Source organism: Streptomyces sp. NPDC059256 (assembly GCF_042753785.1).
GTDB lineage: Bacteria > Actinomycetota > Actinomycetes > Streptomycetales > Streptomycetaceae > Streptomyces.
The window spans coordinates 1-57,259 of record NZ_JBHYZO010000009.1; the positions used below are offsets into that span (position 1 = coordinate 1).

Consider the following 57,259-nt stretch of genomic DNA (forward strand, 5'->3'; position numbering starts at 1 on the left):
GAAGCTAAGCCTTTCAGCGCCGATGGTACTGCAGGGGGGACCCTGTGGGAGAGTAGGACGCCGCCGAACAATTATTGTGATGAGGGCCCTGTACCAGCTAGGTACAGGGCCCTTTTCGCATTCCCCAAGACATTTCGCAGGCACTATTCGCAAACACCATCCCTGTTCGTCAGGTGGGACAGAGACGCGCCACACCCCTGTGGCCTTCACCCTTGTGGCTGAGGCTAAGCTCAGTGAGCAACGTCAGCACGTTCCCACAGGAGGCCCCCGGGTGGAGGTCCAAGAGACCCGCGTTCAGACGGACCGGGTACTCACCATCCCCAACATCCTCAGCATGGCCCGTCTCGCCGGTGTACCGCTCTTCCTGTGGTTGATTCTCCGCCCCGAGTTCGGCGGGCCCAAGAGCGACGGCTGGGCACTGCTGGTGCTCATGCTGAGTGGGATCAGTGACTATCTCGACGGGAAACTAGCCCGCCGCTGGAACCAGGTCAGCAAGCTCGGCCGGCTCCTCGACCCCGCCGCGGACAGGTTGTACATCCTGTCCACGCTGGTCGGTCTTACCTGGCGTGAGATCCTCCCGCTGTGGCTCACGGCCGCCCTTTTGGCCCGTGAACTGATGCTCCTGGTGATGGTCGCAATCCTTCGACGGCACGGCTATCCACCACCGCAGGTGAACTTCCTCGGCAAGGCCGCCACCTTCAACCTGATGTACGCGTTTCCCTTGCTCCTGCTCAGTGACGGAACTGGATGGCTGGCGTCACTCGCTGCTATTTTCGGATGGGCCTTCGCCGGATGGGGTACAACTCTGTATTGGTGGGCAGGGATGCTGTATGTGGTCCAGGTCCGCCGCCTCGTCAAGGCGGACACAATGGCCGATTGACCTCGTCGATGCGGAGCCGTGCAGTGTGGCCGGCGGCGCATGACGCCAAGAGGGCCTCTTTGGACGAGTGAAGTCGGCTGACCGTCGTCTCTCAAGGAGGACGCTTCCGACATGAAGGCCGTCGTGATGGCCGGTGGCGAAGGCACCCGGCTTCGCCCCATGACTTCGAGCATGCCCAAGCCACTCCTACCGGTCGCCAACAGGCCGATCATGGAGCATGTGCTGAGGCTGCTGAAGCGGCATGGGCTCACCGAGACCGTAGTCACCGTGCAGTTCCTCGCATCCCTGGTGAAGAACTACTTCGGTGACGGAGAAGAGCTCGGAATGGAGCTCACCTACGCCAATGAAGAGAAGCCACTCGGCACCGCGGGCAGTGTGAAGAACGCCGAGGAAGCACTGAAGGACGACGCATTCGTCGTTATTTCCGGTGATGCTCTCACCGACTTCGACCTCACAGATCTCATCGCTTTCCATAAAGAGAAAGGTGCATTGGTCACCGTTTGCTTGACCAGAGTCCCCAACCCTCTGGAATTCGGCATCACCATCGTCGATGAGGGTGGCAAGGTCGAGAGGTTCTTGGAGAAGCCGACCTGGGGTCAGGTGTTCTCTGACACGGTGAACACCGGGATCTACGTCATGGAGCCCGAGGTCTTCGACTATGTCGAGGCGGATGTCTCCGTCGACTGGTCCGGAGATGTCTTCCCGCAGCTCATGAAGGAAGGCAAGCCGATCTACGGCTATATCGCCGAGGGCTACTGGGAGGACGTCGGTACGCACGAGAGCTATGTGAAGGCCCAGGCCGATGTGCTGGAGGGCAAGGTCGACGTCGAGATCGACGGCTTTGAGATCTCGCCGGGGGTCTGGGTGGCCGAAGGCGCCGAAGTCCATCCGGACGCGGTGCTCCGGGGACCTCTCTACATCGGTGACTACGCCAAGGTGGAAGCCGGCGTGGAGATCAGGGAGCACACCGTCGTCGGCTCCAACGTGGTCGTGAAGACCGGTGCCTTTCTCCACCGGGCCGTCATCCACGACAACGTGTACATCGGGGAGCACTGCAATCTCCGTGGCTGTGTGATCGGCAAGAACACCGACATCATGCGAGCCGCTCGCATCGAGGACGGCGCGGTCATCGGCGATGAGTGTCTCGTCGGTGAAGAATCGATTGTCCAGGGCAATGTGCGGGTGTACCCGTTCAAGACGATCGAGGCCGGCGCCTTCGTCAACACGTCGGTGATCTGGGAGTCGCGCGGGCAGGCCCACCTCTTCGGAGCCAGGGGAGTCTCCGGGATCCTCAATGTGGAGATCACACCTGAGCTGGCCGTCAGGTTGGCGGGTGCGTACGCCACCACGCTCAAGAAGGGGTCCACGGTCACCACCGCCCGTGACCACTCCCGCGGCGCACGAGCACTCAAACGGGCCATGATCTCGGCCCTCCAGGCCAGCGCCATCGATGTGCGCGACCTGGAGAACGTGCCCCTTCCCGTGGCTCGGCAACAGACCGCACGCGGGAGCGCGGGCGGAATCATGATCCGTACGTCGCCGGGTGTGCCCGAGTCGGTCGACATCATGTTCTTCGACGAACGCGGCGCCGATCTCTCCCAGGCCGGTCAACGCAAACTGGACCGCGTGTACGCACGGCAGGAGTACCGGCGTGCCTTCCCCGGCGAGATCGGGGACCTGCATTTCCCTGCGAGTGTCTTCGACTCGTACACCGGCTCCCTGCTGCGCAACGTGGACACCACGGGTGTCGCCGAGTCAGAGTTGAAGGTCGTCGTCGACGCCTCCAACGGCAGTTCGGGATTGGTCCTGCCCAGCCTGCTGGGCAGGCTGGGAGTCGATGCTCTGACCATCAACCCCGGGCTCAACGAGGCCAGGCCGACCGAGACGGCGGAGACGCGCCGTGCCGGTCTGGTTCGTCTGGGAGAGATCGTGGCCTCCGCCAGGGCGGCCTTCGGCGTACGGTTCGACCCCGTGGGGGAGCGACTGTCCCTCGTCGACGAACGCGGTCGGATCATCGAGGACGACCGTGCGCTGCTGGTCCTTCTCGACCTCGTCGCGGCCGAGCGCCGCAGCGGTCGGGTGGCCCTGCCCGTGACCACCACGCGGATCGCCGAGCAGGTGGCGGCGTACCACGGGACCCAGGTCGAGTGGACGACGACCTCACCCGACGATCTCACCAGGGTCGGTCGAGAGGACGCCACCATCTTCGGTGGGGACGGCCGGGGCGGCTTCATCGTGCCGGAGTTCAGCAGCGTGTTCGACGGGACGGCGGCCCTGGTGCGGCTGGTGGGGTTGGTGGCGCGCACACAGCTCACGTTGAGCCAGATCGATGCCCGTATCCCCCGTGCCCATGTCCTCAAGCGCGACGTCGCCACCCCCTGGGCGGTGAAGGGGCTCGTCATGCGACGGGTCGTCGAAGCTGCGGGCGAGCGGCACGTGGACACCACGGACGGGGTCCGAGTGGTCGAAACCGACGGCCGTTGGGTGATGGTGTTGCCCGATCCGTCCGAGGCCGTCACCCATCTGTGGGCCGAGGGCCCGGACGACGCCTCTGCCCAGGCGCTGCTCAACGAATGGGCCGAGGTGGTGGATAGCGCAGGTCAGTAATGGTGTGACCGGTATGTCGGGGGCCGCGTCCGAGCGGCCCCCGACGCTTGCGTAGGGCCATTCGGCGGTAGCGCACATGACGTGCGACGATGTGCGGCATGTCGCAGCAGCCCCCGGTTCGGAGCACCGGCTCTCCACCCGTACGCCCGGCACGTCCCGATGCCTCGATGTCGCTGCTGACGAACGTCATGGAGCACAGCCTCGACGAGGGATACGCGGAGGCCGCGGCGCGTCGGGAGGCGGACGGGCGACTGCCCCGAACTCTGCGGGCCAAGCTCGGACTGGCAGCAGGTCTGGTCCTGGCCGCCATGGTTGTGACCGTGGGTGCCGCAGAAGCTCGGATAGCGGCTCCGGTGGTGGCCAAGGAGCGCGAGGAGTTGATCGACCGCATCGACGAGGAGACGGCTGCCGCGAACGCACTGGAGCGGGGCGTCGAAGAACTCCGCGACGAGGTGGGAGAGCGCCAGCAGAAGGCGCTGAACACCAAGGGGGGCGAACAGGAGCAGTTGGTCGGACTGCTTGCGGGGTCGACCGATGTGGAGGGCCCCGGTATCAGTCTGGTCATCGACGACGCCAAGGACACCGCGCAGGGCGGTGGCGGCCCCCGTGAGAGCAGCGGCTTCAGTGATACGGGCCGGGTCCGCGACCGGGACATGCAGCGCATCGTCAACGGATTGTGGCAGTCCGGCGCGGAGGCCGTGGCGATCAACGGGCAGCGGCTGACCGCACTGTCCGCCATCAGGGCCGCCGGCGACGCCATACTGGTGGACAACAAGCCTCTGGTGCCGCCCTACACGGTGCTTGCCGTGGGGGAGGGAAACCGGCTGAACACGACGTTCCAAGACAGTGCGGACGGCCTCTACCTCCATGCGCTGAAGGAGAACTTCAACATCCGCTTCACCATCTCCACCAAGGACAAGGTGCGCCTCCCGGCGGCACCGAGCCTGATCGTCCGCACAGCAGAGCCGAAGACCGCCGACGCCGAGGGCCGTGGGCAGGGGACGGTAGACACAGAGAAGGGCACATCGTGATCGCCGTACTGGGCCTCGTCGTGGGAGTCGTGGCCGGACTGCTGGTCCGGCCCGAAGTGCCGGCGGTGGTCGAGCCCTATCTACCGATCGCCGTAGTGGCGGCACTGGATGCCGTGTTCGGTGGACTGCGGGCCATGCTCGACGGGATCTTCGTGGACAAGGTCTTCGTCGTGTCCTTCCTGTCGAACGTGGTGGTCGCCGCCCTGATCGTGTTCCTGGGTGACAAGCTCGGCGTGGGTGCGCAGCTGTCGACTGGTGTGGTGGTCGTCCTCGGCATCCGGATCTTCTCCAACGCCGCGGCGATCCGACGGCACGTGTTCCGGGCCTGAGGAATGAAGGGCGAAATGAACAGCAACCGCATGCCGCTGCCGGACGAATCGGGCGAGCCGTCGGGCGGTGAGGCCGGGGCGCCACGGGCGCCGCGGGAACCGGTGGGGTTGACCGGCCGTCAGCGCCTGGTCGCGGGTCTGTGGCCGCCGAGGATCACCCGCGCCCAACTGACCGTGGCCGTCCTGCTGTTCGTGCTCGGCCTCGGGCTGGCGATCCAGGTGCGTTCGACCAACGACGACAGCGCGCTGCGCGGCGCGCGGCAAGAGGACCTGGTGCGGATCCTGGACGAGCTGGATGACCGCAACCAGCGCCTTGAGGACGAGAAGCAGCGCCTCGAAGCACAGCGCACGGAGTTGGAGAACAGCTCCGACCGTGCCGAAGAGGCCCGCAAGCAGACCCAGCAGAAGGAGCAGCAACTCGGCATCCTGGCCGGCACTGTTGCGGCGCAAGGGCCGGGGATCACACTCACGATCGAGGATTCTTCGGGTGCCGTGGAGCCCGATATGTTGCTCGACGCGATTCAGGAGCTCCGGGCTGCGGGGGCGGAGGCGATCCAGGTGAATGAGCACAGGGTGGTGGCGGGTTCCTATTTCACCGGGGCGGGTGGTGACATCGAGGTGGACGGGAACCGGATCGGCGCGCCCTACATCTTCAAGGTCATCGGGAAGCCACAGGACCTGGAGCCGGCTCTGAACATTCCGGGCGGCGTGGTCCAGACATTGGAGAAGGAGCAGGCCATTGCCACGGTGGTCCGCTCGGAGAAGATCATCGTGGATAGCTTGCGGCCCGTGGAGCGGCCTGACTACGCTCGGTCGTCAGCCCAGTGAGGCGGGGTTGCATAAGGGTCTACCGGCCAGGGCAAGAGCTCGGCAGGGGTCGGCGCACGGAATATGTGCCGCGTGGTGGAAACTGTCGGACGGGTACGGACGTTGTGATGATGTCCGGGTCGGCAGGTGTGTTCATTGAGGGTTCGTCCTGCCCCACGGGCGGGTCTATTTCGGTCAAGGGGAATCGCCCGTGAAGTTGTTTGCGAAGTTGTTCGGCAAGAGCGGACGCGAGGATGGCGGAAACGCCAGGCATCGCGCTCGGCGTCGTGGCCAGGAGGAGGAGCAGAGCGCGGAGCGCCCGCTCTTCCGTGACGAGGTCGCCGGCTCGGGCGGTGGCGTTCCCGGTGGTCAGGGCGAGTCGGTTGACCCTGCCGGTGCCGGCCGCATAGGTTTCGGAGACTCATCGACCTCAAGTTCGGGTGGAGGGTTCCCCTCCGACCCGTATGCGACCAATCCCCGTGGGGGACAGCCGCGGCAGGAGGACACGTCCATGTCGGCCGTGACGGTTTGTACGAGGTGCGGGCACCGCAATGCCGCGTCGAGCAGATTCTGCTCCAACTGTGGTGCGCCCCTGCGCGGTGGGGCTCCGGCCGAGCGTCCGTCGGAGACGACGTCGACGATTTCCATCTCGGGCTTGGAGGCGTACGACTCCGAGGTCACCGGACAGACCCAGGTCCCGTCGCTCTCCCCGGAGGCGCAGGCCGCCGTCGACGCCCTCCCCTTCGGTTCAGCGCTGCTGGTGGTGCGTCGGGGTCCGAACTCAGGAAGCCGTTTTCTGCTCGACGGCGAGCTGACCACCGCGGGTCGCCATCCGCAGAGCGACATCTTCCTGGACGACGTGACCGTCTCCCGTCGTCACGTGGAGTTCCGTCGTGGTCCTGACGGCAGTTTCAGCGTTGCGGACGTCGGCAGCCTCAATGGAACCTACGTCAACCGCGAGCGGATCGACTCGGTCTATCTGGCCAACGGCGACGAGGTCCAGATCGGTAAGTACCGACTGGTCTTCTATGCGAACCAGCGGGGCGTGTAACCCGTCAGGGAAGGTCCATGCGAACACCGACGGGCGGTGCCGGTCGCGGCACCGCCACCGCGGGGGATCGGCTGATGAGCATCGGTACGGTGCTCGGTCAGTTGCGTGATGAGTTCCCCGAGGTCACCATCTCCAAGATTCGTTTCCTGGAGGCCGAGGGGCTGGTAGAGCCGCGTCGTACCCCATCCGGGTATCGCAAGTTCAGCCCCGACGATGTGGAGCGGCTCGCGCAGATTCTGCGGATGCAGCGGGACCACTATCTTCCGCTGAAGGTCATCCGGGAGCATCTGGACGCGGTCGCCCGTGGTGAGCAGCAGCCGCTTCCGGCGCCCAGTGTGCAGCGGGAGCACCCCGACGCGGCCTGGGAGGCCCCCAGTGAGCCTCGTACGGCCGCCAGGGTGGGTCGGGCGGAGTTGCTGGCCGCTGCTGGGGTCAGTGAGCAGGAGCTCGCGGAGTGGGAGTCCTACGGGCTGCTGACGCGGGATGGCGACGGAGGGTACGACGCCGAGGCCGTCACGGTGGCGCGGCTGGTCGTCGAGCTGGGCAGATTCGGTCTGGAGCCTCGACACCTTCGGGCCATGAAAGCCGCGGCTGACCGGGAGGCGTCCTTGGTTGAACAGGTGGTTGCACCCTTGCGGCGGCATCGCAATCCGCAGACCAGAGCCCATGCGGAGGCCACCGCGAACGAGCTGGCAACCCTGTCGGTACGGCTGCACGCGGCCCTGATGCGGACGGCCCTCGGGGTACGTCTTGACTGATCTTGGACCTGCCCGACTACCCAAAGGGGTCGGGCACGTCCTAGGGTTGCTGTGTGAACGAGCTCGACGTTGTGGGTGTCCGGGTGGAAATGCCCTCCAACCAACCGATCGTGCTCCTGCGTGAAGTGGGAGGCGATCGGTACCTCCCCATCTGGATCGGTCCCGGGGAGGCGACCGCCATTGCTTTCGCCCAGCAGGGCATGGCCCCTGCCAGGCCGCTGACGCACGACCTGTTCAAGGACGTGCTGGAGGCGGTGGGGCAGGAACTCACCGAGGTCCGCATCACCGACCTGCGCGAAGGGGTCTTCTATGCGGAGCTGGTGTTCGCCAGCGGAGTCGAGGTGAGCGCGCGTCCGTCGGACGCCATAGCGCTCGCACTGCGCACCGGTACGCCGATCTTCGGCAGTGACGGGGTGCTCGACGACGCGGGGATCGCCATTCCCGATGAGCAGGAGGACGAGGTGGAGAAGTTCCGCGAGTTCCTCGACCAGATCTCTCCGGAGGACTTCGGCACCAACAGTCAGTGACGGTTCGTTGCTGATTGGTGTGCCCGTGAGTGGCGCTGCGGAAGTCCTCTGCGCCACTTGCGTGTTCTCGGTCCAGAGGGCACGTCAGCATGGCGTTTTGGGGCCATTCGAGTAGCCTTTCCCCGAATTGGGGCATGGGAAACCACTCTCAGGGTGATTATCACTCGGCGTGCCGAGTGTGGCGATCGTTGACGCACCCCTGGTGACTGCCTACCTTTCGAGTGGGCAGGTCAAGGAGGAGGTCGGCGTGAGAAGTAGCGGCGACGGTGCGGTTGGGGGCGCCCTCGGCCGACGTCTGGGGGAGAGCGGGCCGTTTCCGCTCCAGGAGAGTGCGTCGGAGTCATCGACGGAGGAAATCGGCTATCGCGGACCGACCGCATGTGCGGCGGCCGGGATCACCTATCGACAACTCGACTACTGGGCGCGCACCGGTCTGGTCGAGCCAAGCGTTCGTGCGTCCCATGGATCGGGCGCTCAGCGGCTCTACAGCTTCCGCGACGTGGTCACCCTGAAGATCGTCAAGCGTTTCCTGGACACGGGTGTGGCCCTTCAGAACATCCGTGCCGCCGTCCGGCACCTGCGTACCCGTGGCGTGGGCGATCTGGAGCGCATGACCTTGATGAGCGACGGGGCAACGGTCTACGAATGCTCCTCGCCCGACGAGGTCGTCGACCTGCTCCAAGGTGGCCAGGGCATCTTCGGCATCGCCGTGGGCGTCGTGTGGCGCGATGTCGAGGCTGCCCTGTCGCAGTTGCACGGGGAGCGGATCGACACGGGGGAGACCCTCGTCGGCAACCATCCGATGGACGAGTTGGCCCGGCGCAGAAGGGATCGCGCGGTCTGATCCCGTCCGGCCCGGGCGGCGGGCCGCGGTTTTTCCGATGTCTTTCCGGCTCGGGCGGCGGTGCTGTCCGACGTCGTTGTCACAGGCGTGAGGCAGCATCGGAGATGTGAGATCCGTTCCGACGATCCTCCATCTCGACATGGACGCCTTCTACGCGGCAGTGGAGCAGGCGGCCAAGCCCAGCCTGCGCGGAAAACCCGTGATCGTCGGCGGGCTCGGACCACGCGGGGTGGTGGCGACCGCCTCGTACGAAGCCCGTCGCTTCGGGGTGCACTCGGCGATGCCCATGGCGTACGCCCGTCGGCTCGCTCCGAACGCTGCCTACCTGGTGCCCAGGTTCTCCCTCTACCGGGCGGTCAGCGAGCAGGTGATGGAGCTCTTGGGTCGGCTGTCCCCACTGGTGGAGCCCCTGAGCCTGGACGAGGCGTTCGTCGATCTGGAGGCGGGTGGATCCGCCGATGACTCGCGATCCGCGCGTGCCGCCGGTGAGTCGCTGCGCGCCGACATCCTCGCGGCGACCGGGCTCGCGGGTTCGGTCGGACTCGCAGGTTCCAAGATGCTGGCGAAGATCGGGTCGGAGCAGGCCAAGCCCGACGGACTGGTCCTGATCGAGCCGGGCACGGAGCGCGAACTGCTCGCTCCTCTGCCGGTGCGAACACTGCCCGGGGTGGGGCCGGCCACCGGCGAGCATCTGCGGCGGGCGGGGATCACGATCTGCTCCGACCTCGCCGCGGCGGGCGAAGACGAACTGGTACGGCTGCTGGGCAAGGCGCACGGTTCGGCGATCCACCGGATGGCGCTGGGACATGACGATCGACCCGTGGTCGCCGAGCGGGACACGAAATCGGTCTCGGTGGAGGACACCTTCGACGTCGATCTCCACGACCGGACCAGGATCAGGGTCGAGGTGGAGCGGCTCGCCGAGCGCTGCGTACGGCGGTTGAGGTCGTCCGGGCATTCGGGTCGCACCATCGTGCTGAAGGTCCGGCGCTATGACTTCTCGACGCTCACCAGGTCGGAGACCCTACGCGGGCCGACCGACGACCCGGTCGTGGTGCGGGAGGCCGCCGGTCGGCTTCTGGAAGGCGTGGACACGACGGGTGGGGTGCGGCTGCTGGGGGTGGGGGTGACCGGGCTCGCCGACTACACCCAGGAGGATCTGTTCGCGCAGGCGACCACGGCCCGCGAGGAGAGGGAGTCCGCGGGAGGCGAAGCGGACGCGGACCCCCGCGGTGGCGGACGCGTCGAGGGGCCGGGCGGGAGCGTTCGCCCGCCGGATCGAGCGCCCTTCGAGCGGTTCGAGCAGGAAGGCGGGCGTTCGCCGGCTCCCGTACCGCCGGACGGGTCGCCCGTGCGGTCCTCCGGCGAGCAGTCCGGCAGCGGTGCGGACCACAGATCGGGCTCCCGGGAGGAGCGGGAGACGTCCGGAGGGTCCGGGCCCTCGGAACGCTCCCGGGAAGAGCGGGAGACGTCCGGAGGGTCCGGGCTTTCGGAAGCCGATGCTGTCCGGTCGGCGGGTGCGGTCGGCGGAGCTTCCCGACCTCCGGGTGTCGTGGAGGGGGCCGCCAGGGGAGGCGTCCACGATGGCGCCGCCGATTCGGGTGAGCGGGAGAGCGGGGCCGGCGCGTCCATGGAGACCACCGGGGAGCCGGTGGGATCGGTGCTCGCCGAGCGTCGCTGGTCGGCCGGTCACGATGTGCACCACACCGAGTACGGGCCGGGGTGGGTCCAGGGCAGTGGTCTGGGTCGTGTCACCGTGCGGTTCGAGCAGCCTGGTTCGCCTCCGGGGCGCGTGCGCACGTTCCGGGTGGACGATCCCGAGCTCGTGCCGGCCGATCCGTTGCCCCTGGTCGGCGGCGGGCGGGTGGATGAGGGGAGCAGCGCAGGTCGGGCCGGTCAGGTTCCCTCGTCCTCGCGGCCGGCGATGCGGCCGAAGGAGCGGTCGGTCGAGGGCTCCTCCCCGGCCGGGCCGGGCGGGGGAGCGGGCGTCTCGGGTGCTGAGGACAGTTCGAGCCCGTAGTGGTGGTAGAGCTGGAGTTCCTGTTCGGGGGAGAGGTGCCTGCCCACACCGAAATCCGGTGCGTCCTTGATCAGCGAGCGCTCGTAGGGCACCTGGAGGACGTCGTCGGCGAAGGTGCTCGGCTCCAGCGGGACGAAAGCGTCCCTGCTGAAGAGTCCGGTGCGTACGGCCGCCCATTCGGGTGCACCGGTGGCGTCGTCGAGGTACACCTCGTCCACCGTTCCGATCTTGGCACCGTTGCGGTCGAACGCCTTGCGGCCGATCAGGCTGCGCGGATCGATATCGGTCTGCACGAGTCCTCCATATGTTGGCAAACTGCTCCATGGGCCACTAAAAAACACGAAAGGGCACAAAGTCGGTGTCGGCCACTTGAGCGATTGCCGAGAAGACGCGCTGGTAGGCTGACTAGCGGCTGCTGACCCCGCGCGGGAGAGTCCACCGGAAGGACGACGGTGGCGCCGAAGGAGCAAATCCTCCCCGGAATCTCTCAGGCACCTGTACCGCGTGGACGAGGTCACTCTGGAAAGAAGGGCGGGCGTCGGACGGCATCCGCTCTCACCGACGGTGAAAGCCGGAACGCTGCTGTTCGGCGATCCGGTGAAGCTCTCAGGTTGAGATGACAGAGGGGGAGGCCGTCCAGGGCATCCATGTGATGCCCCTCGCAGGTCGCGTCAGACCAGGAGGCCTCCTACATGACCGCCAACCGCACTCCGCTCGCACAGCTGGAGCGAGGCACCCCCTTCGAGCAGCGCCACATCGGGCCGGACACAGAGGCCCAGGCCAAGATGTTGGCGCAGGTGGGATACGGCTCGCTGGACGAGCTGACCGCCGCCGCCGTCCCTGAGGTGATCAAGAGCACGGAGGCGCTCGCCCTGCCGGAGGGGCGGTCCGAGGCCGAGGTGCTGAGCGAACTGCGCTCCCTCGCCGAACGCAACAAGGTGCTGGCGCCGATGATCGGTCTCGGTTACTACGGCACCTTCACTCCGCCGGTCATCCTCCGCAACGTGATGGAGAACCCCTCCTGGTACACCGCGTACACGCCGTACCAGCCCGAGATCTCCCAGGGGCGGCTCGAAGCCCTGTTGAACTTCCAGACCGTCGTCGCCGACCTGACCGGTCTGCCCACCTCGGGTGCCTCCCTGCTCGACGAGGGCACGGCAGCAGCCGAGGCGATGTCCCTGGCGCGACGGGTGGGCAAGGTCAAGGACGGCGTCTTCCTCGTTGACGCCGACGTCCTGCCCCAGACCCTCGCGGTGATCCAGACCCGCGCAGAACCGACCGGTGTCGAGGTCGTCACCGCTGACCTCGGCAACGGCATCCCCGCAGCCATCGCCGAGCGCGGTGTCTTCGGCGTACTCCTCCAGTACCCGGGTGCCTCCGGCGCGGTGCGCGACCTCGCGCCCGTCATTGAGCAGGCCCACGGTCTCGGTGCGATCGTCACCGTCGCCGCCGACCTCCTCGCGCTCACGCTGCTCACGCCTCCCGGCGAGATCGGCGCCGACATCGCCATCGGCACCACCCAGCGCTTCGGCGTCCCCATGGGCTTCGGCGGACCGCACGCCGGCTACATGGCCGTACGCGAGAAGTTCGCGCGCAGCCTGCCCGGACGGCTCGTCGGTGTCTCCGTCGACGCCGATGGCAACAAGGCGTACCGACTCGCCCTTCAGACCCGTGAGCAGCACATTCGCCGGGAGAAGGCCACCAGCAACATCTGTACCGCACAGGTGCTGCTGGCCGTGATGGCCGGTATGTACGCGGTGTACCACGGCCCGGACGGACTGCGGGCGATCGCCCACCGGACCCACCGGTACGCCACGCTCCTCGCCGAAGGGTTGACGGCCGGCGGTGTCGAGATCGTCCACGACGCCTACTTCGACACCCTGACCGTGCGGGCCCCCGGCCGTGCGGGTGCCGTTGTCTCCGCCGCACGTGAGGACGGGGTCAACCTGCACCTCGTCGACGAGTCGCACGTCTCCGTCGCCTGCGACGAGACCACCACCCGCGCCAACATCATCGCCGTGTGGGCCGCCTTCGGTGTCGAGGCGGACATCGACGCCCTCGACGCCGTCGCCGAGGAAGCCCTGCCGCAGGCCCTGCTGCGCAGCGGGGACTTCCTCACCCACCCGGTGTTCCACGAGCACCGTTCCGAGACCGCGATGCTGCGCTACCTGCGACGGCTCGCCGATCGCGACTACGCCCTGGACCGGGGCATGATCCCGCTCGGCTCCTGCACCATGAAGCTGAACGCCACCACCGAGATGGAGCCGGTGACCTGGCCGGAATTCGGGCAGATCCACCCCTTCGCCCCCATCGAGCAGGCGGCCGGCTACCTCACGCTCATCCGTGAGCTGGAGGAGCGCCTGGCCGAGGTCACCGGTTACGACAAGGTGTCCATCCAGCCCAATGCCGGTTCCCAGGGCGAACTGGCCGGACTGCTCGCGGTGCGCGCCTACCACCGGGCGAACGGCGACGAGCAGCGCACGGTCTGTCTGATCCCCTCCTCGGCGCACGGCACCAATGCGGCCAGCGCCGTGATGGCGGGCATGAAGGTCGTCGTGGTCAAGACCGCCGATGACGGAGAGATCGACGTCGCCGACCTCCGGGCCAAGATCGAGCAGTACCGCGACGAACTCTCCGTGCTGATGATCACCTACCCGTCCACGCACGGGGTGTTCGAGGAGCACGTGGCCGACATCTGCGCGCAGGTCCATGCGGCGGGCGGTCAGGTGTACGTCGACGGCGCCAACCTGAATGCGCTGGTGGGGCTCGCCAAGCCCGGCGAGTTCGGCGGCGATGTGTCGCATCTGAACCTGCACAAGACCTTCTGCATCCCGCACGGCGGCGGTGGCCCCGGCGTCGGACCGGTCGCCGTGCGCTCCCATCTCGCTCCGTACCTCCCCAACCACCCGCTCCAGCCGAGCGCCGGACCCGAGACCGGAGTGGGTCCGATCTCAGCCGCGCCGTGGGGTTCGGCCGGAATCCTGCCGATCTCCTGGGCGTACGTGCGACTGATGGGCGGCGAGGGACTCAAGCGCGCCACCCAGGTCGCCGTGCTCGCGGCCAACTACATCGCCAAGCGGCTGGAGCCGCACTACCCGGTGCTCTACACCGGGCCCGCGGGGCTCGTCGCCCATGAGTGCATCGTGGATCTCCGCCCGCTGTCGAAGGCGACCGGCGTCAGTGTCGACGACATCGCCAAGCGGCTGATCGACTACGGCTTCCACGCTCCGACGATGTCCTTCCCCGTCGCGGGCACCCTGATGATCGAGCCCACGGAGAGCGAGGACCTGAGCGAGATCGACCGTTTCTGCGCCGCGATGATCGCCATCCGTGGCGAGATCGAGAAGGTCGCGTCGGGTGCGTGGCCCGCTGACGACAATCCGCTGTGCAACGCCCCGCACACCGCGGCTGCTCTCGGCGGTGAGTGGGAGCATGCCTACAGCCGTGACGAAGCGGTCTTCCCCGCGGGTGTGAGCACGGCGGACAAGTACTGGCCGCCGGTCCGACGGATCGATGGTGCCTTCGGTGACCGGAACCTGGTCTGCTCCTGCCCGCCGTTGGACGAGTACGACGCCTGATCCCGGGCCGGACAGGGTTCGGGGCCGGTACGGAGGGATTCCTCCGGCCGGCCCCGATGGTTCGGCGGGTACGGGCACGGCCAGCACACGTACTCGACGATGACGTTCGCGGCGTCGCTACTGCCGTGGGGTGGTGGACCCGACGGCGAATGCCGTCGGATGTACGGCGGGTCAGGCGGCCGTCCTCGACTGGCGCTGGGGTGCGATGATCTGGCCGTTCGGCAGCAGCTCACCGGTGTCCTCGAAGAGGAGCACGCCATTGCACAGCAGGCTCCAGCCCTGTTCGGGATGGTGCGCCACGAGGCGCGCCGCGTCCCGATCGGCTGAGTCGGATGTCGGGCAGGGTGGCTGATGCTGGCACATGGGCGGGATCTTTCGCTCTGATGTGATGAGTGTCCTGCGGCTCGATGAGGAGTTCATGGCCGCCCCCGTATCTGTCGGTCCGTTCCCAGTGTTGCCCCACGGACGAGAATCCGCAGGGATTTCGCGGCACCTCGTCTTACTGGTTAAGGACGTATCACCCAGCCGGACGGTTCAGCCCAACTCCATTGTCCTTTCGGGTGGTTCAGGGGGGCCGGTACGGGCTAGTCCGGACGGAGCAGAAAGCGCCCCGCGACCGAACGGTCACGGGGCGCTCACGATGGTTTCGGCCGTCCTGAAGCGGAGATTCCGATGCTTCGGGACAGGGCGGTGCTTCAGGACTAGCCGATGTTCAGGACAGAACGGTGTTTCTGGTCAGAACGGTGCTTCGGGTCAGGCCGGTGATCCCAGCAGCGGCGGAGCCGTGAGCCGCAGGGTCATCACCGGAAGGAGGTCGCAGACCTGGTGCGCCCGGTGCGCCGCGATCCCCGGTGGCGCCGGGGCCAGCGGAACCAGGATGTCCGTGGGACGGAGCGCACCTGACGAGGCATCCGCGTCGATGTCCCCGTGCAGCCAGAGCGTGAGCATGTACAGCGCCGGAATGGAGAGCAGCCGTGGCTGGAACGGATGGTGGAGTGAATCCGCCTGTTGGAGCGCCCGTTCGGTCGAGGTGATGTACGGGCCTTCGAAGAAGTGCGAGAACGCCCAGCCGTCCGGGGTGAGTCGCGTCTCCGCAGCGGCGACGTACCCCTCGTGGGCGCGGATCAGTACCCGCCATCCGGTGAGGCGGGTACCCGGGGTGGGCGAGTTCGGGTCGATCTGGTCGAGTACGTGGACGGGAAGTGGTGACTCGGGGCTCACCGGTCCCTGGACGGACCGGAGAGCAGGGGTGCGATCCTCGTTGACGGCGGCGGGGGAGCCGAGTGCCGCGAGGACGCTGCGTAGGACAGGCGCGGGAGCCGGGAGGGCATGCAGCGGCATGGTGGGTCGCCTCTCACTTCGGGGAGACACGGCGGAGCATGGGAGGTGCGGACAGCGCTGTCGGCGTGCGGAGCCAGAGGGGCTAGGGGTCAGAGGGGGAACAGGGGCCGTAGGGCACCCGGTGCCAACTCTCTGCCTCGATTACGGAGTTTATACGACACGTGTTCACACAGTGATTCCGCTAGCGCCTGTGCGTATCGTCAGCAAGGCGCTTCCAGGACTGTTTCCTTGGATGAATCCGCAGGTTTTCGCCGGGAAATCCGCCCGGGCCTGGGCATTCTCCGGGATGGCGGTAGGCCGAAAAACGGCAGTGATTGTGTCTGGCACCGGGTAACGATAGGTGCGTACAACACCATCCCGAGATGCTGAACCGAGAGGCGACCCACGTCACACTACCGGTCCCCGAGCGACATGGCCGCGTTATAGATCAGTCAGTCTGGGCATTATCGTCCGAGACGCGAGCGACGGATGCCGCGCGATGCCCAGTCGAGGAAGGACGCTTCGATGGGGGAGAAGGTCGTGGCCGGCGGTTTCGAGCTCTCGGATCGTCATGAGTACCGGCGAAAGCTCCAGCAGTGCCTGGCGGGGCTGGGGCGACTGCTCGACGAGCAACGGTTCGACCGGCCCAAGAATCTGATGGGTCTGGAGATAGAGCTGAATCTCGTCGGCTCCGACGGTCTGCCGCGGATGATGAATGCCGAGGTGCTCGAACGCATCGCCAGTCAGGATTTCCAGACCGAGCTGGGAATGTTCAACCTGGAAGTCAACATCGTGCCCCACCGTCTCGGCGGCCGGGTCCTCGACCAGCTCGCCGAAGAACTGCGGACGGGACTCGCGTACGCACATCGAAAGGCCGACGAGGTCGGCGCCGGGATCGTGATGATCGGCATCCTTCCCACGCTCGCACAGGACGACCTGGTGTCCGCGAACCTCTCGGACGTCCGGCGCTACACGATGCTCAACGAGCAGATCGTCACCGCGCGGGGTGAGGCGTTCGAGCTCGACATCGATGGAGTCGAGCATCTGACCTGCACCTCTGCCTCCATTGCGCCCGAAGCGGCCTGTACGTCGGTGCAATTGCACCTACAAGTGACCCCGGGCCGTTTCGCGGATGTGTGGAACGCGGCTCAGGCAGTGGCAGCAATACAGATCGCGGTCGGCGCCAATTCGCCCTTTCTCTTCGGCAAGGAACTCTGGCGAGAATCGAGGCCGCCGCTCTTCCAGCAGGCCACCGACACCCGGCCACCCGAACTTCAGGCCCAGGGAGTACGACCCCGTACCTGGTTCGGTGAGCGCTGGGTGAGTTCGGCCTATGAGCTCTTCGAGGAGAACCTGCGCTACTTTCCGGCGCTCCTGCCGATCTGCGACGACGAAGAGGACCCATTGCGGGTCATCGACGAAGGCGGCGTACCAGGACTCCAAGAACTCGTCCTCCACAACGGCACGGTCTATCGCTGGAACCGTCCGGTCTACTCGGTCGCTGACGGTGTTCCCCATCTGCGGGTGGAGAACCGCGTACTGCCCGCGGGGCCCACGGTCACCGATGTGATCGCCAATGCCGCCTTCTACTACGGATTGGTTCGCGCGCTGTCCGAGGAGTCCCGTCCGGTGTGGACCCGCCTGCCGTTCGCCACCGCGGCGGAGAACTTCGACACCGCGTGCCGTCAGGGCATTGAGGCCACGGTGCAGTGGCCGAGGCCGGGGCGTAGCGGCGGTATCGCGGAGGTTCCCGTCGTCACGCTCGTCCGCGATGAGCTGCTACCGCTGGCCGCCGCCGGGCTGGACGCCTGGGGCATCGAGCCCGCCGATCGGGACCTCTACCTCGGAGTGATCGAGGAGCGGTGCAGACGACGGGTGAACGGTGCGTCCTGGCAGGCCGACACCTTCCACCGCGCGTTGGACGCGGGGCTCGGCCGGGACTCGGCGTTCGCGGCGACCACCCGCCGCTACAGCGAGTTGATGCACCTGGGCGAGCCCGTCCACACCTGGCCCGTCGGCTTTCCGGGGCAGGGCCGTTGACCGGGTTCTCCCGGGGCTGGGCTGCCCGGATCAGTCCCGATCGACGTCGAGGGAGCGGCCGACGGCCGTGATCGCCTTCAGGATCGCTCCTTGGATGTCGGCCGGGTCACTGACCTGGTAGCCGGCGCCACCCGTCACCTGGGCGATCTTGTCCAGCTCTCCTTGGTCGGCCGATGTCCCGACGGCGATGGCGATCAGCGGCACCGGGCGTCTGTCGTCCCTGACCTCCTTGAGCTTGGCGAGCAGCGTGCTCCGGGAGATGCTGAACCGGTCCTGGTTGGCCCCGTCGGTGACCACGATCAGCGCATTGAACTTGCCGGGCACATGACCGGCCTGGGCCGACCTGTAGGCGGCGAGCGTGGAGTCGTACAGCCCGGTCGCACCGTCCGGTACCGCCTTCAGTGCCTGGAACGCCGCCGAGAGCTGGGTCCGCTGGGACCGTTCACCGCGCACGAGTGCGCCGAGCCTGGCGGTCGGGACCAGTTCGCGGTAGTCATGGGGGCCGTTGAGCCCGGTGGCGAACTCCCAGAGCCCGATCTCGTCCTCCTGGCTGAACTGGTCGACCACGCGCAACAGGGAGGCTTTGGTGGCTTCGAGCCGTGTCTCACTGCGGCCGGGTACCGGCGACTGCATCGATCCCGAGACATCGACGACCGTCGTCAGTCGGGCGCTGCGCACCGTGACGGTCCATATGCCCAAGATCTCCTGGAGCAGGTCCCGTGAGACCTGGTCGGCGCTCGTGACCTGGCGGGCGTAGGGCTGCGGTGGTCTTCCGCCCGCCGTGTGCACCAGAACTGCCGGGGCCCCGCCCCTCGGCGGACGGAAGCCGTGGGCTGCGAGGTCGCGCAGGGAGGTGGCATCGCTCAGGAGCGCCATGAACCGTGTCGCCGCGCGTCCCTCGTCCACGGTCAAGTCGTTCACGTCGACCAGGTGGTAGGGGTAGTCGAGCCGGAGCGCGCGGTCCGTGGGATAGAAGAGGTCGAGGTCGTCCTTGTCGCCGGCGGAGAAGTTGTGGGTGAACGCGGCCTGCTCGGACAGGAACACCGCTTCGTTGCGCGAACTGCCGGGCGCGGAGAGCGTACGCAGGATCTGGGAATCTGCGGGGGCCAGCCGTTGGGCGAGCAACCTGGCGGTGGCGGCGATCCTGGCATCGGCGTCCGGAAGACCAGGTCGTGGCGTCCGGTCCGCTTTGGCCGGGGGGCGCTTGGCCCCTTCCTTCCGCGGTGGAGATGGGCTGGGCAGGGGTTGCTTCGGCCCCTTCGCGGCGCTGGGTTTCGGCTTCGGTTCTGTGGGGCGTTTGGCCGAGGGCGAGGAATCGGGCTCCTTCGATTCGGGCGCCGCGCTGGGTTCGTCGGGCAGGGGCCGGTCGGTGCCGTTGCGCTCCTCCCAGGTGCGATCGCCGCTCTCGCGGGCGTAGGAGGCTGCGACGCCGGCGAGGGCCAGCAGACCGGTGGCGCTGTGGGTGGGGTCGGCGGTGCCCAGATGTACGGATTCCGAGGCGGTCGTGGCCGTCGCCAACTGTGCCCAGGTGTAGGTCTTGCCGGGCCATCCCAGCCAACTGCCCGCCGAGCGGTCCGTGGCCACGCCGATCGGTGACACGGCGACCTCGCCCGCCACCGCCAGCGGTACACCGCGGCTGAACGCATCGGCCTGGTGGGCCCAGATCCTTGAGTCGGGGAGCCAGACCTCGTACTCCGACTCATTGCGGTGGTCGGACAGTTCCGTTGCGACCTGGTAGTTCTCCCGGGCCTTCACCCGGACGTCCATGCACTGGCCGTCTGAGGTGATCTTCTCCTGGTGGACCCGGTCGGCCGCGGCCCGGACGACGGGCGCGATGTCGGGGGAGACGGCGACGTCCAGTCGTACGGCGGACTCTTCGCAGGAGCGGCCGAACGGCGGCAGTCCGCTGTAGGCGGCGACGCCCGTACCCGCCGCGAGTGCCAGAACGAGTGCGGTGGCCATCAGCACCCGACGGTGTCGGGAGCGAGGTCCCGCGCCGCCCGTGCCGCCGGCCCCGGAATCGGGCAGGGTGTGACGTTCCATGCGATGGTGCCCTCCTTGAATGATGAACAAGGAAATGGCGCGGCGTCACATGGTGACGCAGACCCCCCGGCCTGTCGCGATCTTCGTACTCGCATTCGAGACCCTAGCGGGGTGAGGATGCGGATGAGGCTGGAATGGATAACTGGAGGCACGTGTGCACATGGAGGCGGGACGAGTGGCTGAGGCATTGCCCCAAGAGGTCGTGTCACCCAAGATCCTGAAGTCCGAGATGCTCCTGGTGCTCGCGCTGTCGCTCGGGGCCAGTGCCGTGTCGTCCCTGATCAGTTTTGTCGGCTCGCTCACCAAACCGGGCGACCTCAAGGACCAGGCAGCGACGTTGAACGGGTCCTATGCGCCCGGACGCCCCTGGCTCGACCTCTCCTGGCAACTCTTCGGCATCGCCACGGCCCTGGTGCCGGTCCTGCTTGTCGCGCACTTCCTGGTGCGCGAGCGCGCGGGACTGGCGGTCATCGGCTTCGATCGGCGCAAACCATGGTTCGACCTCGGAAGGGGAACCCTCCTCGCAGCTGGGATCGGAACTGCCGGGCTGGCGTTCTACCTGGTGGCACGCGCGGCGGGGTTCAACCTCACCGTGGTGCCCGAGTCCCTGCCCGAGGTGTGGTGGAAGTTCCCCGTACTGATCCTCTCCGCACTCCAGAACTCGATCGTGGAAGAGGTGATCGTCGTTGGGTATCTGCTGCGCAGGCTCGATCAACTGGGCTGGACGCCGATGGCCTCGCTCATCACCAGTTCGGTGCTCCGCGGTACGTACCACCTCTACCAGGGCATCGGCGGCTTCATCGGCAACATGGTCATGGGAGTGGTCTTCGTACTGCTCTATCGGCGCTGGGGCAGGGTCGGGCCCCTGGTCGTGGCCCATGCGCTGCTCGACATCGTCGCCTTCGTCGGATACGCCCTCCTGGCGGGACGGGTGGACTGGCTGCCCACGCCGTGACCGCCGGGCCAAATGTGTCCGTCCCGGTCAGGGGGCGATGAGCAGTTCGCCGTCGATGACGGTGTACGAACGACCGGTCAGCAGGGTCCGCTCGCCGCGCAGCGAGGTGCGTACCAGTCCCGAGCGGGCGGACGCCTGGAGGCCGGTCAGATCGGTCCGTCCCAGCCGTGCGGACCACAACGGGGCCAGGGCCGTGTGGGCACTGCCGGTCACCGGGTCCTCGTCGATGCCCATCCGGGGGAAGAAACAGCGGGACACGAAGTCGTAGTCACCTTCTGCCTCCTGGTCCCGTCGCTCGCCCGAACGCCCGGCCGCAGCCGTGGCGATGATGCCGCGCTCGGCGAAGGCGGCGAGCGCGGGGATGTCCGGGGTGATGCCGCGCACGGTGTCCTCATCGGTCAACTCGACCACCAGATCGCCGATGTGCGCGGCGGTGTCGTACGCGGCGAGCACCGGGGCGCCCAGGGCCTTCGCCACGCCATCGGGCACGGCCACCGGGGTCAACGAGGACGTGGGGAAGTCGAGGGTGATGGTGCCGTCCTCGTGGACGGTGGCGGAGAGGACGCCGCACCGGGCGGCGAAGCGCACCGTGCCCGAGACGGCTCCCGTGGAGTGCAGCACGTGCGCAGCGGCGAGGGTGGCGTGGCCACACATGTCCACCTCGGTGGTCGGGGTGAACCAGCGCAGAGCCCAGTCCGCATCCCCACCGGGCGGGAGGGGATGCACGAAGGCCGTCTCCGACAGATTGACCTCGGCGGCGACCTGCTGGAGCCAGGACGCCGCCGGGAATCCGGGGGCTCCGGGGCCGTCCTCGGGATCGAGGACGAGGACCCCGGCGGGGTTTCCGGTGAAGGGGCGGTGGGCGAAGGCGTCGACGATTCTGATGCGCATGGGCCGACGGTAGCCGTTGGGGGAAGCCGCAGGCCAAGGCCAATTCGATGGTGCTGGACCGGCTGGGCGGCTGTCTTGAGGAGGGCCTCAGTCGATGCAGAACTCGTTGTCCTCGATGTCCAGCATCGGGATGCACGAATCGTTGCCGTCGTAGAGCGTCTGCACATGGACCGCGCCGAGCGGGACCAACCGTGCGCGTTCGGCCTCAAGTACGGCGAGGCGCTCCTCACCCACGAGTCCGGTGCCGACCCGCACATCGAGATGCACCCGGTTCTTGGCGGCCTTCCCCTCGGGGACGCGCTGGAAGTAGAGCCGCGGACCCTCCCCTGAGGGATCGATGCACGCGAACCAGGAATCCCGTTCCTCAGGTGGCTGCGAGCCCCAGAAGTCATCCCAGGTGGCGAACCCCTCCGGCGGTGGTGGTACGACGTACCCCAACACCTCGCACCAGAAACGAGCGAGGCGCTCGGGTTCTGCGCAGTCGAAGGTGACTTGGAACTTCTTGACCGACGTCATCGGCCCACCCTAGGGCCGTGTGCCGGACATCGAAATACCAGGGTTCCACGGCGGGCGGGCGAGGTCCTGTGCGACATGAGCAGCGTCAACGGGCCGGCTGGCCTGCGACGACGAGTGGGTCGGACCAGATCAGCTGAGGCAGGGCTCCCTTCGCATGCGGCAGGACGCTCGCCGATGGGGCGGCTGGCATCTTGTCGTTCGGAGTATTCCGATATATCGTTGATGCATCACGACAGGTTGACGATGGAAGGAGCGTAGCGATGCGTTCACATGGACAGGAACATGAGCACGGTCATGGTCACTGCGGACCCGGACATCAAGGGCGAGGCGGATCCGATGGGCGCCGTGGAGCGTTCGGTTCGTTCGGGCCGCCGTTCGGTGCGCCCTTCGGTGGGGGCGGGCGTGGCCGCGGAGGCGGCGGCAGGGGTAGGGCCAGGCGCGGCGATGTGCGCGCCTCCATCCTGGCGCTGCTGAAGGATCGCCCGATGCACGGGTACGAGATGATCCAGGAGATCGGCGAGCGCAGCGGTGGCGCCTGGAAGCCCAGCCCTGGCTCCGTCTACCCGACCCTTCAGCTCCTGGAGGACGAGGGGCTCATCAGCAGTGCGAGCGAAGGTGGGAAGAAGCGGTTCACGCTGACCGACTCCGGTCGCACCGAGGCCGAGAGCGGTCCGGACGCGCCCTGGGAAGAGGCCGGGCGCGGCGTTGACTGGGAGACCGTCAATGAGATCCGACAGGCTGGTTGGGGGCTGATGGAAGCCTTCGGTCAGGTGTGGAAGACGGGGAGTCCCGAACAGCGGCAGAAGGCCGTCGAGGTCATCAACGAGTCGCGCAAGAAGCTCTATCTGATCCTCGCCGACGAACACTGAACGATCGGGTTCCGCACCGGTCGAGAGGGCCCTTCCGAGGGCCCTCTTCGCTGTTTCAGCCGTCCCGCACTGTTTCAGCCGTCCCGCACTGTGTTGGCCGGCACCGCACCGTGCGCGACTGTGTCAGCCGTGCGCGGATGCGCCACGCGGCGCGGTTCGTGACCCCGGCGCGCCCGCCGTGACCCGGGCACCCTCCACCGGGCGGGCATCAGATCCCGGGAGAAGTCCCGCGATGCCACACCTCCGCCGAGTCGAACCGGTCGCACGCCCGAGGGTGTGGACCTTCGTCATGGCAGTGGAAGGCCGCCCAGAACACATCGGCCAGGAGCGCCGTGGCCGGTGCGTACACCCGGTACACGTACTGCCGCCCATCGATCGCCAGCAGCGCGACCATCCAGAACATGTCGGGAGGGACGCTGACGACCCGGCATCCGGTTGCCGGTGCACGGGGTCGGTCGTCGCTCAGGAAGACCCCCGCAGACCCCCGAAGGGCAGGAAGACCCCGAAGACCAGAGAGCCATCGAGCAGCGCAGTGGGGCGCACCGGGCAAGGCGGCGCACCCGGAATGCTGATGAAGTGACCGGATCTCATCCACAAGGAGGACAACCCGGTCGTTCGTCCCCGACCTCCGTCGGAGGGCGAAATGGGCCCCGATGGCGACGTTCCGGGCCGGCTCGGCTGATGGGGTGGAGGGTGTGCAGAGCCATCCTTCCCGACTGCCCCGACTGCCCCGAGAGTCCGACCGCTTCCGTGCCGAACGGGATACGCCGCTCGCCGCCGAGTTGGTGTCGGCCGTCGCGGGCGCGCGCCGTCGAGCCGTACGGGACGGTGACCGCCAACTCGACACGGCCCATCTGCTGCACTCCCTGATCGAGGCCGATCCCGAGGTGCGCGGCGCGCTGGGGTCCTCACCCCGGGTCGCGCGGGTACTCGGCTATCTCGTCCAACGCAGCATCGGCTACGGACTGCGCTGGCAAGGGGCGATCGAGGATTCCGGTGCGCTGCCCGTATCGGGTGCGCCGCCGCCCCCTTCCTCAGCAGCGTCCCGTCCCTCCGGCTGGTCGCCCTCCGCGCACTCCGCCATGGAAGCCGCTCGTCACCGGGCAGCGCTCCGGGGGAGGGACGTCGCCTGCGGCATGGATCTGCTCGTCGCGCTCACGGCCGACCCCGACTGCCGGGCGGTGGAGGTGCTGAATCGCGCAGGCGTGGACACCCAGCAGCTCAGCGGGCACTCGGGAGCCCGCTGACGCATAGCCGCCTCCCGATTTCGACATGTGTCTTGGGGTCGACGGTCCTGACTCGCGCTGACATGATGTGCCGATGCAGGTGTCCCAACACAAAAGCGCCGGGCTCGGAATCGCCCTGGCATCGGCGTTCGCCTTCGGCGGATCAGGGGTCGCGGCCAAGCCGCTCATCGAAGCCGGCCTCGATCCACTCCATGTCGTATGGCTGCGCGTGGCCGGATCCGCGCTGATCATGCTGCCGCTCGCCTGGCGCCATCGTGCCCTGCTGCGCCGCAAGCCGGCGCTGCTCCTCGGCTTCGGTTTGCTCGCCGTCGCCGGTGTGCAGGCGTTCTACTTCGCTTCGATCTCCCGACTGCCCGTCGGGGTCGCCCTGCTCGTCGAGTACCTCGGCCCCGCCCTCGTCCTCGGCTACATCCGCTTCGTCCAACGCCGGCCGGTCACCCGCGCCGCAGCGCTCGGAGTCGTCCTCGCCGTGACGGGCCTGGCCTGTGTCGTCGAGGTGTGGTCCGGGCTGAGCTTCGATGTGCTCGGGCTGCTGCTCGCCCTCGGTGCCGCCGGTTGCCAGGCTTGCTACTTCATCCTGTCCGACCACGGGAGCGAGGGGGAGGAGCGCGCCGACCCCCTGGGAGTGATCGCCTACGGACTGCTGATCGGCGCCCTGGTCCTGACCGTGATCGCACGCCCCTGGAGCATGGACTTCTCCCTGCTGGGCGAGGACGTGGCGATGGGCGGCACCCAGGTGGCGGCCGGATTGCTGCTCGCCTGGGTGGTGTTGATCGCGACGGTCTTCGCCTATGTCACCGGAGTGATCTCGGTGCGCAGGCTCTCGCCGCAGGTCGCCGGCGTGGTCGCCTGTCTGGAAGCGGTCGTGGCGACCGCCCTCGCCTGGGTGATGCTGGGAGAACACCTGGCCCTGCCCCAGATCCTGGGTGGCTCGCTCGTGTTGCTCGGGGCGCTCATCGCACAGTCACAGGCACCGAAGCCGCCTTCGGGCCCGGTCGCCTCCGGTGGGCTCAAGCCGCCGGCGGCCCTCCCCGATCCGCTTCCCCCGGTCGGCGATACCCGCGACGACAGCACCACCAAGAGCGGTGCCAGGGCTGACGGTTCTCACCGGGCCGATGCCTCCGGCAGCACCGGGTTGTCGGTCGACCGCAGCTGACCGTAGGGTTCCGATCATGCATATGACCGTACTGCCGCCTCCCGCCGCCTAGCGCGGGCGGCAGTTCCTGACGAAGACCGGACCCGGGCTCGCCCCGGGTGGCTCGTCGCTGCCCGTGTGACGGAGCAGAGCGATCAGCCTTCCCGTTCTTCGTACGGAGTCCACGTGTCGAATGCCTCCTCCACCGCTGCCCTCGTACGGCCCACCGCGCCCGAAGGGCCCGCGCGGGTCGGGCGGAGCCTTCTCTATCTGACCGTCGCCGGCGTCGCCTGGGGCACCGCGGGCGCGGCTGCGTCACTGATCTACGAAGTGAGCGACTTCGGGCCGCTCTCGCTGTCCTTCTGGCGGTGCGCATCGGGGCTGCTCCTGCTGCTCGGCGCGCTGGCGCTGCGCGCCCGCCGTTCTCCGGCCGCCCGACCGGTCGAGTCGAGGAAGCGCCGCACGATCCGGATCCTGGGTACGGGAATCGGCCTCACGGTCTTCCAGAGCGCCTACTTCGCCGCCGTGCAGCACACCGGTCTGGCCGTCGCCACGGTCGTCACCCTGGGGGCCGGCCCCGTACTGATCGCGGTGGGTGCGCGCATCACCCTGGGAGAACGGCTCGGCGGGGGCGGGCTGATGGCGGTCCTGGGCGCCGTGGGCGGATTGCTGGTGCTGACGATGGGCGGCGACGGTGCGACCGTACGCCCGTCGGGCATCGCCCTGGCACTGCTGTCGGCCGCTGGATATGCGGCCATCACCCTCCTGGCGCGCTGGTTGGGCCGGGGTGGTGGCGCCGATTCCCTCGCCACGACCGCCTGGGCGTTCGCGATCGGCGCTGTCGGGCTGCTCCCGTTGGCGCTCGCCGAGGGGCTGCTGCCGCACACCGAGTCCCTGGCGCGCGTGGTGTGGCTGCTCGCCTATGTGGCCGCGGTGCCCACGGCGTTGGCGTACGTCCTCTACTTCGCGGGGGCGGCGGCGGTGCGAGCGGCCACGGTGTCCGTGATGATGCTGCTGGAGCCGGTGAGCGCGGCCGTGATCGCCGTACTGGTCCTGGGAGAGCGGTTGACCGCGGCCACCGTGTGGGGGACCGCCTTGCTGCTGGGTTCGGTGGCCGCCCTGGCGCTGGCGGAGTTGCGTCAGGGGCGACGGGGCTGAGGGCGACCGGGGCGATGCGAGGGGTGTGGTCGCCCCGGTCGGCCCCGGTCACCGACGGGACCGCCGCCCTGCCCGCCGAGCGGCGATCGGCCGCCCATGGGTCGATCTGCTGGCGCCGCTCAGGCCCCGGCGGTGCGCAGATAGTCGGGGAGGGGTACGGACGGGTCCAGGTCAGGCGCAGGTTCGGGGTCTCCATAGGTGGTCCGGACCGGCAGGACTCCGGTCCAGTGGGGCAGTCCGAGGTCCTCCGGATCGTCGTTCGGCGGGCCTGTGCGGACCTTGGCGGAGACCTCGGCGAGCGTCAGTCGCAGTACGGCGGTCGCCGCCAACTCCTTGGCGCCGGCGGGACGGGAGTCCTGCGCCCGGCCCGGTACGACCTGGTCGACGAGGGCGTCCAGCACCCGGGCCTTCTCGGTCGGGTCCGTCACCTGGTGCGCGGTTCCGTGGATCATGACCGAGCGGTAGTTGATGGAGTGGTGGAACGCGGAGCGGGCCAGCACCAGCCCGTCCACATGGGTCACCGTCAGACAGACCTCCAGTCCAGGATCGGGCGCTCCGGCCATCCGCAAGGGGCGGGACCCCGTCGATCCGTGGACGTACACCTGGTCGCCGACGCGGGCGTACAGCGTGGGCAACACCACGGGTGCGCCGTCGCGCAGGAATCCGAGGTGGCAGAGATATCCATCGTCGAGGATGGCGTGGACCGTGGCCCGGTCGTACGACGCCCGTTCCCGGGAACGGGTGGGTATGGTCCGCGCGGTCGGCTCGTAGGAATCCACCATTTGCCCTCTCCATTGCACTAGTGCATAATGACTTTTGTGCTAGGAGAGTATCGGATCACAGGGCGTGGTGCATCGGACATCGCCGCCAGCATCGAGAGCGGCGTCGGTAGCGGTGCCCTGGAACCGGGGGAGTTGCTGCCCCCCATGCGTGAGCTGGCGACCCGACTCGGGGTCAACCCCAACACCGTCGCCGCCGCGTATCGCACCCTGCGCGAGCGCGGGGTGATCGAGACAGCAGGGCGTCGCGGCAGCCGTATCCGTCCACGGCCCGCCAGCACCTCACGTGGCTCTCTGCGCGTCGAGGTCCCGCCCGGCGTTCGGGACGTGAGCGCGGGCAATCCCGACGCGGCCCTACTGCCGCCCCTGGACGATGCGTTCGCCGCCGCTGCTCGACACCACCAGCGAGAGCCCGGGCTCTATGGACAAGCACCCGTGGACGCCGAGTTCGCCCAACTCGCCAGGGCATCACTGGATGCCGACGGTGTGCCCGCCGGACCCATCGCCGTGACCTCCGGCTCACTCGACAGCATCGAACGCATCCTCGCCGCTCATCTGCGCCCGGGGGACGCGGTGGCCGTGGAGGACCCCGGCTGGGGCGGCCTGCTCGACCTGGTGCCTGCGCTCGGCCTCACACCCGTACCGGTGGCCCTGGACGACGACGGCCCGCTCGTCGCCGAGGTCGAACGGGCCCTCGACCTGGGCGCCCGGGCGTTGATCGTCACCGATCGCGCCCAGAACCCCACCGGAGCGGCCATCAGCGCACTGCGCGCTCGGGAGTTGCGGGGCGTCCTCGCCCGCTATCCCCGCACGCTCCTCATCGAGGACGACCACGGCCACGCCATCGTCGACCAGCCGCTCCACGCTCTGGCCGGCGCCACCCGGCACTGGGCCTTCGTCCGCTCCGCCGCCAAGGCGTACGGACCCGATCTGAGGGTCGCGTTCTTCACCGGGGACGCGCTCACGGTCGACCGGGTGGCCGGGCGGCAACAGTTGGGCCCCGGGTGGGTCAGCAGGCTGCTGCAACGCGCGGTCGTCCAGCTATGGGCGGCGGGCGCCGTCGATCCACTCGCGGTCGCCGACTCCTACGGCCGCCGGCGCGCGGCGTTGATCCGGGCCCTCGCCGGACACGGCGTCGAAGCCTTCGGACGCAGCGGGATGAACGTCTGGGTGCCGGTGCCCGACGAGACCAGGGCCGTGACCCAACTGCTGCACTCCGGCTGGGCCGTTGCCCCGGGTGCCCGATTCCGACTGTCCGCCCCGCCCGGGGTCCGCGTCACCGTCTCCGGCCTGTCGATGGAGGACGTGGCACAGATCGCCGATGCGCTGGCGGCAGCCATCGGACCGGCCCCGGCCCGCAGCTACGGCTAACCGGTTCGTGGCCCGTGGTGCCGGCTGGTGCGGTGGACTCCGCAATGCCTGCGCGCTTACGGGACCGGCGGCCCCGCCGTCGCGGCGAGAGTGCCACCGTCCCTCGGGTGGTCGTCCGATTCGCCTCCGGCCGTCGATCCCGGTAGAGGGCCGCCCTGCGCCGCCACCGCACCGGCCGCCACCACCGCACCGGCCGCCACCACCGCACCGGCCGGCGCCTTCGCGCGGCTCTGGGTCAGTGCCGCACCGGCCAACACGATCACCGCACCCACCGGGGTGTTCCAGTCCAACTGCTCCCCGAGGATCGTCACGCCCGCAGCCGTGGCGATGACCGGGATGAAGTAGGTGACCATCTGGGCCGTCGTCGGACCGATCTCGTCGACCAGTTCGTACTGGAGCAGCAGCGCGAATCCGGTCCCGAGCGCGCCCAGGGCGACCACCGCCAGCAGAGGCATCAGCGCCACGGAATCCGGCATGCTGGTGAACAACGGGGTGACCACCGCCAACTGCACCGTGGCCAGCAGCAACTGACTACCCGTCAGTGAGAGGTGCGAGTGGCCGCGGCCGGCCAAGGTGCGGCGGACGTAGATCCAGCCGATCGGATAGCTCAGCGCGGCCAGTAGCGCCATCCCCGTGCCGCGGGCGTCGAGCCCGGAGAAGCCCTGCCAGGCGCCCAGGACGGTCAGCACTCCCAGGAACCCGATGCCGAGTCCGGCGACCCTACGGCGGGTGGGGCGGTCCTCCGAGAGGGCGACCAGGGACAACGCCATCCCCCACAAGGGCGAGGTGGCGTTGCAGATGCCCGACAGGGTCGACGGGATGCTCTGGCCGGCGAAGGCGAAGAGCGAGAACGGGAGCGAGTTGAGCAGGAAGGCCGCCACGGTCAGATGCATCCAGGTCCGCGCTCCTCGCGGCAGCCGCTCCCGTCGTATCGCCATCGCCACGGCCAGCACCGCCGTACCGAAGAAGAGCCTGCCGAGCGTGACCTGGAACGGCGCGAAGCCCTCGTTGCCCACCTTGATCAGCAGAAAGCTGAAGCCCCACACCAGGGACAGCACTCCGAAGCGGATGCGCCAGTCCACGCGGGGTCTTCCGGCGGTCGGGTGGAGGGGCAGTGCGGCAGCAGAGGCGGTCATGCTCCCAGGGTCACCGCAACCATCTCGTAGTACAAGCGAGAATTGGTGGAGGCATTGATTTAGCATTGCTTATATGTTGAATCTGGAGCGCCTGCGCACCCTCGATGCCCTCGCCCGCTACGGGTCGGTCAGTGGTGCGGCCGGAGGGCTGCACGTCACCACCTCCGCGGTGTCCCAGCAGATGGCGAAGCTGGAGCGGGAGGTGGGACAGCCGCTGCTGACCAAGAACGGTCGGGGGGTGCGGCTCACCGACGCCGGCCGGCTGCTCGCCGACCATGCCGCCCGCATCCTCTCCCAGGTCGAACTGGCCCAGTCGGACATCGAGGCACAGCGCGGGCGGGTGGTCGGAGAGGTCAGGATCGGCGCCTTCCCCTCGGCTGCCCGGGGACTGTTCCCCGCGGCGATCACCGCACTGCGCGCCGACCATCCCGAACTGCGCGTGCGCTCCTGCGAACTGGAGCCGGAGCGCAGTGTCGCCCGGGTCCTCCGGGGCGATCTCGACCTCGCGATCGTGCTCGACTGGAGCAACAAGCGCCTGCCCGTGCCCGGTGGCCTCGCACAGGTCCATCTGTTCGATGACGCCGCCGACGTGGCGATGCCCGTCGACCACCCCCTGGTGACGCGCACCGAAGTCGATCTTGAGGACTTCGCCGATGACGAGTGGGTCTCCTGGCCGGAGGGCGAGTTCTGCTACGAGTGGCTGGTGTTCACGCTCCGATCGCGGGGGATCGAGCCCCGGATCGCCCATCTCGCCGGGGAACACCACACCCAACTGGCCCTGATCGCCGCAGGGCTCGGCGTCTGCGTCACCCCGAGGCTCGGTCGGGGCCCCGTGCCCGAGGGAGTCGCCCTGGTCCCGGTCCGCAGCCAGATGCGACGGCACGTGTACGCGGTGTGGCGGACGGACGCCGACCGCAGACCGTCCATCCGGGCGGCCGTCGAAGCCCTGCGCGGTGTGGCCGCCCGTTCCGTCCCCACGGCACCGAAGATCTGACGCCCCGCCCGTCACGCCAGTTTGATCAGCCCGCCCTCGACCGTGATCGACGCGGGCGGCAGGGGAGCGGTCGCCGGCCCCGACCGCACGCTGCCGTCACCCGCGTCGAACCTGCTGTCGTGGCAGGGGCAGTGGATGAGGTTGTCCGTGACGTCCTTGACCAGACAGCCCTGATGGGTGCACTTGGACGAGAACGCCTTGAACTCTCCCGCCCGGGGCTGGGTGATCACCACATCGCCCACGACCCTTCCCCCGCCCTCCGGGATGTCGGTCACCTTGGCGATTTCCGTCCCCGCGCCGCCCCCGCCGGGTGAGTCCGTCGGGCGGCCCACCGCTGTGTCTGCTGCGTCGGTCCCACCACAGGCGGTCAGTGCGGCGGTGAGGCCGACACCTCCCACCGCGGCGACGACGACGCGGCGGGAGACGGCCGGGGACGAATCCTGCGATGTGGTCATTGCTGGCTCCTCTGCTCACGTTCCGCTGCGGCCCGGTGATGGCCGATCTCTCGATCCTGTACGGGTCCGTCAGCCGGAGCGTTCAGGTGCTCAGAGTCCCAGAGATTTCTTCAGGAAGTCCGCTTCCAACACCAGCAGCCCGCTGGCCTGGTCCGTACCGGTCACCAGATGGGTTGCCCCCGACAGCGGCAGCACACTGTGCGGCCGGCCGGCGGCCACCAGCGCAGCGGAGAGCCGCAGGGTGTGGGCGACATGGACGTTGTCGTCCGCCACCCCGTGGACCAACAGCAGCGGACGGGACAGCCGATGAGCGTCCGGAACGAGCGAACTGCGCCGGTAGGGGTCCGCGAACACCTCCGGATGCCCGAGGAACCGCTCCTCCCAATGGGTGTCGTACAGCCGGCGATCCGTCGGTGTGCCACCGGCCACCGCAGCGTGGAACACCTCCGGGTGCCGCAACACCGCACCGGTCGCCAGATACCCGCCGTACGACCACCCCCGGATGGCCACCGCACCGAGATCCAGCTCGGGGAAGCGTTCCGCCGCCGCATGGAGGGCGTCCATCTGGTCCTGGAGGGCAGGCGTCAACCGATCACCCCGAATGGCCTTCTCCCACTCCCGACCCCGGCCCGGAGTGCCCCTGCCGTCGGTCACCAACACCGCGAACCCCTGCTCGGCGAACCACTGGGAGACGTACGTCCACCACCCCTTCGTCCGCACCACCATTTGGAATCCCGCCCCGGCATACGGGTTGAGCAGCACGGGAAGCCGGCCCGAGCCCTTCTCGTACCAGGAGGGGAGAAAGAGTTGACTGCGCAGTTCGCGCTTCCCCAGGGAGAGGAACTCCGGCCGGGGGGTGACCGATGGCTCCGCCGCGAGGACGGCGATACGACCGACCTCCACGCCCCCGTTGTGCACCGAAACCGTCTGTCCCGACGGTGTCCAACTCTCCGACACGAGCGTGTCGCCGCCGATGTGTACCCGGTGCACGCCCGCACCCCTACTGATCCGGGTGAAGCCGTCGCGGGGGTCATAACGCCAGACGTGGACCTCCGTCGGATCCTCGTTCGCGAGGAAGTGGAGCCGCTCCCCGACCGCGCCCAACACCTCCCGGACGTTCACCCCCGCAGGGCTGACCGCATCCCCCACGCGCAGTCCGGTGAGCGAGTCCTCCGCGATGAAGGTGCGGGCCAGACCTCCCGATGGCATCCGCAGCGGGGCCCCTGGCACCAACTCCACCCAGGCGGGATCGTGCCAACGGTCCAGCACCTCGGTCGCACCGGTGCCGGCGTTGATGGCAAGCAGTTGTACGGTCCGCTGGTCCCGGGTCTGCACCTGGGCGAAGGGGCCGATCCCGTCCCACCCCGCCACCGGTACGTACTCGAACGCCGTATCGGTCCACTCGCCCGCCGGATGGGGTTCCCGAGGGGCGGACTCCGGCAGCAGCACCACCGTTGGCTCGCCCCCTCCAGCGGGCACCAGATGCAGCGACACCTTCGCGTTCGCGGTCCCCGCCCGCGGGTAGGCGATCTCGGTCGGCGCCTTGCCGGGATCGGCGGGATCGGAGATGTACCAGCGCTGTACGGGGGAGTTGTCGACCCGGGCCACCAGCAGGTTCTCCCCGTCGGGTGACCACCAGTAGCCGCGCGAGCGCCCCATGGACTCCGCGGATGCGTGATCGCTCAGCCCATAGGTCACCTCGGGGGTCTCTGGCACCACCAACGGACGGTCGTCACTCCCGTCGATGCGCACCACCCGGAGAGCGCCCCCGGTCACATAGGCGATCCGGCTGCCGTCGGGTGACGGGCGGGGGTCCACCACCGGCCCCGCGGTGGCGATTCGGCGCGGTACACCGCCATCGGTCCCCACCGTCCACAGTTCGCCGCCCAGTGCGAAGACGGCGGTCCGAACCTCGCCGTCGGTCGTGTACGACACCACCCCGGATCCCGTCTCGCGCGCTCGCTCGCGCCGGGTGCGCTCCGCTGCGGGAAGTTCGCCCCCCTGCTCCTGCAACGAGGTCGGATCGACGAGCATCCGCTCGGTGCCGTTCTCGTACAGCCACAGTCGACCCAGCGGATCCTCGCCACCGGTGCTGCGGACGAACAACACCCGGCAGCCGTCCGGCGAGACGCTGAAGTGCCGGGGGACACCCAGGCCGAAACGATGGGTACGGGAGAACTGACGGGGGAAGTCGGGTACGGCGACGCTGACTTCGCCGGAATTGCGGACGGGAGTGGGGCCCGTGGGGTCGGGCCGTTCCGCTCCCTGCGGTGCGGAGCTGCTCTGCTTCTCGGTCATGGGGAATCGTTCGCATCCCGGTGTTGTGCTTGGCAACCGGATATCCCGCCAGTCGCCGTGCCCGGCGCCCGTGGTCGTTGGCCGGCCGCCGAGGACGCGACAGCGCTCGTGTCGGCGTACGCGTCCACCCGGGGGTGCAGCCCCGTACGACCTACCCCGCCTGGGCCCGGTCGCCGTCGGCCCAGTAGTCGGGATCGCCCCGGCGGCGGCCGTGAATCTGGAGGTACAGCAGAGCCACTGATTCCTCGGCTCCGTGATCGAAGCGCTTCACGACCTTCCCGAGCGGATTCCAGAGCCGGCCGTCGGGCATCCGGACACCCAGCGGCTGCCCGAACAACTCGCTCTGGCGCCGGTCGAGTTCGACCCAGTCCGCACCGGCCTTGCGCACCAGGACCTCACCCGCGTACGCGCCGAACCCGAAGAGCACCTCGATCGGTCGGGCTCTGGAGCCCCCCTCGCCCCCTCTTCGGAGACCGTCCACCACCAGATCCACCACACGGAGACTGCCCACCGAGTAGTCGAGTGGCAATCGCGCCCGCACATTGACACGTTCGACGAAATCCGAGACGTAGTGCCGCATCTGGGATGCCGCTGGGACCGGATCGATGACCGGATGCATCACGACTCACCTTCCCCACTGTGACGTTGACCGCGACCGGGGCCGCGAGAACGGCCCGTGAATCCAAGCGGAAGGAAGGCGTTGGGTATCACAGCGGGATTGCGTGATGATCTTGATGGGGAGGAAACATCCGGCACACGCGGCACATCGCGCCCCGGCACAGGCCACTGACCCGGCCTGATCGCGGCGCACAGTCCCGGTACCACTCGCACGGGGTGCGACCGGTACCGGGACTGTGCGCCGCGGGGTGGGGGTGCCGTCTGACGGAGGGGAATCGGGATGAACGCACCAGGCCGCGGGCGGGTTGCCGCCGCGGGTGAGAAGGAACTCGGGAGAGCGATCGTCAGGGCGCAACATGGGGACGAGCGGGCCTTCGCCGCCGCGTACACACTCGTGCAGCCGTCCCTGCTCAGCTATCTGTACGGACTGGTGGGCTCCGAAGCGGAGGACGTGGCGTCCGACGCCTGGCTGGAGATCGCGCGAGATCTGGACCGGTTCAGCGGCAACGGCGCCGGATTTCGCGCCTGGGCCATGAGCATCGCGCGGAACCGGGCGGTCGATCATCTCCGCCGCCGCCGAAGCAGACCGCGCGCCGCCCTTCTGAACCAGGACGTGTACGAACTGTCGAACGGTCAGGACACCGCTCGGGAGGCCCTGGAGAGCATCTCCACCCAGCATGTCCTGGCACTGATAGCGCTGTTGCCGTGCAGCCAGGCGCAGGCCGTACTGCTCCGTACGGTGATCGGCCTGGACGGGGTGACGGTGGCCCGGATCCTGGGCCGCCGTCCCGGCGCGGTGCGCTCGGCCGCCCACCGGGGCCTGCACCGGCTGGGCCGCCATCTCGACCCGGGCGGCCAGACCCCGGCCGGGCGCCGCGACCCGGACCGGGAGCGCTGCCCGTCCGCCGAGCCCTGGGGAGGGTGCTCGACGGCGTCGGCTCCGCAGGATGCGGGTACGGGTTCCACTTCAGGCACAGCGGGGGCGGGCGGGCCCGGGCGGCGCAGGTGAGGCTCCGGGGCAGTGAGCGGGCTCCCCGCGCGAGAACGCATGGGCGAGAAGTCTGAGCGTGGGGTCCGTTTGATGACAACACGTGGTGTTCCCGGTGGCGCAAGGGACCGGGAACACCACGGCCCCACGGTCCGGTCCGGGAGACGTCCCGGCCGTGGGTTCTTGTCCGTCGGTCCGGCTCAGCTGGCTTCGTCCGAGAACGGATCGAAGAACGGCCGGGGAACCAAGTCCGCGACACCGAGACCTCCGAATTCGGGATCCAGGATTGCCCGGCCCATGAATTCGGAAGCCGACATCTCGTATCGGTTCCATTCCCCTGCCGCCGCCTCGGGCGACATGGCCAGGGTGGGCCAGTTGTCCGGAGATCCGGAATCGGCGATCCAGAAGAGTTGGTGGGCCGACTCGCTCGATCCCCAGGGAATCAGACCTCCGCGCTGGGGCCGATAGATGGCGTAAGGCGCGTACCGCGATTGCCTTTCTTCTTCGCTGCCCGGTTCAGGCGCGTACCGCAGCTGAGTTCGCCACATGCTGAGGAAGTCGCTGGACGCACCATCGCCTACCGAAAGAGCGAAGTACGCACCGGAGAAGACGCCGTCACCAAAGGCTTCGCACAATCGCTTGTAATCACCCGGCAGCCTGGTCTCCAGCGCGCTTTCCACGACCTCCCAAGGCAATGTCAGTCTCTGATCCGTCCAATCGGTGGCTTCCAGAAGGCGTTCCGTCCACATATCGGCTCTCCTTTTGAGTGTGCTCACATCAGAGACAGGCGGGCAGCCTAGCAGGCTGCCCGCCCGTCGTTCCTCTTCGTGCCAGTTCACCGGCCTATCGGCGAATCAGAGAACTGTCCGTACCTACTAAGGCTTTCGCCCGCCGGGGCCATTCCAGATGGTTATCGAACCGTGTGTCCCGTTCGTAATGCTCTGCCATCTCAGATACAGCGAGTCGGGCCTGCTCCTTCCTGATTCATAGGACGCGCTTACCTCGTAGTAGAGCGAATCGCCGCTGGCGATCTGGGCGGCAAGCCGATTCTCGACCCTCTTCATGGCCGGATCATTTGCTCCGATATGAAGCGCGACCAGGTTTCTTCTGTCGAGCCCCGATCCACCGAGCTGGTTTCCCAGCAGGTGCCCTCGGATGTACTTCCCCTTCTGGAGTCCCTTGGGTGTGTGGTGCGCCGTATAGTCCGCAGGGAACTCGGTCGCGGTTCCCGCGACCGACGAATCGGGGTTACCCATGATCTTTTTGTTCCGGAAGTCCCCAGACTCCCAGCTGAAGCCTCCGCCGGTCAGGCAGGCCCGCACTCCCTGCGCCCGCCCCCGGGAATCGAGCGGCATGTAGTAGACGGAACTCTGACCCTTTTTGCATTTGTCTCGGCTGACCGGGAAGTCATGGCCCCAGTAGTACTCGTTGACCCCTGATTCCTCAGCCAGCAGCCCGGTGTTGTAGTCCGGCTTATCCGGGTTGTACGGAACCTTGTTCGGCTTCTGGGTGTTGTTCCACCCAATACCGTCGAGGAACACCTCGACCGCAGTGCCGACTGGATTCCGCCGCGCGACCGTCTTGGCTCCGGCACTCACGGCCTTGGACGCCTTCTGGTAACCGGACTTGACGGTCTTCTTGAAGTCGTCCCAGTCGATGAAGTGACCGTCCACCTCGACGCCGCTGACGGGGTTGCCGCCGCCGAAGGCGTACCGGTTGGAGGTGAACGGGTCGCTGCTGAGGTCCATGTCGGCGAGGGCGCCGTTGTACATGTCCCGGCTGGTGAAGCGGTTGAGTCCCGGGCTGTAGTCCCGGAATCCCATGTCGTACGTGCCCGAATTGGCATCCCACCGATTCGCGTTGTACCGGTAGGGGTTGTGCGCCTCCTTCGTGGGGTCGGCCGCGTCGGGCTTGTCGATGCCGGTGAAGTCGGAGTGGTCGTCGGTGCCGTAGGCCGTGTAGCCGTAGGTGCTGACGGCCTGGCCGTTGGTGCCGGTGACGCTCTCGACGTCGGTGTGGCTGTTGTAGGCGTAGAAACCGGACTCGGTGGTCCCGTCGGTCTTGTGCCTGACCTGGGAGAGCCGCTCGCCCCAAGGGCTGTACTGGTAGGACTTGGTGAGCGCTCCGGAGACCTCCTCGCCCATCACGTCCTGGGAAAGGCCGAGATAGGTGTAGTCGGTGTTCTTGCCGTTCGCGGTGGTGCTCGCGGTGCGGTCCAGCGGGTCGAAGGTGTACGTGGTCGACTTCAGGACGCCCGCGCTGTCGGCCTTCTGCGACTCGACGACGTGGTCGAAGCCGTCGTAGACCTTCCGCTCGGTGATCTGGCCACCGGTGGTGACCGTGTCCTGGCGTCCGAACGGGTCGTAGTTGTACCGCGAGGTGACACCGCCGGACGAGCTGGTCAGCAGCCGGTTGCGGTCGTAGTTGTAGCTGGTGCTCGTGCCCCGGACCGTCTGCTGGACCACATTGGCGTTGTTGTCGTGGACGTAGGTCTCGGTACCCGCACCATGGCCGGTCTTGATGGACTCGTTGAGGCGGTCGACGGGGTCGTAGGAGTAGTTCGTCGTCGATTCGAGGTACGCCGAGGTGTTGTCGGCGTTCATCTTCTTCGCGACGTCCTGCGACTTGTTGCCGTTCGCGTCGTAGGCGTAGAGGTGCGAGGCGACCAGGGTGCCGTTCGCCTGCTTCTCCGTGGTCGACTTGATCGTGCCGTTGAGGTGGTAGGCGTAGTCGACGGTGTTGGAGTTGGCCTTGGTCTCCCGCAGCCGCTGTCCCTTGTCGGTGTAGGTGTACGAGCTCACCTTCGGCGAGGTGTCCGCCGCCGAGTTGCCCACCGAGACCGTGCCGACCAGGTCGCGCAGATCGTAGGTGTACCGCGAGAACTGGTCGGGATGGGTGATCGTCTCGGGCTGGCCGTTGGCGTCGTACGTGTAGGAGGTGGCCTTCCGCTCCTGCCCGGCCAGCGCCTCGGTCACCTTCAGCAGCTGGTTGAGGCCGGTGTACGTCATCGTGTAGGCGTCGATCCGGGCCCCGGACGAGGTGTCGTCGATCGAGGTCAGATTGCCGTTGACGTCGTACGCGTAGGCGAAGTTGCGCTTCTCCGTGTCGGCGGGGTCGCCCGTGGTGTCACGGATCAGCCGCACCGCGTCGGCGACGGCTGTTCCGCTGCCGCTCTGCGCCAGTTCGATCCGGGCGCTGTTGCCCTGGTTGAAGGTGTAGGTGCCCAGTGCGACCCAGGTCCCGGCGGCCGTGTTCTGGTCCTTGGCCACCGTCGCCGAACCCGAGGCATGGGTGACGGTGTACTGCGCGGCCGTCGTCGCACCGCTGACCTGCGGATACTTCACGTACGCGGTGTAGGTGCCGTTCTTCGGGACGTTCAGGGTCCAGGTGAAGGCGTCCGTCCCGGTGCCGGAGGCGTGGGTGCGGTGGTCGTGGCCCTGTTGTCCTGCGGTGTTCTGCTTGCTCCAGGTACCGGTGGAGGACGTGTTCTGGATGTCGGAGTTGTCCACCACGACCACGGACCGTCCGGCCGGGTGCCCGTCGTCCGCCTTCGTCTTGAGGGAGCCGTCCGGGTGGTGGGTCCAGGTCATCACACGGTCGGCCGCGTCACCGGCCGATGAGATCGTGCGGCGGGTCTGGTTCCCCAGGTTGTCGTAGTCGTGGGTGGTGACGATGTCCCACGGGTCCGTCGTGTGCTTCGCCCAGCCGTTGTCGAAGTAGTCGTACGTGGTGTCGTTGCGGATCGTCTCGCCCTCGGAGGGCGGGAGCGAGACCTTCGAGACACGGCCGACCGCGTCGTAGTCGGTCCGGGTGTGGACATTGGGGTCGTTGTAGCGGGTGTCCGCCGGGTCGTACGGCAGGTACTGGCGCACCGGCCGGTTGAGCGCGTCGTACTCGGTGCGCGCGGTGAAGTCGTTCGCGGCGGCTGTGGCCGTGCCCCGCGGGGTCACAACCTTCGTGGTGTTGCCGGCCTGGTCGTACTCGAAGCGTGTGATCCGGTCCGTACCGGCCGCGTACGGGATCCGGACCTCGGTCCGGGCACCCCGCTCGTCGTGGTCGACGTGTGTGGTGTTGTTGTCGGCGTCCGTGGACCGGACGACCAGGGAGTCCTTGTCGTAGAAGCTGGAGGCGATCTTGCCCGTCGGGTCGGTGACCGTGGTGACCCGGTGGTTCAGGTCGTAGGCGGTCTTCGTCGTGAAGTCGTTGGGGTCGGGGGTGGCGTGCCTCCTCGGATCGACGACCTTGGTCAGGTTGCCGACACTGTCGTAGGTGTACGAGATGGTGTCGCCGGACGCGTTCACGACGGTCGCGGGCTGGTACAGCTCGTCGTAGGTGTAGGTGGTCGTGTACGAGCCGGGAGCCGCGCCCGGCAGATTGCCCTTGGGCTCGGTGACGGTGCGCAGATTTCCGACCGAGTCGTAGGTGTAGGTCGTTTTCCGGTCGGCCCCGGCATAGTTGTTGCCGGGGGCGGTGGCGGAGAGGACCTGGTCCGCGTTGTCGTACACGGCCGTGGAGATCGCGCCGTTGGGGGCCGTGGAGGTGGTGACGTTGTCGTTCGCGTCGTACACCGGGGCCGGGGTGGTGATCAGCACATTGGCGTTCTGGTCCTTGGGGACCGTGCTGACCAGCGGACGTCCGTAGACGTCGTAGGTCTGGGTGGTCTTCTTGCCGAGTGCGTCGGTGACCTCCCGGACCTGGCCGCGCTCGTCGTACACACTGGTGGTCGGCCGGTTGAGCGCGTCGGTGATCGTGGACGGATAGCCGTGCGGACCGAAGCCGCTGGTGGTCGTTGGGTTGCCGTTGGCGTCGGTCGCCTTGGTCAGCAGACCGTGCGCGTTGTACTCGTACTTGATGGTGTAGTCATCCGGTACGGAGGGGGTGGCGACGCCCTTGGGGTCGGTGACCGAGGTGAGATTGCCGAAGGCGTCGTAGCCGAACTGCGAGGCGCGGCCTTCCGGTGACGTCTTGCGGAAGAGGTCGGCCGAGAAGCCGTCGGCGCGTGTCTGGTACTCGTACTTCGAGGCGTTGGCTGGGGTGACGCCGGGGGCGCAGTCCGTAGCCGGGGGGACACCCGTCTTGTTCTGCTCCGCGTCGCGGGTCCAGAGCGGGTAGCCGGTCTTGGGGTCGTAGCAGTAGGCGTTCTTCGCCCCGTTGTCCTCCTCCAGCAGGACGACGTTGTTGTCGGTGTCCCAGGTGGACCTGGTCACCTGGGACTTGGCGTTCGTGTGGTGGATTCCGCGACCCGAGGCGTCCGTCACGACGACCGAGGAGCGGTTCTGGGCGTCGGTGACGGTGGTGTCGGTGTGGGTCGCGTCGGCGGCGTTCGTCGCGTAGGTGAATCCGGTCGCGCCGAGGAGCCGGTCGGTGAGCGTCTTCGTGCGCCAGTTGTCCTTGACGACGGTGCCCGCGCCCGGCTCGTGGTAGGCGAGTGCGGTGTTCTTGCCGCGCGGGTCGGTGGCCCGGATCAGCTTGACGTTCCGGTCGCTCTGGGCGCTGTCGTAGCCGAAGGTGAAGACCTTGGGCTGGGTGGAGCCGTCACCGTCGGTGAGCTGTCCGAGGATGCCCTTCGTGGTGTAGAAGAAGGACACCTTCCGGCCGGAGATGTCGGTGATGGACTTGACGTGGTCGTAGATCCGGGGGTTGGTGAGATTGGTCCCCGAGACCTTCACGCCCGAGTCGTTGATGTACTCGTAGGCCGCGTCGCCCTTCTCCCAGTAGTCGACGGTGAGCGACTGCCGGTTGGCGGGGTCGGTGACGTACGTGAGGAACTTGATGGTCCGGTTGTTGGAGACCCGCTCCTCGTACGCGAACTCCTGGCTGTTGCCGTTCTTGTCGACGGTCTCGGTCAGATAGCCGTCGCAGCTGAACCGGAAGCGGGTGCCGTCCGGCCGGGTGAGGGTCCAGGCGTCCGAGACGTCGTCCTGGGAGGGCGTGCAACTCAGGCCGGTCTTCATGGTGAGCCGGTAGTGGAATCCGGCGGGTGCCTGCCAGGTGCCGTCCGCCTGCTTGCGGAACAGGTGGGTGGTGCCGTCCCCGTCGGTCAGACGTATCTCGGTGGGGTTGGCGCGCGGATGGAAGTCGAGCGGTGTGCCCAGCCGGACGGGTCCGGCGAGCTGCGCCGACCAGCCGTGCCCCAGGACCGTGTCCGAGGTGTCCTGGGAGTTGTAGGAGAAGCGGGCGAAGGTGGTCAGACCACGGCCCGGGTTGGTGAAGGCGTTGTAGGACCAGACACTGTTGCCCGCACCGAGGTTGTTCATCAGCGTGGACCCGGCGCCGGTGTTCTTCCCGGTGTACGAGTAGAACTTCTCCAGGCCCAGGTGGTGGGCCTTCAGGTCCTCGACGGCCACGTCCTGCTTGAGCGGTGGGATGCCGCCCGCGCCCGCCGAGAGCCAGGTGCCGTCCGACACCTTGCGGATGTCCCAGTTGATGTAGTGCTCGGCGCGTTCGTTGCCGGTGGTGGTGATGTCGGGCGAGCGGATGGCCGCGTTGATGGTGGCCGACTTGCCCGGCAGCAGCGCCGGTATCGCGGTCCTCTTCTGGTTGGCGGCCGTGGTGACGTCCGTGCCGTCGGGCAGCTTCCAGGTGTACGAGAGTTCCCGCTCACCGGCGGCCCACGCGGTCGAGGTGGTGTTGGTGATGGTGACGGCGCCCGTGTAGTCGGTGTTCGTCGTCATCCGGTGCGGTGTGTTGGGCGCGTAGTACGTGTTCTCCGCAGTGGCGTCCACGTAGATCACCCGCAGCAGCGGGCGGAGCTGTTGGTCGGGCGCGCCCGCCGAAAGGAACAGCGAGCGCTCCTGGGCCCCGGCGGCCGTCTCGTTGTTCAGCTTGACCAGGGCACCCTTGTTCGTGCTGGGGGTGCGCACCCAGTTCTGGGTGAGACCGGTGGCGTCCCACCAGTGGCGGCCCAGATCGGTGTCGAAGGAGGGCACGTAGTCGGCGACTGCCGCCGAGTGGTCACCGCCCGCCGAGGTCCACGCGGTGGTGGCGTTGGCGTTGTTCCAGGTGGCGGCGGTGTCGGTGAACTCCCGGGTGAGCCCGTGCAGGTCATACCGGGCTTTTGCGGTGCCGCCGCGTTCGGTCAGGGTCGTCCACAGGAACATCCGGCTCTCAAGGACGGTCGCCGTGCTCGGGATGGCGGTGGTCGGGAAGTCGATCACGGCGCGGGTCTTGCCGTACGTGCCCGAGTTGTTGCCCACGCTCAGCCAGTGCTGGCCGACCGCGCCCTGCTCGATGGTGTTGAGGTTGGTGGTCGGCTTCAGGGACGACAACGTGGTGTCGGTCTGTCCCGCCTGGATGAGCCGCATGGTGCGGCCCGCTTTGGGGATGGCGACCAGCCGGGTCGGTGAGCCGAGGACCTGGCCGTCTCTGGTTCTGACCGCGATCTGGTAGTAGTACACCTTCCCGATCTCCTCCGGACTGCTGTCCGGGGTGGGTATCGCGGTGGTGTCTGTGTACTTGGTGACCGTCTTGGCGATCGGCGCGATCCGGGTCGCGGCTGACGGGGTGAACACCTGCTGGGTGGAGCGGTGGAGTTGGTACTCGACGATGTCGAGGTCCGTGTCGCCGCTGGTGTTCGCGTAGGCGGGCCAGGACAGTTCGGGGCCGGTGGAGTGGATGACCGTCGGCGACCGCAGCGAGGTGCCGACCTTGCCGAAGGTGACGGTCAGCCGGGGGATGGTGGAGGTCTCGCCGCCGTAGTCGTAGTCCCCGGCCTGGTACGCGGGACCGCCGAGCGGTGCGGTGGCGGTCTCGTTGACGGCCTTCACGACGAAGCCGTGGTTGGGCGAGGTGCCGTTGACCCACTTCTGCACGGTGTCGGCGACGGCGAAGTTGTGCCAGGAGTTGTACTCGCCGATGTCCTTGCGGATCTGCCCCGGGTTGAGGAGCCGTACGGCGTCGGCCATGGTCCGCCGGGATGCGTCACCGGTGTCCCCGAGGACGATGGAGCCGGTGTTGCCCTTGGCGAAACTGACCTGGCTCGTGCCGAGCATCCGCCAGCCGGCGGTTCCGGTCGACTGGTCGACCGTGTGGTTCTGCACGGGTGCGGCGGAGTTGATCGTGTAGGGGGCGGCGGTGGCCCCGTCCGCGAGCGGAGTGGTGTGCACCTCGACCCGGTAGTCCGTCGCGTCGTGGACGTGCGGCCGGTAGGTGTATGACTCGCCCGTGGCCGCGTTCTTGTTGTACGAGTAGTCGCCGCCAGAGCCGGTGCCGGCGACCCTCGGCCACTCACCGACAGCGGCCGTACCGGGATCGCCGTCGTCCAGGTGCACGGTGGTGGACGACTGCTCCCCGGCCAGTGCGTTGGTGTTGTTCCAGGTGGCCGTCGCCTCGTCCCAGGCACCGGTGGCCCGGCGGATCTCGACGTCGACATTGGTGCTGCCGGTGGTGTGGGTTTGGTCGTAGTAGAGGCCGAGCCGGGCCGCGTCGATCTTCGAGCCCGCCGGTATCGAGGTCAGCGGGAACTTGATCAGCGAGCGGGCGATACCGGTGGCGCTGGTCTTGCCCGCCGCCATCTCCCAGGTGCCGTTGAAGTTGGTCGTGGGCTGGTCCGAGCGGACCATCACATCCTGGGAGACCGAGGCCGAGGGCGCGATGGTGATCGTCGGGTCGATGACCACCGGGTACTTCCGCTCGGGCGCCGCGAGCCAGGCCGCGTCCGGGGTGAGCGTGAGCCGCCAGCCCTTGCCGTGCCGGCTGAGCTTCTGCGTCACCTTCGGGCTGAAGGACTTCCCGTACGGGGAGGCGCGGTCCTTCCTGCTGTCGGTCATGAACGCGGGCGGGACCACCAGCACCGGGTTGGCCGGGTCCTCGCCGAAGATCGCGATCGAACCGTCCGGGCGCTCCTTGGGCTGGAGTGCCCCCGTGTCCAGGGTGAAGACGTACTTCACCGGTTTCGCGGGCCGCTGGGCAAGGGTGATGTTCTCCTTCACCCGGCCCGCGCCGACCTGGTACGACACGTCCGCACCCGCGGCCAGGCCCCGGTAGGTGACCGTGTCCGCCTTGGCGGTCGGTTTGACGCCCTCGGCCGCGCCCAGGAGTCCGAGGGTGACGGCCTGACCCTCCGGGGTTTCGAAGCGCAGCAGCTTTGCGGGGTCCGTACCGAACCAGCTACGGCTGGTGTTCGCCGTGTTGGCGAAGGCGAAACCCTTGTCCTTGACGGCCCTTACCGAGGTGTCGACGGCCTTCCATGCCGTACCCGATCGATAGGACACGGGGCTGGCCGCCAATTCGGCCTCGACCCGCCCGTCGGAGAGCTGCCAGAACCGGGCTTGAGGTGTACGTCTTTCGGCTAATTCTCTGATCCGCTTGGCCGGTGGCGCCTTCTTTCCCTCGGCAAGTTTCTCCCGGCTCGGTATCTCTACCTTTGTGCCTGCCGGAGGTTTGGCGAGCTTGGGTCCCTTCTTGTCGTCGTCGTCCGAGAACCATCCCTTGACAGTGTCGACGACTCCCTTTTCCTCACCCTTGCCCGACGGTGAGTTCTGGTCGGCGTAGGCGATCTGCGGCAGCATCGTGCCCGCGATCGCTGCCGCGACCAGGCAGGACACATACTTCCCGTACGGAGATCTCACCTCGATATCCTTCCGGTCCGGCGCTCCTAAACCCTTCACAGAAAGGCGAAAAGGGCACGCCGAATGTGCTGGAGCGAAGTTTTCCGCCCAGCCGGAACCATTTGCCTGCCGAGTACGGGAAGTCAGGGGGATTTCACCTCCCGGGCACGGCAGCGAAAGTATCGACCGCATGACTGATGCCATGTCAACCCTATGGACATATAGGGCAATTAAGAGTCCGTGGTGGTGCCAATTGGTCCGCTTTTTCCTGCTGCTTTCGCGGGCGGCGAGCCTTGGTGTATAACCCTGCCGGTTGGCTGTCCGTCCACGAGAGGGAAGGTGGTGCCGGTCATGGCGGCCAGTAAAGAAGGGAAAGGGAAGCAGTCCGGAGCGGACTTGGGCCCAGGTGCCGGGTCAGGTGCGCAGGCGGGCCCGGATACGGCTTCGGACCGGGGGCAGGGCATGGCGATGGGCAGAGGTTCCGCGAGTCCGCGGCGGGTGTGGGCCGCAATCGGTGCACTGGGGCTTGCCTGTGCGGGCATTGCCGGCTACGCGGTCCATGATTCGTCCGGCGGAAACAACTCCGGCAAGCAGCCGTCCTCTCGGGCCGTCGCCGCGGCGGAGGTGACGTACGAGGTCACTGGAGAGGGCACTGCGGAGATCACCTACCGCCCGGCGGGCGGGACGGGCGCAGTGGTCGTCAGGGAAGCCGCCCTGCCCTGGAAGAAGTCGATCCGGCTCCCCGTCGGCAAGTCCCCGACCGTCGCCGTCGTCCTGGGCGAGCACGGCGGCCGGGCGGCCTGCACGGTCTCGGTGCGCGGCAAGCACGTCCAACAGGCCACGGCGACGGGCCGGTACGGGCGGGCAACCTGTGGCGGGGAGCGGGCCGGGTGAGGCGGACAGGCTGCGGGCCGGTCGCCCCCGCTCCAGGGGCGGCCGGTTACTCCGCAGTCGGGCTCGACCGGACCCTCCCTGGTGGGCTCAGACTCCGCGCCAGAGATTGGCGAAGGCGGCGCCCTCGATGGACCGCCTCTGTCGTACGGCCTCCAGTTCCATCACCGCGTCGTGGACTGCGGCCACCACGGCCGTCACGGCGTCGTCGGCGAGGTCAGGCTCGTCGTCCGGTCGGTCTGGTCGGTCTGGTCGGTCTGGTCGGTCTGATCCGATGCCCACGGCCAAGGCGAGGGCGTACAGGACTGGTTCCTTCTCTTCCCAACGCGAGACTGCCCGACGGCGCGCGGGCGTATCGACCAGTTCCACGCGTCGCGAGCCGAAGGGCGCCCCACCGCTTCGCTTGCGGGTCAGCTCGCCGTCCTGCTCCAGGGCGGTCTGGTACGCGGCCGACAGATCTCGGCCCCGGCGCCACAACCAGTCCTCGATCTGCTCATAGGGCGGCTGCCGCGTGAGTCCTGCCACGGCCTCGACCGCAAGGCGATCGTCCAGTGTCGGCGGCCCACCCGGCACGATGCGGTCGTCGTCCACCGTGACCGTCCCCGCATCGATGAGATCGATCAGTTCGGCTCCCGCGAGCGCGAGCGACAGATCACCTTGTCCCACGGGCTGCTTCGCCCCCGGGTGCAGGGTGATGATGAACAGGTCCTTCGCCGTGGTCATGAACGGCTCCCCTCGGAGACATCGACATAAGCGCTTCCTCGCCGCCAGACTCGCATCCGGTGTGCCAGTCCCGCTGATCACCTGGCGGTGAGGATGTGTGCCCATGGCTCGTCGATGTCGGCGAGGCCCAGCACGGCGACGACGTTGTCGAGCATTCCGGCGCCGAACCATTGCCGTACGGCGTCGTCGTCCCCCAACAGCTGTCGAGCGGTCTCAACCTGCTTGGCGTAGCAGCGACGCACGGCCTGCCCCACCAACGGTTCGCCGGCGGCGCAGTTCGCGTGCATGAGGAAACGCAGGATGGCCGGGTCCGCGACAAGTGCCCGATAGGCGTCGCGTGCCGCGTCCAACCTGGCCTCGGATGCGCCGCCCCCGTCCGGTGCCGACGCGTGCGCGAGCAGGGTCTCGGTCATCACGACGGACACATGATCGACCGTCGCCGCGAAGAGTGCCTGCTTGTTGGGGTACAGGCGATAGAGGTACGGCTGAGAGACACCGACCGAGTTGGCGATCTCGTGTGTCGTCGTTCCGTAGAAACCCTTGTGCGCGAAGCACTCGATCGCGGCGGCCACGAGGGCTCGGCGTCGTTCGTCGCTCTTGGCGCTGGTGCCGGCTGCGGGCATGGGCGTCAGTTAAGCACGGCAGCCTCAGCCGCCAAAAGTCACGCTCCGGTCGGAGCCGGCGCCGTCCGGTGTGAGTGCCTCGATGGCCACCAGCGGGTTCCAGTAGTCCAGATAGTGGGTGATGCGCGCATGGTCGTCGGTCCGAACCACCGAGACGCACCTCTGCTCGTACGGCTTGCCGGTCGGCAACGCGGTGCCCGTCGAGCGGAACTCCGCGATCACAAGACTCGGGTCGACCGTGTCGTGGAACGCGAGGTCGACGAATGCGACGTCAAAGGTCTCGGGGAAGCCGCGCATATGCGCGATCAGCGCCTCGCGCCCCCTCACCCGTCGCGGCACACCGGAGGGCGCGTACGGGAACTCAAGCACCGCGTCCGGTGCGAAGAGCTCCACCCATTCGTCGGTGCGCCCTGCGGCGGTGAGACGCAGATGCTCGGCCACTGTGTGCTGCGCGGCGGTGCGGCGGGCGGCGGTGTCTCGAACGGCTGCCATGTCCACTCCTAGGTTAGTGGTAGACCTATAACTTAACGTTCTGGAGCGGTCCTGTCAGTCCTGTGGATGGTTTGAGTTTGGGTGACAGCCAGGGCGTGCCCGCTGGATCCGTCCACTGGTCAGCGACTCACCCGGTCCGGTGTCCACGCGTCGTCCGGGGTGCGCGGCCCTGAGGTGCGCAGATGGTCGCGTAGCGCGGTCAGCACGGGGTGCTGGTCTCCGGTACGGGACAACAGTGCGTGCGTGTACACCGGGGTCGGTTCGCGCAACGGGATGCGCCGTAGGTCGTGGGTCTGGGGCCACAGGTACCGATCCCCACTCCCGATGAGGGTGGCCAGCGAGGCCGAGTCGGTCAGCGCGTCCATCAGGGCCTCGTCACCGAAGTTGGGGCCGAGAGCGTCGATGCTCAGACCAAAGGCATCGGTCAGCGCCTGGTAGAAGGCCGCCCACTCCGTGCCGGGCCTGATCCCGGGGATCCAGATGCGGTGGTCGGCCAGGTCCGCCGGCCTGACCCAAGGCGCTTTCGCCAAGGGGTGGCTGGGCCCGACCAGGAGCTCCAAAGGTGAGTCCAGGAGTCGTTCGGCGCTGATCCCGGCTGGAACCTGGTCGACCGGCAGGGCGCGGAAGGACGCGTCGACGGTTCCTTCGAGCACTGCCTGGGCGGCCTGAGCGGCGTTCTCATTGCTCAGTGTGACCGCGTCCAGGCTCATCTCGGGGTGGGAGCGGTAGAACCGGTAGACGGCCTGGGCCGGAGCGATGCGCCGGTTGAGGACGTCGACCCGCAACGGTCGGCTGCCGGGGCGCACGGCCTGCTCGGCCTGCTCGAAGGCTGCGAGGACCCTTTTGGCGTGCGGCAGGAAGACCTGCCCGTCCAGGCTCAGCCGGGAGCCTCGCGAGGTTCGCACCAGAAGTGTGACCTTGAGGCGCTTCTCCAGGGCCGCGATCCGCTTGGAGACCGCCTGCTGGCTGATCCCGAGCTCGTCCGCCGCTGCCTGGAACTGGCCGGTCTCGGCGACGACCGCGAACGTCCGCAGCGCTTCAGCATCCACACTCGCATCCTACTTTCACAACCATTGGTTGTTTCTGGTGTGGTGCAGGGTTGTTTGATCGAGCGTTCCGCGCGGTGATGGGATCGGCTCATGTCTACCCGCACAGAGCAGGTCATGTATGTCCAGACACCTGTGTTCGCGCGTCATGTGGAGCGGATCGTGGAGGTTACCGATGCGACGTCTCGATTGAACGCGCTGCCGTTCGGCGACAGTGAGGGTCGCGCGGAACTACTTTCTGTTGTGTTCGGTGGCCCGCTGCCGGAGTCGGTGGTGATCTACCCGCCGTTCTTCACCGAGTGCGGGCTGAACACGACGTTCGGGGAGAACGTCTTCGTCAACCAGGGATGCACCTTCATGGACAAGGGAGGCATCCGTATCGGGAACGGCGTCATGATCGCCCCGAAGGTCAGCCTCATCACCGGAGGTCATCCACTGCCACTGGCCGAGCGCCGCGAGTACCTCTCCTTCGCCCCGATCGTGGTCGAGGACGACGTCTGGATCGGGACGGCCGCCGTGATCACGCAGGGGGTGACCATCGGTGCCGGTGCGGTGGTCGCCGCGGGCGCGGTGGTCACTCGTGATGTTGCTGCCGGCACCGTGGTCGCGGGAGTGCCCGCCCGGGTGATCAAGAAGATCGACTGAGTCCGTCCGATCTGCTGGCCCGGGTGAAGTCGGTTCGCTGTCCCAACAGGCGGAATCCGACGGTCATCCCATGGTTCTCCGACGCACCCACGCTTCGCTCACGCTGGGGGCGGGGGAGTCCATGGTGACCCTGGCGCGGTGGCTCTGATACTCCTCGCCGACTGTCACGCTGAGCTACTACGCTCACTTCATGCCAGAAGCCGGGATGAAGGGCCGTACCGCCACCGACGAAATCCTGGGGAGCCGGGGGAGTGACGAGCCGGTGGAAACTCCCCGGATTCCCCCAGGCCGAACGTGGTCGATCCCCCGGTACACGCACACTTGGAGATGATCGTGGATTGCAGGGCTAGAGATTTGGGCGGCCTGGGAAAATGCTGAATGAGGTGACCGCGACCCGCTACGTCACGCCGTTGCGTGAGGGCGGCTCGCTCCCGGGCATCGTCGAAGCCGACGATCTGGGTACGTACGTGATGAAGTTCACCGGTGCCGGGCAGGGGCGCAAGACCCTGGTCGCCGAAGTTATCTGCGGGCAGATCGGTCGTGCCTTGGGGCTCAGGGTGCCCGATCTGGTGGCCATACACCTCGATCCGGTGATCGGGCTCGGCGAGCCCGATCAGGAGGTGCAGGAGTTGTTGAAGGCGAGCGGAGGGCTCAACCTCGGCATGGACTTCCTGCCGGGGACCATCGGCTTCGACCCGCTCGCCTATGAGGTGGATCCCACGGAGGCCGGCCGGGTCATCTGGTTCGACGCCCTCATCAACAACGTCGACCGCTCCTGGCGCAACCCCAACATGCTTGTCTGGCACGGAGACCTCTGGCTCATCGACCACGGGGCAACGATGATCTGGCACCACAACTGGCCGGGCGTCGCCTCCTGGGCCCAGAAGCCGTACGACGCCTCCGACCACGCGCTCGCCCGCTTCTCACCCGACATCATCACAGCGGCTGCCGAGCTCGCACCCCGGGTGACCGAGGAACTGATCACGGCGGCAGCGGCTGACGTACCCGATGCCTGGCTGGTGGACGAGCCGGGGTTCGACACCACCGACGAGCTTCGCAGGGCCTATGTGGACGCCCTGCTGCCCCGGGCGGCGACGATCCACGAGCGGATCACCCTGGGTGAGCCGTCCAAGGACCGCCCGTCCCGGGCACCCGGCTGGCTGACCGGCCGTACCGAGCAGAAGGGCGCACGGTCATGAGCGGGCGCGATGGCCGTGAGGTGTTCGAGTACGCCCTGTTGCGGGTGGTGCCACGGGTGGAGCGGGGCGAGTGCTTCAACGCGGGCGTGGTGGTCTACTGCCGGGCGCGGTCGTTCGTCTCGGCCCGTACCCATCTCGACGCGGCCAAGCTCCGGGCCCTGGACCCCACCGCCGATGTGACCGGCGTTCAGGCGGCCCTGCGCGCGGTCGAGTACGTCTGCTGCGGTGGGGAAGCCGCCGGGCAGGCAGCCGTCGACGACGCGGGTCGGCGCTTTCGGTGGTTGATCGCGCCGCGCTCGACTGTCGTCCAACCCGGGCCCGTGCACACCGGACTGACCGCCGATCCCGCGGCGGAGGTGGAACGACTGCTGGCGCTGCTCGTGCGCTGATGTCCTGCCCGGCGCGCCCACGGTGGCCGTTGACACCTGGTGTCAGGGCTTCTAGCGTCTCGTCCAGCCGGCGATACTAAGCGGTCGCTCACGCTCGGACGTCAAGACTCCCGGGCCGAGGCGCCGGTACGGGCCTCGCCGGCACCCGCTCCGAACGGGTGCCGGTGCATCACACACGATCACGGCCGCGGGCACCCGCCGAGCGGCGCAGCCAACGGCGAGGAGAGAGCAGCATGTCCACCACCGAGCAGCGGGTAGCCATTGTCACCGGGGCGGCCCGGGGCATCGGAGCCGCCACCGCCGTACGACTCGCCGCCGACGGCCGGGCCGTCGCGGTACTCGACCTGGACGAAGCGGCCTGCAAGGACACGGTGGACGCGATCACCGCGGCCGGGGGTCGGGCGCTCGCCGTCAGTTGCGACGTTTCCGACAGCGGCCGGGTGGACGCCGCGGTTGCCCGGGTCGCCGCGGAGTTGGGCGCACCGACCATCCTGGTGAACAACGCCGGAGTGCTGCGCGACAACCTGTTGTTCAAGATGACCGAGTCCGACTGGGACACGGTGGTGAACGTGCACCTCAAGGGCGCGTTCCTGATGGCCAAGGCATGCCAGAAGCACATGGTGGACGCCGGTTTCGGACGGATCGTCTCGCTCTCCTCGTCGTCAGCGCTCGGCAACCGCGGCCAGGCCAACTACTCCGCGGTCAAGGCAGGGCTCCAGGGTTTCACCAAGACCCTCGCCAAGGAGCTCGGCAAGTTCGGGATCACGGCCAACGCGGTCGCCCCCGGCTTCATCGCAACGGACATGACGGCGGCGACCGCGGCCCGCGTCGGGATGGGATTCGACGAGTTCCAGGCCGCCGCCGCCACCCAGATCCCGGTCCAACGGGTGGGGCGCCCCGAGGACGTGGCGGCAGCCATCGCGTACTTCGCCGGCGACGAGGCGGGATTCGTCTCCGGACAGGTGCTGTACGTGGCCGGCGGACCGCTCGACTGAGTACAGAGGACCGAGATGCACAGCGAGTCACACCGGACCGACAGCCGCCCGGCCGCCACGAGCGGTCGGACCGCCCTGATCACCGGGGGAAGCCGGGGCATCGGCCTGGGCATCGCCGAGGCGTTCGTCGCCCGCGGCGACCGGGTTTGCATCACCGGACGCAACGAGGACGCGCTACGGGAGGCGGTGGACCGGCTCGGCTCCGACCGTGCCATCGCGATCGCGGGCAAGGCCCATGACGAGGGCCATCAGGCGGCAGCGGTGCGGCACGTCATCGAAACCTTCGGGCGGATCGACTTCCTGGTGAACAACGCCGGTACCAATCCGGTCTATGGTCCACTCGCCGAACTCGATCTTTCCGTGGTGCGCAAGGTGTACGAGACGAATGTGATCTCCGCGCTCGGCTTCGCCCAACAGGCGTACCACGCATGGCAGAAGGAGAACGGCGGCGCGATCGTGAACATCGCATCCGTTGCCGGACTCGCTCCCTCCCCATTCCTCGGCGCCTATGGCATGAGCAAGGCGGCCATGGTCAATCTGACCCTTCAGTTGGCCCATGAGTTCGCCCCCGGGGTGCGGGTCAACGCGATTGCTCCCGCGGTGGTCAAGACCCAATTCGCGCGGGCGCTTTTCGAGGGCCGCGAGGAGGAGGCGGCTGCGGCCTACCCGCTGGGTCGGCTCGGGGTGCCCGCGGACATCGGTTCCGCGGCTGCTTTTCTCACCTCGGAGCAATCCGACTGGGTCACGGGACAGACATTGGTCGTCGACGGGGGTATCTTCCTCAAAGCAGGATTGCATTGAGCTGACTGCGCCTTTTGTTACGCGTTGAGTCAAGTGCCCTGCCCCTGCGCCCCCGGGTCGAACCAACAGGGCACTGCGGTATGGTCGGCCGACCCACGGCCGAACGAGGAGCGTGCACGTGTTCTACCGGACCTGTCTGCAGTCCACTGCAGCCCTAGCGTCCATATCCCTGCTCGCGGGGTGCGGCCTGTTCTCCGATGCCCAGGGCGGCGGCGACCACAAGATTACGGTCGGCACGACGAGCGAGCCCACGACCCTCGATCCGGCAGCCGCCTGGGACGGTTCATGGGAGTTGTATCGCAATGTCTATCAAACCCTGCTGAGTTTCCCGACCGGTAGCACGCTGCCGCAACCCGATGCGGCACAGCGTTGCGAGTTCACCGGCCCCAAGGTCTACGAATGCACGTTGAAGCCGGGACTCTTGTTCTCCAATGGAGAGAAGCTCAACGCGGAAGCGGTCAAGCACTCCATCACGCGCGTTCAACACATCTCTGCCACGAACGGTCCCAGTAAACTGCTGACCTCCCTCGGCAGTGTGCAGACCGACGGCGAACTCAAGGTCAAATTCTTCCTCAAGGCGTCCGACGCCACCTTCCCCTTCGTCCTCGCCACCCCGGCCACCTCCTTGGTCGCGCCGCAGGCGTACCCGGCCACCCAGTTGCGCACGGACGGCCGTGTGACGGGCTCGGGGCCCTACAAGCTGAGCTCCTACACCAAGGGCGAGAAGGCCGAACTCGTCAAGAACGGCAGCTACCGCGGGTTCGCCCGGTTGAAGAACGACGCCATCACGATCCGATACTTCCGCGACTCCGAGATCATGATCGGAGCGCTGAAGCGGAAGAAGATCGACGCCACCTTCCGGGGACTCTCCGCGACGGACGTGGCCGACCTCCAGCAGTCGAAGCTGCCGCAGAACAAGAATCTCCAGGTGATCGAGACGGTCGGCGCGGACATCCGCTACCTCGTCTTCAATCCCAGGGACCCCATGGCGGGCAAGACATCGGTACGCAGGGCGATCGCCCAGATCATCGACCGCGGGGCCCTCATCTCCAAGGTCTACAAGGGCACTGCCGAGCCCCTGTACTCGATGATTCCCCGAGGGATCACGGGCCACTCCACCCAGTTCTTCGACGTCTACGGCGAGCCCGACGTCAGCAAGGCCAAGAAGATTCTGGAGCGGGACGGAATCACCGAGCCGGTCGAGTTGACCCTCTGGTACACGACCGACCGCTACGGCGCCGGTACGGGCATTGAGTTCAACGCGATCAAGCAGCAGTTGGAAGCGTCGGGGCTGTTCAAGATCACCGTCAAGGGCAAGCCCGAGGCGGAGTTCCAGAAGGGCTACCAGAGCGGCACCTACCCGGTGTTCGGGCGCGGTTGGTTCCCCGACTTCCCGGACCCGGACAACTTCATCGCGCCGTTCGTGGGCGAACAGAACGTCCTGTCGACCCCCTACGTCAACGACGAGATCACCAAGGAGCTGCTGCCCCAGTCCCGCACCGAGACCGACCGCGGTGCCGTCGCCAAGTACTTCGAGGACATACAGAAGATCCTCGCCAAGGACGTGCGGCTGCTTCCGCTGTGGCAGGGCAAGGTCTACATCGCGGCCAACAAGGAGATCGGCGGCAGCGAGCGCGCGGTCGACCCGCAGGCGATCATGCAGATGTGGGAGCTCTACCGCAAGGCCAGTTGGTAGTACGGGCGCGAGGCCAGTTGGTAGTACGGGGCACAAGCTCCGCTCACGGGAGTGACGGCCGGGGGGTTCGCCGCGCCCGTGAGCGGTTCCTCGCCGAGCCCGTCCGCGGGCTACGGCGATCCGGGCATGCCCCACTCGTCGCGTTGGGGCAGATTTCCTCGGAGGCGCCCGTTGTCAGTGGCTCCCGGTAGGTTCTGTGGTCAGTAACTGATCACTCTCCGGAGGTTCTTGACGTGACCGACACCGACATGCTGCCCGAGTCCTGGCGCGGCGTCCTCGGCGACGAACTGGCCCAGCCGTACTTCAAGGAGCTGACCGAGTTCGTCGAGGAAGAGCGGGCGAAGGGTCCCGTCTACCCGCCGCGGGAGGAAGTCTTCGCAGCCCTCGACGCCACTCCCTACGACCAGGTCAAGGTCCTCATCCTGGGCCAGGACCCCTACCACGGTGAAGGCCAGGGGCACGGACTGTGCTTCTCGGTGCGTCCCGGTGTGAAGACGCCTCCCTCCCTCCGCAACATCTACAAGGAGATGCAGGCAGAGCTGGGCCTGCCCGTTCCGGACAACGGCTATCTGATGCCGTGGGCCCAGCAGGGCGTTCTGTTGCTGAACGCGGTGCTGACGGTCCGGGCGGGCGAGGCGAACTCCCACAAGGGGAAGGGATGGGAGAAGGTGACGGACGCGGTGATCCGCGCGGTCGCCTCGCGCCCCGATCCGGCCGTCTTCGTCCTCTGGGGCAACTACGCACAGAAGAAGCTCCCCCTGATCGACGAGTCCCGGCACGTCGTGGTCAAGGGCGCCCACCCTTCCCCGCTCTCCGCGAAGAAGTTCTTCGGTTCGCAGCCCTTCACCCAGATCAACGAGGCCGTCGCCGCACAGGGGCACGAGCCGATCGACTGGCGCATCCCGAACCTGGGCTGACCGCAGCCGTCGGCTCGGGGCCCGGTGCGGCAGCCGGCTGATGGAACGCGGACCCGTGACGAGCCTGTGCGGGTTTGCCCACGGGGGCGATTAACGTCGGCAGCGTGTGGTCGTGGGGCGGAGGAATCGGGTGGGAGCCCGAGGGAGACCGCCTCCGAGTACACGCTGCTGTGCGTTGTGTCCTGGTGTGAAGGATGTGGGAGGCCGCGGTGATCGAGCAGCAGGAAGCGGATCAGGACCCGGTACTGACCCGGATCGGGCAGGCGGTCATGTTGCTCCACGGAGGTGACCGGGAGGAGGCCCGCAATCGCTTCGGTGCGTTGTGGTCCGAGATCGGGGAGCGCGGCGAGGCACTGCACCGCTGCACCCTGGCCCACTACATGGCCGACACCCAGGACGACCCCGGTGACGAGTTGGCCTGGGACCTCCGGGCGCTGGCGGCGGCCGAAGGGGAAGTGCGCGGCGATCGACAGCAGTCGTTCCGGGCTTTGCGGGCCCTGTTCCCGTCACTACATCTCAACCTCGCATCCGACTATGTGAAGCTCCAGCACCTCGATGCCGCACGGGACCATCTCGATCGGGCGCGCGAGTCGGCGCGCCACCTCAAGGACGATGGCTATGGCCACCGCATGCGTACCGCCGTCGCACGCTTGGAGCGCTCGCTGCGCGAGGTCTGAGCGCTGTGCACGACGGCCCGGGCCCTCAGCCCCCGGTGGCGGGTGGCTCGTCCAGCCGGCTGTGCCACGGTCTCGCCGGGCCGCCTCCCCTGTGGTCAGGGCGGCCGGGGTGCTTGCCTTCATGACCTCGGCCAGCCATTGCGGTGCCACTCACGGCAGATCCGTCCGGCGCCGTCCGGGCCCAGACCGCCGTAGTGCTCACCCAGGGCACACACATCCCTGATGGTGGTGGGCAGTGCGGTCGGTGAGGGACGGACGGCCGGAGGAGCCGGGCGCGGGGTCTCGGTCGGCGGTGGAGCGGATGGGCGACTGCGTCGGGGCGGCGCGTCGTCGGCGTGGGGAGCAGAGCGCGGCGGGAGGGGGGTCTTCCGACGAGCGGCGGAGGGCAGCTCAACGGGGTCGGCAGGCACTCGCTCCAGCGCCTCGCGGGCCGGCCTCTGCACGATCTGCGGCGTCACCACGGGAGTGTGCCGTGCGGAGGGGAGCGGACGTACGGGCCGTGGCTCGGCCGGTACGGTCACGCAGCCGGAGAGGAGCAGGCCGCAGAGGACCAGGCCGGTCCGGGCCCGGGCCGCCATGGTCAGCCGGTTCTTGGCGAGAGTGGTCACCCGGCCAACTCTGTTGGCCAGAAGGTCCGTTCAGGGGTCGGATGCGCGGGAAATGGCCCGCACGGATGACAACGCTCGACCAGCCGTCGCCATCGTTCGGGGTGTGCATGGAGCGTCGTCCGTGCGCAGAGCGGGGTTCGTCGGGAGCGTCGACGCGGCCTCCCGGCCGTCGCCCTTCTGCATCCGCTGACGCATGGTGGACCGACGCCCTCACGGCTCCCACCGGGTCAAGGGCGGCCGAGCATCCCGTTCAACAGTTCCGTCAGTCCCTTCCGTACGGTCTCGTGGTCCGGGTGTGCGAGATGGTCAGCTCCGGCCGCACAGGTGAACAGGAGCCCTTCGCACCAGGCGATCAGGGATCGGGTGTGCCGTTCCGCATCTGCTGACCCGGCAGCCGTCAGCAGGGCTTGGAGCGGTCCTCGAAAGCTCCTGCCGGCCGTGTCGTAGGCCGTGCGCAGCTCCGGTCTGCGCGTGGCTTCCAGGGCGAGTTCGTACCGGGCGATCACCAGCGTGCGGTGTTCGTTCAGCGAGCGGTGCACGGCCAGGGCGAGGGCGTCCGCGAGGGCCGCGGTGCCGTCGGTCGGTCCGGGCATCTCGTCGATGCCGAGGATCGAGACCTCGCGGTGCATCAGCCGGGTGACCACGGCCTCCAGCAGCGTCTGTCGGGTGCGGAAGAGGTTCGACGTGGAGCCCTGGGGCAGTCCGGCCGCTTCGTCCACCGCGCGGTGGGTCAGCCCGCGCATCCCGCGCTCCGCCAGCACGTC

Annotated in this window: 48 protein-coding genes, 1 pseudogene and 1 riboswitch (1 of these 50 cut by a window edge); of the genes and pseudogenes, 29 read left to right on the forward strand and 20 right to left on the reverse strand. The window is 67.9% G+C overall.

The genetic code is table 11. The features are described 5' to 3' along the window. Positions 1–271 precede the first annotated feature (271 nt). The 10 genes and pseudogenes from ACFXJL_RS20680 to ACFXJL_RS20725 all read left to right on the forward strand — a co-directional run. Positions 272–880 carry a CDP-alcohol phosphatidyltransferase family protein gene (locus ACFXJL_RS20680; RefSeq protein ID WP_329015658.1) on the forward strand — a complete coding sequence of 203 codons (609 nt, stop codon included), beginning with the start codon at positions 272–274 and terminating at the stop codon, positions 878–880. Between the two features lie 111 nt (positions 881–991). Continuing rightward, the gene (locus tag ACFXJL_RS20685; RefSeq protein ID WP_358882030.1) at positions 992–3,487 is read left to right on the forward strand and encodes a mannose-1-phosphate guanyltransferase; all 2,496 of its coding nucleotides are present in this window, start codon (positions 992–994) and stop codon (positions 3,485–3,487) included. Positions 3,488–3,585: 98 nt separating this feature from the next. Beyond that, positions 3,586–4,518, forward strand: coding sequence for a DUF881 domain-containing protein (locus ACFXJL_RS20690; protein ID WP_358882031.1), 933 nt, complete (start codon positions 3,586–3,588; stop codon positions 4,516–4,518). Then, positions 4,515–4,847 carry a small basic family protein gene (locus ACFXJL_RS20695; RefSeq protein ID WP_006376801.1) on the forward strand — a complete coding sequence of 111 codons (333 nt, stop codon included), beginning with the start codon at positions 4,515–4,517 and terminating at the stop codon, positions 4,845–4,847. Before ACFXJL_RS20690 ends, ACFXJL_RS20695 begins: the two co-directional genes overlap by 4 nt. A gap of 15 nt (positions 4,848–4,862) precedes the next feature. Continuing rightward, positions 4,863–5,675 (forward strand): DUF881 domain-containing protein, encoded by an 813-nt coding sequence (locus ACFXJL_RS20700; RefSeq protein WP_358882032.1) that lies wholly within the window; start codon positions 4,863–4,865, stop codon positions 5,673–5,675. Between the two features lie 148 nt (positions 5,676–5,823). Further along, positions 5,824–6,705, forward strand: a complete 882-nt coding sequence (locus ACFXJL_RS20705; RefSeq protein ID WP_329027316.1) for an FHA domain-containing protein — start codon at positions 5,824–5,826, stop codon at positions 6,703–6,705. 17 nt (positions 6,706–6,722) lie between these two features. Next, complete coding sequence (locus ACFXJL_RS20710; protein WP_384637215.1) at positions 6,723–7,463, forward strand: MerR family transcriptional regulator; 741 nt, start codon at positions 6,723–6,725, stop codon at positions 7,461–7,463. 53 nt (positions 7,464–7,516) lie between these two features. Further along, positions 7,517–7,990, forward strand: coding sequence for a bifunctional nuclease family protein (locus ACFXJL_RS20715; RefSeq protein WP_005475662.1), 474 nt, complete (start codon positions 7,517–7,519; stop codon positions 7,988–7,990). Between the two features lie 247 nt (positions 7,991–8,237). Beyond that, complete coding sequence (locus ACFXJL_RS20720; protein ID WP_358882034.1) at positions 8,238–8,834, forward strand: MerR family transcriptional regulator; 597 nt, start codon at positions 8,238–8,240, stop codon at positions 8,832–8,834. A 106-nt stretch (positions 8,835–8,940) separates the two neighbouring features. Next, a pseudogene (locus ACFXJL_RS20725) lies at positions 8,941–10,012 on the forward strand (DNA polymerase IV); the annotation flags it as partial. Between the two features lie 718 nt (positions 10,013–10,730). Here the strand turns inward: ACFXJL_RS20725 and ACFXJL_RS20730 are convergent. After that, positions 10,731–11,147, reverse strand: a complete 417-nt coding sequence (locus tag ACFXJL_RS20730; protein ID WP_358882035.1) for a PRC-barrel domain-containing protein — start codon at positions 11,145–11,147, stop codon at positions 10,731–10,733. Positions 11,148–11,270: 123 nt separating this feature from the next. Further along, positions 11,271–11,367, forward strand: a riboswitch (glycine riboswitch). 179 nt (positions 11,368–11,546) lie between these two features. Between ACFXJL_RS20730 and gcvP the strand changes: the two genes are divergently transcribed. Further along, positions 11,547–14,432 (forward strand): aminomethyl-transferring glycine dehydrogenase, encoded by a 2,886-nt coding sequence (gene gcvP, locus ACFXJL_RS20735; RefSeq protein ID WP_384694439.1) that lies wholly within the window; start codon positions 11,547–11,549, stop codon positions 14,430–14,432. 171 nt (positions 14,433–14,603) lie between these two features. On the opposite strand, the gene ACFXJL_RS20740 is transcribed toward gcvP, so the two are convergent. Both ACFXJL_RS20740 and ACFXJL_RS20745 read right to left on the reverse strand, forming a co-directional pair. Then, on the reverse strand, positions 14,604–14,795 hold the full coding sequence (locus tag ACFXJL_RS20740; RefSeq protein WP_329015635.1) for a DUF5999 family protein: 192 nt from the start codon (positions 14,793–14,795) through the stop codon (positions 14,604–14,606). 390 nt (positions 14,796–15,185) lie between these two features. After that, positions 15,186–15,773, reverse strand: a complete 588-nt coding sequence (locus tag ACFXJL_RS20745; RefSeq protein ID WP_358882037.1) for a hypothetical protein — start codon at positions 15,771–15,773, stop codon at positions 15,186–15,188. A 504-nt stretch (positions 15,774–16,277) separates the two neighbouring features. Between ACFXJL_RS20745 and ACFXJL_RS20750 the strand changes: the two genes are divergently transcribed. Further along, positions 16,278–17,792, forward strand: coding sequence for a glutamate-cysteine ligase family protein (locus ACFXJL_RS20750; protein WP_358882038.1), 1,515 nt, complete (start codon positions 16,278–16,280; stop codon positions 17,790–17,792). A gap of 30 nt (positions 17,793–17,822) precedes the next feature. Here the strand turns inward: ACFXJL_RS20750 and ACFXJL_RS20755 are convergent, their stop codons facing one another. Continuing rightward, complete coding sequence (locus ACFXJL_RS20755; RefSeq protein ID WP_384694443.1) at positions 17,823–19,835, reverse strand: substrate-binding domain-containing protein; 2,013 nt, start codon at positions 19,833–19,835, stop codon at positions 17,823–17,825. Positions 19,836–19,995: 160 nt separating this feature from the next. Between ACFXJL_RS20755 and ACFXJL_RS20760 the strand changes: the two genes are divergently transcribed. Further along, complete coding sequence (locus ACFXJL_RS20760; protein ID WP_384637200.1) at positions 19,996–20,790, forward strand: CPBP family intramembrane glutamic endopeptidase; 795 nt, start codon at positions 19,996–19,998, stop codon at positions 20,788–20,790. A gap of 27 nt (positions 20,791–20,817) precedes the next feature. Here the strand turns inward: ACFXJL_RS20760 and ACFXJL_RS20765 are convergent, their stop codons facing one another. Together ACFXJL_RS20765 and ACFXJL_RS20770 are read right to left on the reverse strand one after the other, a co-directional pair. After that, positions 20,818–21,681, reverse strand: coding sequence for a PhzF family phenazine biosynthesis protein (locus ACFXJL_RS20765; protein WP_384694446.1), 864 nt, complete (start codon positions 21,679–21,681; stop codon positions 20,818–20,820). Positions 21,682–21,768: 87 nt separating this feature from the next. Continuing rightward, positions 21,769–22,197 (reverse strand): VOC family protein, encoded by a 429-nt coding sequence (locus ACFXJL_RS20770; RefSeq protein ID WP_358882042.1) that lies wholly within the window; start codon positions 22,195–22,197, stop codon positions 21,769–21,771. Positions 22,198–22,457: 260 nt separating this feature from the next. Between ACFXJL_RS20770 and ACFXJL_RS20775 the strand changes: the two genes are divergently transcribed. Next, entirely contained in the window at positions 22,458–23,066 is a 609-nt protein-coding gene (locus tag ACFXJL_RS20775) for a PadR family transcriptional regulator (protein WP_358882043.1), read from the forward strand. Between the two features lie 208 nt (positions 23,067–23,274). Here ACFXJL_RS20775 and ACFXJL_RS20780 read toward each other — a convergent pair whose 3' ends face one another. Beyond that, positions 23,275–23,469 (reverse strand): hypothetical protein, encoded by a 195-nt coding sequence (locus ACFXJL_RS20780; RefSeq protein WP_358882044.1) that lies wholly within the window; start codon positions 23,467–23,469, stop codon positions 23,275–23,277. 250 nt (positions 23,470–23,719) lie between these two features. On the opposite strand from ACFXJL_RS20780, the gene ACFXJL_RS20785 reads away from it, so the two are divergent. The 3 genes from ACFXJL_RS20785 to ACFXJL_RS20795 all read left to right on the forward strand — a co-directional run bounded on the left by ACFXJL_RS20785 (position 23,720) and on the right by ACFXJL_RS20795 (position 26,606). Then, positions 23,720–24,313 carry a Clp protease N-terminal domain-containing protein gene (locus tag ACFXJL_RS20785; protein WP_358882045.1) on the forward strand — a complete coding sequence of 198 codons (594 nt, stop codon included), beginning with the start codon at positions 23,720–23,722 and terminating at the stop codon, positions 24,311–24,313. A 73-nt stretch (positions 24,314–24,386) separates the two neighbouring features. After that, positions 24,387–25,469 (forward strand): DMT family transporter, encoded by a 1,083-nt coding sequence (locus ACFXJL_RS20790; RefSeq protein ID WP_384694451.1) that lies wholly within the window; start codon positions 24,387–24,389, stop codon positions 25,467–25,469. Positions 25,470–25,634: 165 nt separating this feature from the next. Further along, positions 25,635–26,606, forward strand: a complete 972-nt coding sequence (locus tag ACFXJL_RS20795) for a DMT family transporter (protein WP_384694454.1) — start codon at positions 25,635–25,637, stop codon at positions 26,604–26,606. Positions 26,607–26,725: 119 nt separating this feature from the next. Here ACFXJL_RS20795 and ACFXJL_RS20800 read toward each other — a convergent pair whose 3' ends face one another. Further along, entirely contained in the window at positions 26,726–27,388 is a 663-nt protein-coding gene (locus ACFXJL_RS20800; RefSeq protein WP_384694457.1) for a pyridoxamine 5'-phosphate oxidase family protein, read from the reverse strand. A 36-nt stretch (positions 27,389–27,424) separates the two neighbouring features. Here ACFXJL_RS20800 and ACFXJL_RS20805 point away from each other — a divergent pair, with 36 nt between their 5' ends. Further along, entirely contained in the window at positions 27,425–28,756 is a 1,332-nt protein-coding gene (locus ACFXJL_RS20805) for an aminotransferase class I/II-fold pyridoxal phosphate-dependent enzyme (protein WP_384637238.1), read from the forward strand. 56 nt (positions 28,757–28,812) lie between these two features. Here the strand turns inward: ACFXJL_RS20805 and ACFXJL_RS20810 are convergent, their stop codons facing one another. Further along, complete coding sequence (locus ACFXJL_RS20810; protein ID WP_384694460.1) at positions 28,813–29,892, reverse strand: DMT family transporter; 1,080 nt, start codon at positions 29,890–29,892, stop codon at positions 28,813–28,815. Positions 29,893–29,965: 73 nt separating this feature from the next. Here ACFXJL_RS20810 and ACFXJL_RS20815 point away from each other — a divergent pair, with 73 nt between their 5' ends. Then, on the forward strand, positions 29,966–30,886 hold the full coding sequence (locus tag ACFXJL_RS20815) for a LysR family transcriptional regulator (protein WP_384694463.1): 921 nt from the start codon (positions 29,966–29,968) through the stop codon (positions 30,884–30,886). An 11-nt stretch (positions 30,887–30,897) separates the two neighbouring features. On the opposite strand, the gene ACFXJL_RS20820 is transcribed toward ACFXJL_RS20815, so the two are convergent. From ACFXJL_RS20820 to ACFXJL_RS20830, 3 genes are all read right to left on the reverse strand, one after another. Continuing rightward, complete coding sequence (locus ACFXJL_RS20820; protein WP_384694466.1) at positions 30,898–31,341, reverse strand: Rieske (2Fe-2S) protein; 444 nt, start codon at positions 31,339–31,341, stop codon at positions 30,898–30,900. Positions 31,342–31,431: 90 nt separating this feature from the next. Further along, complete coding sequence (locus ACFXJL_RS20825) at positions 31,432–33,639, reverse strand: prolyl oligopeptidase family serine peptidase (protein ID WP_384694469.1); 2,208 nt, start codon at positions 33,637–33,639, stop codon at positions 31,432–31,434. A 151-nt stretch (positions 33,640–33,790) separates the two neighbouring features. Continuing rightward, positions 33,791–34,258: a hypothetical protein gene (locus ACFXJL_RS20830; RefSeq protein ID WP_384637180.1), complete on the reverse strand. Its 468-nt coding sequence runs from the start codon at positions 34,256–34,258 to the stop codon at positions 33,791–33,793. Between the two features lie 279 nt (positions 34,259–34,537). On the opposite strand from ACFXJL_RS20830, the gene ACFXJL_RS20835 reads away from it, so the two are divergent. After that, positions 34,538–35,266 carry an RNA polymerase sigma factor gene (locus ACFXJL_RS20835; RefSeq protein WP_384694472.1) on the forward strand — a complete coding sequence of 243 codons (729 nt, stop codon included), beginning with the start codon at positions 34,538–34,540 and terminating at the stop codon, positions 35,264–35,266. A gap of 179 nt (positions 35,267–35,445) precedes the next feature. On the opposite strand, the gene ACFXJL_RS20840 is transcribed toward ACFXJL_RS20835, so the two are convergent. Continuing rightward, on the reverse strand, positions 35,446–35,994 hold the full coding sequence (locus ACFXJL_RS20840; protein WP_358881962.1) for a hypothetical protein: 549 nt from the start codon (positions 35,992–35,994) through the stop codon (positions 35,446–35,448). Positions 35,995–36,120: 126 nt separating this feature from the next. After that, positions 36,121–44,754, reverse strand: a complete 8,634-nt coding sequence (locus ACFXJL_RS20845) for a DNRLRE domain-containing protein (protein WP_384694760.1) — start codon at positions 44,752–44,754, stop codon at positions 36,121–36,123. Between the two features lie 501 nt (positions 44,755–45,255). Between ACFXJL_RS20845 and ACFXJL_RS20850 the strand changes: the two genes are divergently transcribed. Continuing rightward, positions 45,256–45,687 carry a hypothetical protein gene (locus tag ACFXJL_RS20850; RefSeq protein ID WP_358881960.1) on the forward strand — a complete coding sequence of 144 codons (432 nt, stop codon included), beginning with the start codon at positions 45,256–45,258 and terminating at the stop codon, positions 45,685–45,687. An 87-nt stretch (positions 45,688–45,774) separates the two neighbouring features. On the opposite strand, the gene ACFXJL_RS20855 is transcribed toward ACFXJL_RS20850, so the two are convergent. The 4 genes from ACFXJL_RS20855 to ACFXJL_RS20870 all read right to left on the reverse strand — a co-directional run bounded on the left by ACFXJL_RS20855 (position 45,775) and on the right by ACFXJL_RS20870 (position 48,571). Further along, a complete protein-coding gene (locus tag ACFXJL_RS20855) occupies positions 45,775–46,407 on the reverse strand; it encodes a GPP34 family phosphoprotein (protein WP_384694476.1) in 633 nt (210 codons plus the stop codon). Between the two features lie 77 nt (positions 46,408–46,484). Beyond that, complete coding sequence (locus tag ACFXJL_RS20860) at positions 46,485–47,030, reverse strand: TetR/AcrR family transcriptional regulator (protein ID WP_384694479.1); 546 nt, start codon at positions 47,028–47,030, stop codon at positions 46,485–46,487. Positions 47,031–47,054: 24 nt separating this feature from the next. Then, positions 47,055–47,522, reverse strand: a complete 468-nt coding sequence (locus tag ACFXJL_RS20865) for a nuclear transport factor 2 family protein (protein ID WP_384694481.1) — start codon at positions 47,520–47,522, stop codon at positions 47,055–47,057. Between the two features lie 119 nt (positions 47,523–47,641). Continuing rightward, on the reverse strand, positions 47,642–48,571 hold the full coding sequence (locus ACFXJL_RS20870) for a LysR family transcriptional regulator (RefSeq protein ID WP_384694484.1): 930 nt from the start codon (positions 48,569–48,571) through the stop codon (positions 47,642–47,644). 114 nt (positions 48,572–48,685) lie between these two features. Here ACFXJL_RS20870 and ACFXJL_RS20875 point away from each other — a divergent pair, with 114 nt between their 5' ends. The 8 genes from ACFXJL_RS20875 (at position 48,686) to ACFXJL_RS20910 (ending at position 55,887) form a co-directional block, all read left to right on the forward strand. Next, positions 48,686–49,213, forward strand: coding sequence for a DapH/DapD/GlmU-related protein (locus ACFXJL_RS20875; protein ID WP_384694763.1), 528 nt, complete (start codon positions 48,686–48,688; stop codon positions 49,211–49,213). A gap of 371 nt (positions 49,214–49,584) precedes the next feature. Then, a complete protein-coding gene (locus ACFXJL_RS20880) occupies positions 49,585–50,412 on the forward strand; it encodes a HipA family kinase (protein WP_358881955.1) in 828 nt (275 codons plus the stop codon). Further along, the gene (locus tag ACFXJL_RS20885) at positions 50,409–50,801 is read left to right on the forward strand and encodes a DUF3037 domain-containing protein (RefSeq protein ID WP_358881954.1); all 393 of its coding nucleotides are present in this window, start codon (positions 50,409–50,411) and stop codon (positions 50,799–50,801) included. The genes ACFXJL_RS20880 and ACFXJL_RS20885 overlap by 4 nt, the downstream gene beginning before the upstream one ends. A gap of 233 nt (positions 50,802–51,034) precedes the next feature. Next, a complete protein-coding gene (gene fabG, locus ACFXJL_RS20890) occupies positions 51,035–51,796 on the forward strand; it encodes a 3-oxoacyl-ACP reductase FabG (protein ID WP_384637154.1) in 762 nt (253 codons plus the stop codon). Positions 51,797–51,811: 15 nt separating this feature from the next. After that, positions 51,812–52,597, forward strand: coding sequence for an SDR family oxidoreductase (locus ACFXJL_RS20895; RefSeq protein WP_384694489.1), 786 nt, complete (start codon positions 51,812–51,814; stop codon positions 52,595–52,597). A gap of 118 nt (positions 52,598–52,715) precedes the next feature. Then, positions 52,716–54,293 carry an ABC transporter substrate-binding protein gene (locus ACFXJL_RS20900; RefSeq protein WP_384694492.1) on the forward strand — a complete coding sequence of 526 codons (1,578 nt, stop codon included), beginning with the start codon at positions 52,716–52,718 and terminating at the stop codon, positions 54,291–54,293. Positions 54,294–54,526: 233 nt separating this feature from the next. Beyond that, on the forward strand, positions 54,527–55,210 hold the full coding sequence (locus ACFXJL_RS20905) for a uracil-DNA glycosylase (protein ID WP_329015479.1): 684 nt from the start codon (positions 54,527–54,529) through the stop codon (positions 55,208–55,210). A 212-nt stretch (positions 55,211–55,422) separates the two neighbouring features. Further along, positions 55,423–55,887, forward strand: coding sequence for a hypothetical protein (locus ACFXJL_RS20910; protein ID WP_384694766.1), 465 nt, complete (start codon positions 55,423–55,425; stop codon positions 55,885–55,887). A gap of 119 nt (positions 55,888–56,006) precedes the next feature. Here ACFXJL_RS20910 and ACFXJL_RS20915 read toward each other — a convergent pair whose 3' ends face one another. Together ACFXJL_RS20915 and ACFXJL_RS20920 are read right to left on the reverse strand one after the other, a co-directional pair. Continuing rightward, positions 56,007–56,495 (reverse strand): hypothetical protein, encoded by a 489-nt coding sequence (locus tag ACFXJL_RS20915; protein ID WP_384694495.1) that lies wholly within the window; start codon positions 56,493–56,495, stop codon positions 56,007–56,009. Positions 56,496–56,722: 227 nt separating this feature from the next. Then, a protein-coding gene (locus ACFXJL_RS20920; RefSeq protein ID WP_384694497.1) for a TetR/AcrR family transcriptional regulator crosses the window boundary here: on the reverse strand, positions 56,723–57,259 show its 3' portion. 60 nt of this gene lie beyond the right edge of the window; the window shows 537 of its 597 coding nt (coding positions 61–597); its start codon lies off the right edge, out of view; it ends in the stop codon at positions 56,723–56,725.

Coding starts and splice junctions, on each gene's coding strand:
- ACFXJL_RS20685 (WP_358882030.1), top strand. CDS start 992: ATGAAGGCCGTCGTGATGGCCGGTGGCGAAGGCACCCGGCTTCGCCCC.
- ACFXJL_RS20690 (WP_358882031.1), top strand. CDS start 3,586: ATGTCGCAGCAGCCCCCGGTTCGGAGCACCGGCTCTCCACCCGTACGC.
- ACFXJL_RS20700 (WP_358882032.1), top strand. CDS start 4,863: ATGAACAGCAACCGCATGCCGCTGCCGGACGAATCGGGCGAGCCGTCG.
- ACFXJL_RS20710 (WP_384637215.1), top strand. CDS start 6,723: ATGCGAACACCGACGGGCGGTGCCGGTCGCGGCACCGCCACCGCGGGG.
- gcvP (WP_384694439.1), top strand. CDS start 11,547: ATGACCGCCAACCGCACTCCGCTCGCACAGCTGGAGCGAGGCACCCCC.
- ACFXJL_RS20740 (WP_329015635.1), bottom strand. CDS start 14,795: ATGTGCCAGCATCAGCCACCCTGCCCGACATCCGACTCAGCCGATCGG.
- ACFXJL_RS20745 (WP_358882037.1), bottom strand. CDS start 15,773: ATGCCGCTGCATGCCCTCCCGGCTCCCGCGCCTGTCCTACGCAGCGTC.
- ACFXJL_RS20750 (WP_358882038.1), top strand. CDS start 16,278: ATGGGGGAGAAGGTCGTGGCCGGCGGTTTCGAGCTCTCGGATCGTCAT.
- ACFXJL_RS20755 (WP_384694443.1), bottom strand. CDS start 19,835: ATGGAACGTCACACCCTGCCCGATTCCGGGGCCGGCGGCACGGGCGGC.
- ACFXJL_RS20760 (WP_384637200.1), top strand. CDS start 19,996: ATGGAGGCGGGACGAGTGGCTGAGGCATTGCCCCAAGAGGTCGTGTCA.
- ACFXJL_RS20765 (WP_384694446.1), bottom strand. CDS start 21,681: ATGCGCATCAGAATCGTCGACGCCTTCGCCCACCGCCCCTTCACCGGA.
- ACFXJL_RS20770 (WP_358882042.1), bottom strand. CDS start 22,197: ATGACGTCGGTCAAGAAGTTCCAAGTCACCTTCGACTGCGCAGAACCC.
- ACFXJL_RS20775 (WP_358882043.1), top strand. CDS start 22,458: ATGCGTTCACATGGACAGGAACATGAGCACGGTCATGGTCACTGCGGA.
- ACFXJL_RS20780 (WP_358882044.1), bottom strand. CDS start 23,469: ATGTTCTGGATGGTCGCGCTGCTGGCGATCGATGGGCGGCAGTACGTG.
- ACFXJL_RS20785 (WP_358882045.1), top strand. CDS start 23,720: ATGGCGACGTTCCGGGCCGGCTCGGCTGATGGGGTGGAGGGTGTGCAG.
- ACFXJL_RS20790 (WP_384694451.1), top strand. CDS start 24,387: ATGCAGGTGTCCCAACACAAAAGCGCCGGGCTCGGAATCGCCCTGGCA.
- ACFXJL_RS20800 (WP_384694457.1), bottom strand. CDS start 27,388: ATGGTGGATTCCTACGAGCCGACCGCGCGGACCATACCCACCCGTTCC.
- ACFXJL_RS20810 (WP_384694460.1), bottom strand. CDS start 29,892: ATGACCGCCTCTGCTGCCGCACTGCCCCTCCACCCGACCGCCGGAAGA.
- ACFXJL_RS20815 (WP_384694463.1), top strand. CDS start 29,966: ATGTTGAATCTGGAGCGCCTGCGCACCCTCGATGCCCTCGCCCGCTAC.
- ACFXJL_RS20820 (WP_384694466.1), bottom strand. CDS start 31,341: ATGACCACATCGCAGGATTCGTCCCCGGCCGTCTCCCGCCGCGTCGTC.
- ACFXJL_RS20825 (WP_384694469.1), bottom strand. CDS start 33,639: ATGACCGAGAAGCAGAGCAGCTCCGCACCGCAGGGAGCGGAACGGCCC.
- ACFXJL_RS20830 (WP_384637180.1), bottom strand. CDS start 34,258: ATGCATCCGGTCATCGATCCGGTCCCAGCGGCATCCCAGATGCGGCAC.
- ACFXJL_RS20835 (WP_384694472.1), top strand. CDS start 34,538: ATGAACGCACCAGGCCGCGGGCGGGTTGCCGCCGCGGGTGAGAAGGAA.
- ACFXJL_RS20840 (WP_358881962.1), bottom strand. CDS start 35,994: ATGTGGACGGAACGCCTTCTGGAAGCCACCGATTGGACGGATCAGAGA.
- ACFXJL_RS20845 (WP_384694760.1), bottom strand. CDS start 44,754: ATGCTGCCGCAGATCGCCTACGCCGACCAGAACTCACCGTCGGGCAAG.
- ACFXJL_RS20850 (WP_358881960.1), top strand. CDS start 45,256: ATGGCGATGGGCAGAGGTTCCGCGAGTCCGCGGCGGGTGTGGGCCGCA.
- ACFXJL_RS20855 (WP_384694476.1), bottom strand. CDS start 46,407: ATGACCACGGCGAAGGACCTGTTCATCATCACCCTGCACCCGGGGGCG.
- ACFXJL_RS20860 (WP_384694479.1), bottom strand. CDS start 47,030: ATGCCCGCAGCCGGCACCAGCGCCAAGAGCGACGAACGACGCCGAGCC.
- ACFXJL_RS20865 (WP_384694481.1), bottom strand. CDS start 47,522: ATGGCAGCCGTTCGAGACACCGCCGCCCGCCGCACCGCCGCGCAGCAC.
- ACFXJL_RS20875 (WP_384694763.1), top strand. CDS start 48,686: ATGTATGTCCAGACACCTGTGTTCGCGCGTCATGTGGAGCGGATCGTG.
- ACFXJL_RS20880 (WP_358881955.1), top strand. CDS start 49,585: ATGCTGAATGAGGTGACCGCGACCCGCTACGTCACGCCGTTGCGTGAG.
- ACFXJL_RS20885 (WP_358881954.1), top strand. CDS start 50,409: ATGAGCGGGCGCGATGGCCGTGAGGTGTTCGAGTACGCCCTGTTGCGG.
- fabG (WP_384637154.1), top strand. CDS start 51,035: ATGTCCACCACCGAGCAGCGGGTAGCCATTGTCACCGGGGCGGCCCGG.
- ACFXJL_RS20895 (WP_384694489.1), top strand. CDS start 51,812: ATGCACAGCGAGTCACACCGGACCGACAGCCGCCCGGCCGCCACGAGC.